Raw genomic sequence first — 53,999 nt, forward strand, 5'->3', positions numbered from 1 at the left:
GGCAATCCGCCGCCCACGAACGCGCAACAGGATCTCGCCGCCAAAGACCTCGCCGCCGCTCAGATGGCTCGGGGAACGGCTCGGATCGGCGCCCAGGCCGGTCATTCAGCCGCTATTGGCTTGACCCCGGCTGGGGGCGGGCCCAGCCCACGGACACCGCGCAATCGATGCCGCTACCCGCAAGCCTGCTGAGCGCACGCTATGCCAACAGATTGAACTTGATGCGATTTCCTCGTCTAATTCCGGGTGGCTCCTACGATCTCGCGATCGACCTCGGCACAGTCAACACCGTCATCTACCTGAAGGATCGTGGCATCGTGCTCAACGAGCCCTCGGTCGTTGCCATGGAAACGATCAGCGGCCTTTCTCGCGTGCGCGCGGTCGGTGCGGAAGCGAAACTGATGCTAGGGAAGACCCCCGACAACATCCGTACGATCCGGCCGATGCGCGACGGCGTGATCGCGGATCTGGAAGTCGCGGAGCAGATGATCAAATATTTCATCGACAAGGTACGCGGTGGCGCGAGACGGCTCGGCCGCCGTCCCGAAGTCGCCATCAGTGTCCCCAGCAGCGCGACACAGGTCGAACGGCGCGCGATCCAGCAAGCAGGCACCAATGCGGGTGCCGGCAAGGTATATCTCATCGAGGAATCCATGGCCGCGGCCATCGGTGCGGGTTTGCCAGTGACCGAGCCGGTCGGTGCCATGGTCGTGGATATCGGCGGGGGGACCACCGAGGTCGCCGTCCTTTCACTCAATGGCCTTGCCTACAGCGCCTCCGTCCGGGTTGGCGGCGACCGGATGGACGAGGCGATCGCCTCGTCCATCCGCCGCAAACACAATCTCATGATAGGGGAGGCCACCGCCGAGCATATCAAGGTCGAGATGGGCACCGCCCAGGTTCCGGAAGACGGGATCGGCCTGATCCGGAAGGTGAGGGGAAGAGACCTGGTCAAGGGGATGCCTTCGGAAGTGGAAGTCAACCAGACCGAGATCGCGCATGCGCTCGCGGAGCTTACCGCCCAGATCGTCGAGGTGGTGCACACCGCCCTGGAGAAGACCGAACCCGAGCTGGCCGCCGACATCTATGACCAGGGCATTGTGATGACCGGAGGTGGCAGCCTGCTCTCGCATCTGGATGATGTCTTGTCGAAGGCGACCGGACTGCCGGTCATGGTCGCGGAGAATGCGTTGATGTGCGTGGCGACGGGCGCCGGACGCGCGCTCGAGGATCCGATGTATCGCGGGGCAATGTCGGCCAGCTGAGATGCCTCGCCCGGAACTCGGAACGGAGCCGGATTTGACGGCTTTGCGCCCCTTCGGCCCACGGGTCGCTGCTTGATTAGCCCCGCAACCGGATGGAGTGCTGGGCTGGGAAATCGAGGATCGCGGACAATATGCCATGGGACGGGCCCCGCATATTAGGACGCCGTCTCCTCCGCTTGCCACGCGCTGAGCCCCTGCAGCGCTGCGAGGTGCATCGAGCGGCCGATCTCGATCACGCGATCGCGCCAGGCTGGGGCGGCCGGGTCGTACGCCGCCCGCAGTCTTGCCCGCAGCCGGGAGCGGAGACCGGCATCGTCGGATTCGATCCCCAGCCTTAGCCAGCGGTCGATCATCACGGCTTCGAATGCCTCGAAGTTCGAGACGGTGCCGATCTCGATCGGCGCCCCGGTGATCTCGATATGCGGAGCCAGCTTGCGTAAGCCAGGCAGCAGCAGGCCGGACCAATCCGGCGTTTCGCCGGATTCGAACGCGTCGTCCTCGGATTGCAGTTGCTGATCGGCCCACCAATCCGCCATCCGGGCCCGCGCTGCGCTGCCCGGCGCATCGAGCGCGACGACCAGCGGCCGACCATAGTCGCCGAAGCCGGTGTGCCATTCGAGATAGGCCATGCGGCGGCAGGCGGAGAGTTCGGACGCGATGATCCGTTCGAACACTCGGCGCGATGGCGAAGGGCAGGCTCCGCCGAAACCAAGGCCATCGGGATGGCTGTGCTGCCCTCCGGTAAAGGCGGTCAGTGCACGCGCCGCGCCGAGCTCATGGCTGAGCGACTGGAACAGCGCCGCGACTCGTTCCGGCAGGCCGTCGTCCCATCGGTCCGGGCAGACGATGTCGTGAATTCGCGCATAGTCGGGATTTGGTCTTGGCGGGGCATCGAAATCGCCGAAATTGCGCGAGAGATCGACATTGTCGGCGTCGACGCGATGGCCGTGCGAAAGCCCCCAGGGATTGAGCGCGTGGACCATCAGAATGTTGCGATCATCGCCAAGATCGCCGGGATCGAGCGCTGCGGCAAAGGCTCGCTGCGCGGCGGACCCGGCGTGCCCCTCCGCGCCATGAACGCCGGAGATCGAGAACAGGGTGTTCGGCGCACCGGCCGGGCCGATCACCGCCCAGTCGATCGTCAGCAGCTCGCCCAGCGCGCCCTTGCCGGGAACGGGTACGGATCCGAGGCGGCCGCCCAATGCCGTCACCGCCGCGCGAAAGGAGTCACGGGCTTGCGCGTAGCTTTCGGCGAACATCAGCGGTCCGGCGCGCGCCGGTCGGCGGCGAACAGGGGCAGGGTGAACAGGAAGCTCAGCAGGTAGAGGCCCGCCGCGAGGAAACCGATCATGTGTGCGCCATGACTGGCCAGGGTCGCGCCGATCGCCGGACCGATGGCCGAGCCCAGCGCGAGCAGGGCGGCGCCCATGCTGCTCCACCGGCCGCTGCGGTCGAGCCGCGCGAGCGCGCCGAGGATGAAGGGAAGCCCGAAGAACCAGGCGGTCTTCACGATCACCGCGCCCGCGACATAGGCCGCCATCATCGGTATCGCGAGCAGCAGCGCCGAGACGATCAGGCCGGCGAAGGCGAGGGCATTGGGCCCGCGCTGGCCGAAGCGGTGCCCGGCGGTCATCGACAGGATCGCGCCGGCGATCGCGCCCAGCACCGAGATGCCGAGCAGCACGCCCACCTGGCTGCGGTCGAGGCCAACTGCCAATCCCATCCGCTCCTGGAACGACCAGAGCGTGGTGTGGCCGGCATAGAGGCAGAGCAGCGCCAGCGCGCCGCAGATGGCGGGACGGTTGAGCGTCCAGCCGCTTCCTGCCGGCGCGCTGCGCGCCTCCTGCGCCACGGGCGGCGCCGGTGGAATCGCCCGCGTGCAGGCGAGGCCGATCAGCGCAACCCCGGCCAGAACGGCGACGATGCCGGCGAGGCCGAAATTCTGGGCGATCCACCCCGACAGGGCCAACAGCACCGCGGCATAGGTCAGGTTGACGAAGGTCGCGATCGCCCAGACGCGCTGCGGATCGGCGCGGCCGGCATAGGCGGCGAACACGGTCGACGCGGTGAACCCCATCGCCAGACCGAACGCACCGCGGATCGCCAGCAGCGGCACGAAGCCGCCCGCTCTGGCTGTCAGCAGGCTGGTAACGATCATTACCACGAGGCCGATCGCGGCGAGCATTGGCCGCGGTGCGCGGTGCAGCACCAGATAGAAGAGCAGCAATCCCAACGCATAGGCGCCGTTCTCCGCGGCGAGCGCGAGGCTGGCCTGCGACGCGGTGAGGCGAAGCTCGTCGATGAACAGGCCGAGCATCACTGGGCTCAAGGTGGCGCTGGTCATCGCGCCGGTGCCGATGACGATCAGCGCGGCCAGCGTCGTCCGCGATTCCCGTTGCAAATCAGCCTGCATGGTTGATCGCCTGTGGTGTGGTGAAGGCGGTGATGCCGGCAAGCCCGCCCTCAATCCCGAAGCCGGATTGCTTGCGCGGTTCGAACGGGGTGCCGAAAGCCAGGCCCGGCCGGGCCGCGGGCGCGGCGATCACGTCGACCGATCCCGTGGAGAGGCCGGCGACGACGCGATCGGCGGCGTCGCGGTCCGCCCCCCAGATGGTCGCGCCGAGGCCATAGGGGCTGTCGTCCGCCAGCCGGATGGCCTCGTCCAGATCGCCATATTCCTGCACCGCCAGCAACGGGCCGAAAATCTCCTGCTGAACCAGCGCCCCGTCCTGCGGAGCGCCGAGCGCCAGCTCCGGCGCGGCGTAGAAGCCGTCTGCGCCGGGCACGGCCGACAATGGCACGACCTGCGCCGTCCGCCGCGCGATCTCGCGATAGCCCTGTACCGTCTCATATTGTCGGCCGCTGGCGAGCGGCCCAAGCCGTGTCGCCGTGTCGCGCGGATCGCCGACCGGCCAGTCCGCCGCGGCTGCGCGAAGCCCCTCGACCGCTGCGTCGAGCCCACCCTTCGGCACCAGCAGCCGGGTGCGCGCCGCGCACCATTGCCCGCTGTTCCAGAAGGCGGCGTGGAACACGCCGGGCCAGATTTCGGGCTGCTCGATCATGTCGGGCAGCACCAGCTGGGGCGACTTGCCGCCGCATTCCATCGTCACCGGCTTGATCGACCGCGATGCCGAGGCCCGGATGACCGCCTGGCCGGTGCGGGTCGAGCCGGTGAAGGCGAGCATGTCGATGCCCGGATGCGCCGCGAGCGCCGCTCCGGCGGCGTGTCCGCTGCCCGGGACCATGTTGAGAACGCCCGGCGGCAGGCCCGCATCGCTCGCCAGCCGGGCGAGCAGGATCGCGGATCGCGGCGACAGCTCCGACGGCTTGAGCACGAGCGTGTTGCCCGCCGCCAGGATCGGCACCGCGCGGATCAGCACGTTGGCGGTGGGGAAATTCCACGGCGTGATCGCCCCGACCACGCCGCGTGGGCGCCGCACCGCGCCCTCGGAGCGCGCGTCGAGTGCCGGGATCAGGCTGGCATAATAGCCGATCAGCAACGGCCCCTGCGCGACCAGCGATCGGGCGTCGGCGATCGGCCGGCCGACCTCGAGCGTCTCCAGCCAGGCCAGCTGCTCGACTTCTTCGGCGATGCGCGCGGCCCAGGCGAGCAGCAGCGCGGCGCGGTCGCCGCCGCTGATCCGCCCCCACTCGCGTTGGAACGCCGATCGCGCGCTGGCCACGGCGGCGTCCACCGCCTCCTCGCCGCCTTCGTCGAATCCGCCCCAGGTGTCACCGGTCGCCGGATTGACGCTGGCGATCGGCTCTCCCCCGGACTTCCGGGTCTCGCCGTGGATCCAGGCATGGCCCAGCGCCTCCGGCAAAGGGGTATCCCATGCGGGGAGGGCGACGGCCGGAGAATTCATGGAAGCGTTCCGATCAGGTCTGCGGCCTTGTCGCCGATCATCATGGCGGCGGCCTGGGTGTTCCCGCTGATATGGCGGGGCATGATGGATGCATCGGCGACGAACAGTCCCGTAACGCCGCGAACCTTGAGCGCGGGATCGACCACCGACGCGGTGTCGGATCCCATCCGGCAGGTGCCGACAGGGTGATAGATTGGTGCCGCGACGCTGCGGATCTGGTGCTCGGCATCTCCGGCATCGAGGTCGGGCCAGCCGATCCGTTCCACGACATAGTCGCGGAAGGCCGGGGCATCGATGATCCGGCCGCACAGCTCGACCCCGCGCCGCAGCGCCGCCACATCCTCTGGCGCATCGAGCAGCCTGGGAAAGATCAGCGGCGCGGCGGCGGGATCGCCGCTCGCCAGATCGATCCGGCCCCGGCTTTGCGGATGGTTGACGCTGGCGACGACGCTGACCATCGGGAAAGGTGCCAGCTCGCCCCCGACGCGGCCGAACGGGGTGAGGTGGATCTGGACATCCGGCGAGTGCAGGCCGGGCAGGGTCCGGGCGAAGCCGACCGCCTGTGCGGTGGGATTGGCGGCCGGCCCCTTGCCCACCAGCCATTGCAGCATCGCGCGCGCCATCCCGGCGGGATTGACCTGCTGGTTGAGCGTAGGGACGTTGACCTTGAGTCCCATCCAGATGCCGGCATGTTCCATCAGGTTTCGGCCGACCTCGGGCGCATCGGCGACCACCGGGATGCCGAGTTCGCGCAACCGGGCGGCCGGGCCGACGCCCGACAGCATCAGCAGTTGCGGCGTGTGGATCGTCCCGCCCGACAGGATCACGCCGCGGCGTGCGGTGACCGTGCGGACCATGCCGTCCTGCTCGAACTCGACCCCGGTTGCGTGGCCATCCTCGAAGATCACCCGCCGCGCCCGCGCACCCTGAAGCATCCGCGTCGTGCCGTTGGCGATCGCCGGCTTGAGGAAGGCAGTGAAGCTGTCGTGCCGGCGGCCGTTACGCGCCGAACTCTGCACATAGCCGATGCCGTCCTGCCGCTCGCCGTTGACGTCGGGATTGAACGGCAGCCCGGCTTCCGCCGCCGCCGCGATGAAACGCGGCGTGAGCGCATGGACATGGGGCAGGGGAGAGACGCGGAGCGGCCCGGTGGCGCCGCGAACTTGGGATTCGCCATCGGTGCTCGTCTCGAGCCGCCGGAAATAGGGCAGCACGTCGCGATAGCCCCAGCCGATCGCTCCGAGATCGCGCCACGCGTCGAAATCCCCGGGCGCGCCGCGCACGAAGATCATCCCGTTGATCCGCGTGCTGCCGCCCGGCCCAAGCCCGCGCGGCCAATCCTCGACCCGGTCGAGCCGGGTGGGATCGGGCTGCGACACCAGCTTCCAGTCGTAGAAGGGGTGACCGTTGGTGTGAATCGTCGCGGCGGGAATCGTTTCGATCCGCAGCCGCCCGGCGCGCCCGGCTTCAAGCACCGCGACACGGACGCCGGGCATCGCCGCCAGCCGTCCGGCGACCGCACAGCCGCTCGCGCCGGCGCCGACCACGACATAGTCGAACGTCTCGATGGCGCCGCCGCTCATGCCGCGCTGCACCCCGCACCGAGCTTGAGTTCGACCATCTTGAGGAAGAAGCTCGCCCCGATCGGCAGCAGCCGGTCTTCGAAATCATAGTCGGGGCTGTGCAGCATCGGCGTGTCGTCGGCGACGCGCGTGCCGAGCAGCACATAGGCGCCGGGCAGCCGCTCGAGCATGTACGCGAAGTCCTCCGACCCGGTGACCGGCGGCATGTCGCGGGTCACCGCATCGGCGCCGAGGATCGCTTCCAGCGCACCGGCCGCGGCCCCGGCCTCGCGGGCGTCGTTGACCGTGGGCGGGAAGAGGAGTTCGAACCGCACGTCGCAGGCCACGCCGTGCGCCGCCTCGATCCCCGTGCAGCACCGGCGAAGCTCCGCTTCCAGCGCCTGCATCGTCGCCGGTGCGAAGGCGCGCGCGGTGCCGGTCAGGGTGACGCTGTCGGGCACCACGTTGAACGCGTCGCCGCCGTTGATCGAGCCGACTGTCATCACCGCCATGCCGCTGGCCGGGATCCGGCGGGCCGGGATGGCTTCGATCAGGGCGACGAGCGCTGCCGCGGCCGATACGGGGCTGGCGGTGAGGTAGGGGGTCGCGGCATGGCCGCCATGCCCGCGCACCGCGATGACGAACCGTGCCGCGCCGGCGCAGGCCGGGCCCGAATGCACCGCGGCGGTGCCGAGCCGCAGCGGCGGCGCGTTGTGCAGCGCGAACACCGTGTCGCAGGGGAATCGCTCGAACAGGCCGTCGGCGATCATTGTGCGCGCGCCGCCAAGGCCCTCCTCGGCAGGCTGGAAGATGAGGTTGACCGTTCCGGCGAAATCGCGCTGCTTCGCGAGGACGCATGCCGCGCCGAGCAGCATCGCGGTATGGCCGTCATGCCCGCAGGCGTGCATCAGGCCAGGCCGCTCCGAACGGTACGGCGCCTGCCCTTGTTCCTCGATCGGGAGCGCATCCATGTCGGCGCGCAGCCCGATTGCCGGGCCGGGCCCGCCGTCACCGTAGATCACGCCGACCACTCCGGTACCGCCGAGGCCGACATGCGTTTCGATGCCCCAGCCGCGCAGCCGCTCGGCGACGAAGGCCGATGTCTCGACTTCCTCGAACCCCAGTTCGGGGTGCTGGTGAAACCGCCGCCGCCACGCCGTCATCTCGGCGACGAGCGGGACGATCTCTCGATCCAGGGTGATGGCCGGATTCATCGGGGCTCCAGTGATCGGACGTCCGCTGACACGAACGAAGGGCACGACCCTAGCCGCTTGAGCCGGCGCGATGCTTATGCCGGCGGCAGACGGATTATGCCGTGTGCACTATTTGCGTGGCGGCACCGCGCGCGATCGACGGGCTCATCCCGAAATAGGCCTTGTAGGCGAGCGAGAAGTTGCTGAGATGGCCATAGCCGCAGCGTTCGGCGATCTCGCTGATCGACAGCGTGTCCTGGCCCAGCAGGATGCGCGCGCTTTCCATCCGTTCCTTCTGCAGCGTCTGGCCGATGGTCTCGCCATAATAGGCGCGGAATGCAGTGTTGAGCCGCGTGCGGTTGGTGCCGACCGCACGGGCCAGCTCGGCGATGCCGAGCGGCTGGTCGAGATGCTCGGCGATGATCGTGCGGACCTGGCGTACCCGGCGCACCTCGCGCTCGGTCAGCCCGTGGTCGTCGGCACGCTTGAACTGGCTGATGAAGAAATCGAGCAGCAGACAGGTCAGCTCGTCGATCTTGGCGCGCCTGAAGCGCTCCTGTGTCCATGGCGACCGGCGCGGATCGAGGATGTCGGCGGCGCACAGCGCGGCGGCGCGCGGGAGCCGGTAGCGCTGGAACAGCAGGCGTTGTGCCAGATAGTCGCTGGCCTCGCGCACCTCCGGCCCCTCGTCCTCGAAACCGGCGATGCGGCCGTTGCCGAGGCGCGGGAAGAACAGGGTGACCGAGCGCTCCTGGGTATCGTCGAGGATGATCTGGCGCTTGACCACGCCGGCCGGCTGGTGCGCGATCACGAGGCATTCGCCAGCGATGTCCGCGGTCGGCGCATCATTGAACCGATATTCGCCGGCGCCGGTCAGCTGCACCTTGAACGTCAAGCGGTCGTCGCCGACCAGCTGCTCGTCGATCCGGCCGCGTGCGCGGCCGTCGATCACCACGCCGCTGATCGCGTCGTCGTGACGGAACGGCTCGTAGCGCCCGTTCACATAGAGCGGGACCTTCCCGTGTTGTTGTCGTGGTCCGTGCGGGTCTGCTGTCGCCATGGAATGTTGCCCCGACTAGCAATGTGCGAACACCCAGCTTCGCACGGAAGCCGGTCCATGCCAAATCGCTCGCACCGGCGCGCCGCCGCTGCTGCGGTCGATTTTCTGCGCACGGCATAAACGACCCGCAGCTGCGCATAATGACGTCGCGTCGAAAGGCGTGGATGAGTGAGTGCGTTGAATTCCCATGACGGCGGCGCGACCCCCAATCAGGCGCGGCGCATGGTGCCGGCGGCATCCGCATGGGGTGGGAGGACAGGTTAGAATGCGACATCATCTCTGCGGCACCGCCCTGACGGCACTCGCGCTGGCGACGAGCGCCGCGCCGGCCCTGGCTCAGATCCAAGCTCCGGTCGCGGCATCGCCTCAGGCGGAAGAGGATGCGCCCGCGACCGAGATCATGGTGACGGCCCGCAAGCGCAACGAGCGCCTGCAGGACGCGCCGATGTCGATCTCCGCCTTCTCCGAAACCGACCTGCGCGAGGGCAACGCCCGCGACTTCAAGGACGTGCTGCGCAAGGTGCCCGGCGTGTCCTTCTCCGGTGCCGAGCTGGGCCAGAGCCGCTACAGCATCCGCGGCGTCAGCACCACGTCGCCCAGCCCGACGGTCGGCATCTATCTCGACGACATCTCGCTGCTCGGCGCGACCAATGCCTTCAGCGGCGCGGCCGATCCGGTATTCTTCGATTTCAGCCGGGTCGAGATCCTCAAGGGGCCACAGGGCACGCTCTATGGCGGCAGTGCGATGGGCGGCGCGATCAAATATGTCAGCCACGCGCCCGAGCCGGGGGCGACCACGCTCGACACCGCGGCGGGGATCGCCACCACGGCGCATGGCGGCCTGTCCTACAATGGCGAGGGGGTGCTCAACCTGCCGCTGTCCGACCAATTCACCCTGCGCGCCGGCGCGCTCTATCGTCGCAACGCCGGCTATGTGGACAATGTCGCCAACGGCAGCGTCGTCGACGTGCGCACCAGCACCACGGCCCCGCCGGCCGCGCTGACGCCGCTCGCGCGGCCATCGCTGAGCACGCGCGCCGTCGAGGACCAGAATTCCGACCATGTCCTGGCGGTCAAGGCAGCGCTGCTGTGGCAGCCCGACGCCACGCTCGACATCACGCCATCGCTGTTCCGCCAGGCCTATCGCCAGAAGAACACCGGCGCCTTCTTCACCAACCTGCCCGGGCTGCAGAGCTCGTTCCGGCTCGAGCAGCCGACCGATGACGATCTCGGCGTCTATTCGCTCGACATCGTCAAGCGGTTCGGCAGTGTCGATGTCACTTCGCTCACCGCCTATGTCGACCGCTCGGTGCGGTTCGACCGCGACTATTCCTTCTATATCGCGACGCTGGTTCCCCCGCTGTTCGCCGTCAATTCGCCCAACGCTTCCAACAGCAGCACCCGGACGTTCAGCCAGGAGCTGCGCGCGGCTTCGGCCGACCCCGCGGCGCGGCTGCGTTGGACTGCCGGGCTCTACTACGCGCACCAGCGCGACGAGCTCGACCAGACGGTCAATTCGATCGGGGTTGGCGCGCTGCTCGGGCTCGGCACCGACACGGTCTATCACGGCAATAGCGTGAGCAAGCTGCGGCAGTACGCCGCCTTCGCCGCGCTGACCTATGAGATCCTGCCACGCCTCGAAGCCACCGCCGGGCTGCGCTATTTCAACATCAAGCAGACGATCGGCACCCGCGGGAACGGCGTGCTCAACGGCGGAAACACCCAAGGCAATGCCGAGACGCGCGAAAGCGGAGTCAACCCCAAGATCGAGCTCGCCTATCGCGCCGCCCGTGACAATCTGGTCTATGCCAGCGCGGCCAAGGGTTTCCGTCCCGGCGGCGGCAATCCCTTCGCAGTGGCGCCCGGGTTATGCCAGGCCGACCTCACCAATCTCGGTCTCAGCGCGGTGCCGGTCGCCTTCAGGTCGGATCGGCTGTGGACCTACGAGATCGGCAGCAAGAACCAGTTCCTCGGCCGCCGCCTGACCGTGAACGGCGCCGCGTTCTACACCGACTGGAAGAACATTCAGCAAAACGTCTTCCTGCCCGGGTGCGGCTTCTCGTTCAGCGGCAATGTCGGCGGCGCCGAAATCAAAGGTGCCGAGCTGAGCGCTCAGCTTGCCACCGGCGGCCTGACGCTCGGCGCCGCGGCGAGCTATACCGATGCCAAGATCTCCAAGAGCGCGCCCGGGGTGTCGGCCGCGGTGGGGCAGCCGGTGCTCGACACGCCGAAATGGATCGCCAACGCCAACATCGCCTATCGCGTCGCGCTTGGTGGCGGGATGACTGCGACGGCGCGCGCCGACTATCAGTATCGCAGCTCGAGCCTCAGGATGTTCGAGAACAGCTTCACCGTCGTCACCCCGGCGGGGCCGGTGTCCGCGCCCAATCCCACGCAGCGGCAGCACGCCTATGACGTCGTCAATCTCGGTCTGACCGTCGATACCGGAACGTGGCAGGTCGATCTCTATGTCAACAACCTGACGGACGAGAGGCCGCTGCTCGACCACAATGTCGTCAGCGGGATGCAGGCCGCGGTCACGCTGCGGCCAAGGACGGTCGGTCTCGGCCTTCGTCGGCAATTCTGAGTGCGGCGGCGGGGAGTCTGGAAGAAGGCGGCGCTGCTTGCCTTCATGGGGACGGGCGCGCTCGGCCTGCTGGGCGTGTTCGGCATCGGCCCGGCGGCGACACTGGTCGCGATCTTCGAATCCCCCTCCGGGCCCTTCGATCCCGCCCGCGCCCCGCCTGCGCCCGACTATGCTCATTCGGACGCGTGGCTGGCCTTTCCCGGGCACAACGGGCTCGAGCGCTCGACGCCGCCGGGGATGACGGCGATCGACGAAGCGAAGGCGCCGGCCGACGTCTTCTTCATCCATCCGACGACCTATCAGCGAAGCAATGTGTGGAACGTCGCCTATGATCATGCGTCCGAATTCGATCCCGCGGTCCTGCTCGGCCAAGCCAGCGTGTTCAACGGCTGCTGCCGCATCTTCGCGCCGCATTATCGCCAGGCTTCGCTGCGTGCGCTGGATCGCAGCCGGGATGCGGTGGCGCTGGCCTATGGCGACGTTGCGCAGGCCTTCCGCCATTTCATCGAGCACGAGAATCGCGGCCGCCCGTTCCTGATCGCCGCGCACAGCCAGGGTGCGATGCACGCGGTTCGGCTGCTTCAGGCGGAGATCCTGGGCACACCGCTCCAGTCGCGGCTGGTCGCCGCGTACGTCATCGGCGCCTACGCGCCGTCCGACTTCGGCACGATCGGCCTCCCGGTCTGCGATGGTGCCCGGCAGGTTGGTTGCATCCTTTCCTGGAACACGAGTCAGTCGGGCCGCACCGGGGCGTTCCAGCTGATCCGGGACAAGACCTATTGGTGGCGCGGCGGCGAGAAGAACACGGGGCAGCCGCCGGCGATCTGCGTCAATCCGCTCACCTGGCGCCGCGAGGGCGCCGCACCCGCGACCGACAATCCCGGGAGCTTGCCCTTTCCCACCGGCAAGGCCAGCGAACCGGGCAGAACCCTCGCTGCGCTGACTCCGCATCTGACCGGCGCGGTGTGCGACGAGGGGCTGTTGAAGGTCGATATCGCCTGGTCGGCGCCAAGCGGCTTCCGTGACTCCTTGAGCCTGATCTACGGCAGCTATCATCTCGGCGACTACGGCATCTTCTATGCCGCGATCCGGCGCAATGCGCGTGAGCGGGTGCAGGCCTGGACAGCGGAAGCCAGTGAACGCGGGTCCGGTGGCCCGCGATCACCCGAGCAAGCGATCCCGATCATGAATTGAAGCGATGAGGAGCGGAGGGGAGGTTCTTGCTTGAAACGAGCCAAGCGGCCCTACTGGTTCCGACGCGTTCCTGGGGCTCGCCCCCGTCGCTTCGTGTGCCTCGGGCCTTGGCGGCAGCGTCCGATACGGTTCGGCCCTGACGGCGACGCCGCGCGGATCAGGCTCAACTCAGCGCGTGACATTCTCCAGTTTCGCGAGCTCCGCTCGTGCCCTGGCTGCCGTCAGCGGAAAATAGCCGGAGTAGCGCACCCGTTCCTGGCCTTCGCGGCTGAGGATGTAGCGGAGAAACGCAGCGACCTGCGGTGCAATCCGGCCGGGTGCCAGGCGGATGTACATGTATCGGGTCAGCGGATAGCGACCAGTTGACGCGTTGACGGCATCAAGGGGGACGGCAATGCCGTCGGCGCCCGCGACCGGCAGGGCCCGCAGCCCGGGGGCGCCTTCCTCCAGCCCGCCGAAACCGATCGCAGCCGGGTCGCCGGTCAGGGCCTTGGCCGTATCGGCGATCGGCGCCTCGACGACGGCGGGGTTCCATGCGCTTCCAGCCAGCACCTTGATCTGCATCGACATCGCATTGGGAGCGATCCGCGGAGGAATGCGGATCGTGATCGGCCGATCCGCCCATTCGCCCGTCAGGCCCAACTGGCCCCAGCGCGTGATCGTCGGATTCTCGCGGAGGATGGCGCGGAGTTGATCGAGGCGGATGCTGCCAAGCGGGTTTGACGGATGGACGAAGATCGCCTGGGCGCTCGTGCGCTGCGGGGTGTTGAAGCCGCCACGCGCCACGGCAATCTCGACCGGATGCCCGGTCCCCTCGGCAAAGGCGGCACGCCATTGTGCGAGTTCGGCCGGCCATAGCTCGCGTCCCATCGGCGCGATGTCGGTTTCGCCGACCAGCAGCGCGTGAAAGCCGTTGAGCGTCCCGAAATGCTCCCACCGCGCACCGCGCCGCATTCCCGGCTGGAGTATTTCGAAGCGGCACATCCAGCTATCCAGCAGTGCCTTCATCCCGTCGCTGCCCACGCTGCGGATGCTGCCCGACAATCCAGGTGCCGGCCGGTAGGGCGCCAGGGCCGGATCGAGCGGCGCGGCGAACCCGCGCAGCTTCGCGCGCTCGGTTTCGATCAACGCGGGCTCGAGCGCGGCAAAGCCCGGAGCATTCGCGATCGCGCGTTGCCCTTCCATGGACAGCGCAAGTTCGACGAAGCGATGCACGCGGCCCGGAAGCGGCGAGTCCGGGCGCTTGTTTACCGCGATCCAGGCGGGGCGGCCGCCGACGGACCCGATGCGGATCATCAGCGGCCGCTTCATCATGTCGCCGCGGAACTGGTGATCATAGGGCGCGACCTCGGTAGGAGCGAAGTCGCGCGCGACCGGCGCCATGTCGGCGAGTTCGAAAATCAGCGTTCCCGCCGCCGTCGCGTCGGAGCGGTGCGACCAGCGCAGCGGCGCTGCGGCTTGCGGATACCGGGATCGGTGAAGCGCGAGCAGCCCGTCCATCGCCCGTGCCATCGCGCCGTCACCCTGACTGCTCGGTATGCGATCCTGCAATTGATCGGCGGCGCATTCGGGTTGGGCGTCGGCCATGGCGGGCGGCGAAGCCAGGAACATGGCGAGGGCAGCGGGCAGGGCGGAAGGGCGCATGATAGCTCCACGAACAGATGTGCGAGACTGTCCCCTCGCCATGCGCTCCGGGCAATCCGGCGGATGTCGGAAGCCGCCGATGCATCGAGGATCGCGCGACGGATGCAAGATCGAGCCAGGAGGGTTCTGCGGGCGTGGTTCGATGGCCCGAACAAGGAGCGGCGGCGGCATTTTGCTGCGTCCGGCGGATAGTTGCGCGCGCGTCGGTCCGGCATCCGCCGGATTGCCGCTGACGGAGGCCAAACGGAAAATCCCCGAACTCAAATCCGGGAGCTTCCATGCGCCTATTCCCACTCTTTGCGGTCCTCTGCGCGGCGCTGGCTGGATGCCGGAGTGCGCCGGACTCCACCGGGAACGCGTCAGAGGCTGCGCGCGCGACCTCGTTCCAGATCGACCGGATCCATCTGCCGGGGGAAGGCCGGGGCGACTATATTCTCGCCGACCCCGACGCGCGCCGCCTCTACGTCACGCACGGGCCGGTCGTTCACATCCTCGATCTCGACAGGCTGGCACCGATCGCCCGAGTTACGGGATTCAAGAAGGCGCACGGCGTCGCGCTGTCGCATGGCAAGGGCTATGCGAGCGATGGCGACGGCAACCGGGTGCTTGTGTTCGATCCGGTCAACGGACGGGTTCTCAAGACGATCAACGCCGGCGGAAATCCAGACAGCATCCTGACCGATCCCGCTTCATCCAAGGTTTTCGTGTTCAACGGTGCGAGCAAGGACGCGACCGTCATCGACCCGGCGACCGACACGATCGCGAAGGTCATTCCGATCGGCGACAAGCCCGAATTCTCGCAGGCCGACGGCAAGGGCAGGATCTGGGTCAATCTCGAGGAATCCGCGGCGATCGCGGAGATCGATACCAAGAGCTTGACGGTGGTACGCAGGATCGCACTGCCGGATTGCGAGGGGCCCGCCGCGCTGGGCTTCGATCCCGCGAAGCGGCGTCTGTTCTCCACGTGCGGCAACGGGATGCTGAAGGTCGTCGATGCCGATAGCGGCCGGGTGGCCGCCGAACTCCCCGTGGGCGAGGATCCGGACGGCATCGCCTTCGATCCCGAGCGCGAGCGCCTCTATGTCGCCAATCGTGACGGTGGCTGGACGATCGTCGTGCGGACCGGCGACGACCGGTATCAGGTGGAGCAGAGGCTTGCGATCGATGCCTATGCGAAGACAGCCGCCTACGATCCCAAGACGCACCGGGTATTCAGTTCCACCGCCGATCTCGTCTGGCCGAAGGCGGTTCCGGGCAAGCGTCTGCTGCCCGATGCGAGGCCGGGTTCATTCCGGCTGATCGTGGTTTCCGAGAAATAACAAGGGCCTGGGGCGGCGCGCACCCAGCCGCGGCACCATCGGGCTCTCCTGAGGGGGGATATGAATATGATGTTGTCGATCCTGGCGTTCGGGATGGTCGTGGCTTTCATGACATTGATCATGACCAAGCGCGTGTCCGCGCTGATGGCGCTGATCCTGGTGCCGCTGCTTTTCGCGCTGCTCGCAACTCCCCTCACCGGCATCGATCCCGCGGGGCTGGGAAAGATGATGATGGCCGGCGTAAGGGAGCTTGCTCCGACCGGAGTGATGCTGGTCTTCGCGATCCTCTATTTTGGCTTGATGATCGACGTCGGCCTGTTCGATTCCCTCATCAAGGCGATCGTGCGCATCGTCGATGGCGATCCCGTCAAGATCCTCATCGGTACGGCGGTGCTCGCCTTGGTCGTATCGCTCGATGGGGACGGTGCGACCACCTACATGATTACGACCGCGGCCATGCTGCCGCTCTATCGTCACATGAAGATGGATGTCCGCATGATGGCGTGCATCATCATCATGGCCGGCGCGGTGATGAACGTGCTGCCCTGGGGCGGACCGACCGCGCGGGTGGTCAGCGCATTGAAGCTCGACGCCGCGGAGGTGTTCGTGCCGTTGATCGGGCCGATGATCCTTACGGCCCTGTGGGTGATCTTCGTCGCGTGGCGCTTCGGCGTCCGGGAACGCGCGCGGCTGGCGAAGCTGCCCGCGGATGCCGTGGACGAGCATGCGAGCGCGGTCGAGATCCTCGCCGAGGACAAGGACAGCCATGTCGAAGCGCGCCGGCCCGGGCTCATCTGGTTCAACTTTCTCCTCACCGCCGCACTCATGGCCGGGCTCGTCCTCGAGGTGATGCCGCTGGCGATCCTCTTCATGCTGGCTTTCGCAGTGGCGATGTCGGTGAACTATCCACGGCTGCAGGATCAGCGCGAACGCTTCTCCGCGCACGCCGGGAATGCGCTCGCCGTCGGGGGGCTCATCTTCGCGGCGGGCATCTTCACCGGCATCCTGTCTGGCACGAAGATGGTCGATGCGATGGCAGCTACCGTTACCGATGCGATTCCGCCGGCTTGGGGCCCCTATATGGCGCCGATCGCGGCGGCACTCAGCGCGCCCTTCACCTTCTTCATTTCCAACGACGCATTCTATTTCGGCATGCTGCCGATCCTGGCCGAAACCGGGAGCCACTACGGATTGAGCGCAGCGGAGATTGGGCGCGCGTCGCTGGTAGGGCAGCAGGTACATCTGCTCAGCCCACTCGTCGCCTCCACCTACCTGCTCGTCGGGTTCTCGGGAATCGAGTTCGGCGAGCACCAGCGCTTCACCCTGAAGTGGGCGGTCGGTTCGTTTTTCGTCTTCTTCCTGGCTTCGGTCGCACTCGGTGTTTTCCCATTCGCCGCGCACGTCTGAGAACGGCGACAGGCTCGTGACAGCTAACGGTCGATAGTATTTCATCAGGAGAGGCCGGTCCTCGAGAATCGGCCCTTTGCAGTGGAGAGGGCTTGCCCATGGGGGGGATTCGCGCGCCTCGCGGCGTCTGGAAAATCGCTTGTCGTTTCTGGTTGGCGTTGGTCGGATTGGTCATTGCGGCATCGCCGGTCGTTGCCAACAAGGTGCCTGCGCCCGCCAGGCTGCGCGTCGAGCGGCTTACGCTGATCGTACCGGCTGCGGTGGGAGGGGGCTGGGACCTCACCGCGAAGGCGATGAAGGTCGCTCTGGAAGACGAAGGGCTGGTCGGTGCGGTCAATATCGTCCGCTATCCAGGTGCAGGCGGGCTTGTGGGCCTCACGCAGTTCGTCAACCGCCATCGCGGATCCGGCGATGTCCTGCTGGTCGGTGGGCTTGTCCTGATGGGATCCTCGATCCGCGACGAGTCCGCGATCACGCTGCGCGACGTCACGCCGGTGGCGCGGCTTACCGGCGATTGGGGCATGCTGGTCACCAGCACCATCTCGCCGATCCAGTCGGTCCGCGACATCGTCGAGACGATGCGGGAGCGCGCCGACGGGATTCGTTGGGCCGGCGGCGCGCTGGGCGGTCCGGACCAGGGGCTGGTATGGCGTATCGCGCAGAAGACAGGTGCCTCGATCGACGAGATTCCCTATTATGGCCGCGCCGGTGGCCGGCGTGTCGCGGACGCGCTGAGCGAAGGGCGTACCGATATCGGCCTGAGCGGCTACTCCGAATTCGCGCCGTTCCTCACCGACGGGCGGTTGCGGGTTCTCGCCGTGGCGTCTCCGGAGCGGATTCCGGGCATCGATGCACCCACGCTGCGCGAGAGCGGGATCGACGTGACGATGATGAACTGGCGCGGTGTCTTCATGGCCCCGGGGGTCAGCGCCGAGCAGCAGGACCAGTTGTCGGCATTGATCGGGGCGATGGCGACCAGCGCGAGCTGGCACAAGCTCCTCCGGCAGAATCGTTGGACCGACACCTATCTCGGCAGTGAAGGCTTCTCGCAGTTCATCGAGCGCGAGCAAGCGCGTTGGCAGGAGATCATCAACCCGCCGGAGCGCGAGAATGCAGTAAAGGTGCCGCCACCCAGCATGCGGGTAGGGGCGATAACCGCGGTGATCGCGCTGCTTGTATTCGCTATCGCCTCGGTGGCCGCTGCGGTGCTCGCCTGGCGACTGCATCGCCGCCGCCAGTTCGCCACCCTGCTCGAGCGGCGCTGCCAGGAGCTTGCACAGCAGCTCGACAATGGCAATTTCGACGCGAGCAAGCTTGTGAAGGACGGCATCGACAACGATTTCGGTGAATGGAACCTCTCGCATGCGGAGGCTGACATCGCCTGGTTCATGCTCCGCGGCCTTCCGCTTCGCGAGATTGCCGCGCTGCGCGGAACCAGCGAGCGCACCGTACGGCAACAGGCTCAGGCAATCTATCGCAAGGCGGGGCTGGAGGGGCGTTCGGATCTGGCCGGTCGCGTGCTCGAACGCTTCATCTAGGTCGCTAGGCGGATGCGTTGCGCCATCGGACGGATCGATTCCGTGCGTCGTTCGCGCAGGATGGCCGCATGTTGAAACCCGAACTCCACGCCGGATCGCGCCCGGTGCGCGGCCGTAATGGGCGGGTGCCGCTGAGCGTCCTGGGGCTGGGAGGAATCGCTGTTGCGCTGTGCGCGCTCGCGGGTGGTCTCTGGGCCGCACCGATATCCTATCATGCTTCGGGGCCAGCAATGGAAGGCGAGCTCAGGATCGTCGGATCGCGGGCCACCGCCGAGCCCGTCAGGCGATGGGCAGCGATCTTCAATCGCGAGCATCCGGACGTGCGGCTTTCGGTCAATCTGTCCGGCAGCGGCACAGTCGTCGATGCGATGGCGGAAGGGCGTGCGGACCTCGCACCGCTGGTGCGCCCGCTAAAGGTGAGCGAGCGCGCGCTGGCCAGGGGGGCCGGAATCCGGCCGCGTGCCGTCACCGTCGGCATTCACAAGGAAGGCATGTGGCCCGACCAGCCCCTCTATCTCTACCTGAAGGGCGACGAGGCCAATTTCATTGCCGTCGAGTTTGTCCGCGTCGCGCTGAGCGAAGAGGGCCAGGCTGCCCTCAGTGGCAGCTACGCGCCGGTTCCCGAGGAAATTCGCACGAACGCCGACGACGTTGCCGGATCAAGTGCAAGGGCATCCACCACGCCGTGGTGGGGCGACCTACGGGGAGAGGATTGATGCGCTTCAACGGGGCAGGGAGCTTGGCCATGGCCAGCGTGGCACTGATCGCGCTGGCATCGGAAGGCGCGCGGGCGCAAGGACACGCGCCGGCTGCCGATGCGCCGCCGATAAGGGCCGGGACCACCCATTGGGCATTGCCCACCGCCGAACCGGTCTTCCCGCAAACCGACGAACAGAAGCAGAAGGCGATGCGGGAAGGCCGGATCCTGCCGGCTCCCGAAGCGCTGTGGCCGCGGCTGGATACGGGGCTGGCCTCCTATACGCCTGCCAAGGGGCTGAAGATCCACGCGACCTATCGCGCCGGGTCATCGGATGTGTTGCCGGGCCTGGTCGAAGCCTGGGTGGCGGCGTTCCGCAAATATCACCCGGGTTTCAAGCTGAAGATCGAGCGCCCGCTTGCGGGAAGCCTCGGGGCGATCGAGCTGATCAAGGGCAATCTCGACCTCGTCTTCGTCTCGCGCGAGTTGAAGCCCACCGATATCGCCACCTTCCGTGACCGGTTCGGTTATGAACCCTTCTCCGTGCCGATCTCGGGCGGGAGCTGGCGCCATTTCGGCTTTCTCGATTCGCTGGCCTTCATGGTCCATCCGGACAATCCGATCCGGCAGCTCGATTTCGCACAGCTCGATGCCGCATTCTCCTCGACCCGTCATCGCGGGGGCAAGGAGATCAGGACCTGGGGCGATCTCGGCCTCGCCGGGGAATGGGCCGACAAGCCGGTCCATCTCTACGGCATCAAGCCGTGGAACGGGTTCGAGGAATTCGTCCGTCAACGCGTCCTGTCGGTCCCTGGCAAGCGCGGGGAGTGGAACGACCACGTCACCTTCGACGCAACCTTCTTCGTAGTGGCGCGACGAGTAGCCGCGGACCCCTATGCGCTGGGCTATACCGGTATGTCGGCGATCGATTCCGAGGTGAAGATCCTGCCGGTCGGCGTCGATGGCGGTCCCGCCCTTTCGCCCAGCTACGAGAATGTCGCGACTGCCGATTATCCCCTGTCGCGCCTGATCTACCTGAATACCAACGCGCCGGCAGGCAAGCCGCTCGATCCGGTGTTGGGGGAGTTTCTGCGCTTCATCCTGAGCCGCGAGGGCCAGAAGGTCGTGCTGCGTCAGGGCATCTATCTGCCGCTGCGCGCGAAACAGGTCTCGGCCAGCCGGGCGTATATGAATGCGCCTCGCTGACTGCGACAGGCCCCTTCCCGGTGGGGACCGGGAAGGGGCCGAGCAGCCCTACATTGGTTTGTAGGTCAGCACCGCGAAGCTGTTGGGATGGAAATAGGGTGCGGGTGTCGCGCCCTTGTCGTCCGGGCCTGGGAAAGTCGCGTCGGCGTTGACGAGGTAGAGGCGCCCGTCCCGCTCGTCGATCGCCATGGTGCGGGCTTGCGGGCGGGTCTGGACGTTGCCGAGCAGGCGATAGCTGTCGGGCCCATCCTGCTGGATCACGGTCAGGCTCGCATTGCCGCCGTTGGAGGTGACGATGCGGTGGCGCTTCTCGTCCACCGCCATTCCGTCGATACCGTTGCCGATCGGGATCTTCGCCAGTTGCCTGCCGGTATCGGGGTCGAGCGCGATGAACACCGGCTTGTCACCGCGGCAGCCGATCAACACCCGATTGGTGCTGGGCTGATACTCCACCGCTACCACCTGGACGCAGTCTATCTGCCAGCGTGCCTGTTCCTCGAGCGTTTCGGCATCGAGCCGCATCAGGATGTTGTCGTAGCGCGCGGGCGCGTAGAGATGGCCCTTTCCGTCGGGCGAGGGGTCGTCCATCTTTCTGAACGGGAAGACAGTCTTGCCCAGCGGTCTTCCGGTCGCGGCATCGAGCGTGAACCAGGCGGATTCGGTTTGACGGGCACTGACCACGGCATGGATGCGCTTGGTCGCGGGATCGTGAACCACGCCGTTCAGTCCGCCGTCCTCGGCCAACCTTATCCGTTCGATCACCGCCAGGGTCTTGAGATCGAAGCTCAGCAGCGAGCCGTCGGTCATGGCGACATAGCCACGATTATATTGCGGCAAGAGCAGGGGACCATTGGCGCCGGCCGAGTTCGCGACCGTGCCGATCACCTTCCTCCTATCGACGTCATAGACGGTCAGGCCGTCCTTGCGCCGCGCGATGAACAGGCGTGAGCCATGGGGATCGAGGCGGATATAGTCCCAGTCCGTATCGGTGCTGGGCAGCATTTGCGCTGTGTCCAGCGAATATAGCGGCGTGGGGTTCGGCGCGGTTTGGGCCGAAGCCGGCAGCGCGAGGGCAGTCGCTGCGAATGCGGCGAGGCCGGTACGAAATCGCATGGTCGGAATCCTCATCCTTGGCGCGCGGACCGCGATCGGGCCGCACTGGGGCTTCGACGACAGCGCGTCGCGTTTCCGATCACAATCATACCCTTGCACCAATCCGTCCGTCGGAAGACGGATGCAGCATTGGCCCGGCGTCCGGCACAACGGACGCATGAAGATACCCCGCCTCCTCGCCCTGATCGGCTTGTCGTTGCTCGCCGCCGGCCCGGCTTCGCAGGAACTGGTTCCGCCCGACGCACGCTATCTGACGCCGGAAGGCAAGGTGCGGGTGGTCGGCTACAACGACATGGACGAGATGCTCGTCCCCTTGGCCCGCATGTTCGAGGCGCGCCACCCGGGCATCCGCTTCGAGCTGATCCTCAAGGGAACACGCACCGCACCTGCTCCCCTGATGGACGGCACCTCCGCCTTCGCGCCAATGGGCGCAGAGTTCGAGCCCGGCGATCTGGCGAACTGGCGTCGCGTCCACCGCTTCGATCCCGTGCCGGTTCCGATCGCGCACGATTCCCTGACCTCCGGGGCGCTCTCTTCGCCGACGGGAATATTCGTCCATGAAAGCAAGGCGGTGCATGGCCTCTCGGTCGCGGCGCTTCGTCGGATCATGGCGCCGCGGCCGGATGAGCGACGGATCCGCTTCTGGCGTGCGCTCGGCGTGGCCGGTCCGGAAGGAGATCGTCCGATCCGAGTGATCGGGCTCGCTCCGGACACTGCAATCGGCGCGCTGATGCTGCGGCGTATGGAGGCCCTGCGCTATGTTCCGGGCTTCGACGGACGGCCCCAATCGCGCGAGGTCGCCGCCGCGGTGGCCCATGATCGCGACGCGATCGGTATCGCCAACCTCAATCATGCGCGGCCGGGAATCCGGGCATTGCGGATCATGGATCGGACGGGTCGGGAGACCATGGGCAATGCCGCGGGAATCCGGTCCGGACACTATGCCTTCGACCGCCACCTTCTCATCTATGTCCGGCGCGATTCGCATGGCCGGATCGAGCAGCTGGCGCGTGCCTTTCTCGGTCTGGCGCTATCCCCCGAAGGGCAGAAGACCATCGCCGCCGGCCGGCGCGGATATCTCTCCCTCAACGCCCGAGAGGTAAGAAAGGCTCGTAAGTCCATAGGCTTGCCCCATTGACCCATCCGCCGCCGCACCTCTCAGTCATTTAGCGGATGGACCATGAAAGCGCGATCGCGAGGATCGCACCGAGCGCAGACCGGCAGCCAATGCGGCGCGCTCTGACGACTTAGGGGGAGGCTAAATATGTCCAAATTCTCGATCGCCCGATCGACTCTCGCGACTCTGGGCGCCGCGTCGCTGGCCGCGATCGGCACTCCCGCCGCCGCTCAGGAGGCGGATCAGGAAACACCCGAGCAGGAGGCGCAGGAAGAGGCGCGGGAAATTGTCGTCACGGGCAAGTTCCAGGATACGGGCGCGCAAAGTGCGACCAAGCTGGATATCCCGGTGCTCGACACGCCCTTCAGCACGTCGAGCTACAACGAGAACTTCCTCGACGCGATCGCCACGACCAACGTTTCCGATACCTATCGCTACATGACCGGCATCCAGCGCGCGGGAAACACGAGCTACGACATCACGTTCCGCGGCTTCAAGACATCGGGCAACGATCGAAACGCCATCCTGACCGACGGCATGCCCGGCCTCTCCGTACGCTTCGGTTCGCCGCCGACCGTCGGCACTGACCATATCGAACTGGTCAAGGGGCCGATGTCGGTGCTCTACGGCCAGGCACAGCCGGGCGGCTTCATCAACATCATCACCAAGAAGCCCAGTGCTACGCCCCATTTTGCCGTGGAGGCGCGAAGCACGCTTGGCGCCGGCACCTATCGCCGGGCGAAAGGCGGCTTGTTCTCGTTCGATCTAACCGGTCCGGTGACCGCGGACGATTCCCTCACCGCCCGTGCGGTCGGCGAATTCGGATATGGCGAGAGCTTCCGCCGGGATGCGTACGAAACGCCGGTCTATTTCGCACCGAGCGTCGCGTGGAAGCCATGGGATCGCACCACGATCACGCTGCAGGGCGAATATCGCTACGTGAAGGCCCATTACGACACCTTCCTCGTCGCGCCGTTCCGCGATGCGAGCAGGGTCGCGTCGATCGACACGACTTATCAGGAACCGGACGATTACCTGGTGGAGAAGGGATGGATCGGCAACGCGTTCGTCCGCCACGCGTTCAGCGATGCGATCACGTTCAACGCCGGCTATCGTTGGGTGGATCATTTCGACACGCAGCGCAACTACGACGTTGTCGGTTTCCGTACTGCGGCCAACGACATGGTCACACGCCGTGCGCGCGGGCAGGAGAACCGCCGGACCTACAGCTTTTTCGACGCCAACCTCACCGCCAGGTTCGAAACTCTCGGGATCGGGCACATATTGCTGGTCGGCGCCAGCGGCGGCCAGGAGACCGCAAGCCTCAACCGCCTGCAATTCTACAATCTGACGGCCGCGGACGGGCAGGATGTGAGTCTGTACAATCCGGCGATCGGCCGCGCGCCCGCGCCATGGACGTTCCCGCTGTTCAACGCCGGCCAGGCGTCGAACCTGAACTGGCGCCATACCACCCAGAATTCACTCGGCTTCTATGCATCCGACCTGATGACGCTGACCGATTGGCTGAAGGTCCTGGCCGGGGTTCGCCACGCCGACGAGACGCAGACGATCGAGGACAAGCGCATCGCGACCTTCGTTCCGGTGAAGAAGAAGGACAAGAAGTGGCTGCCACTTGCCGGCATCCTGGTTCAGCCGACGAAGAACCTCACCCTCTACACCAGCTACAGCACCTCCTTCGTGCCGGTGGCCGCATCGTCGCAGGACAATTTCGGCCTGAACCCGTTCAAGCCGACCGAAGCGGAGTCGATCGAGGGCGGCGTGAAGGCCGAGATACTCGGGGGGCGTCTGAATCTGTCTGCCGCCTATTTCGACATCACCAAGAAGAATACGCTGAACACCTTCGTCTGCCTCACGGCTGCGCAACTCGCCGCGGCGGGCATCACGATCCCGCCGGGCGCCACCATCGCGGTCGGCACCTGCTCCAATCAACTCGGCGGCGAGCGATCGCGAGGGTATGAGATCGAGTTCAACGGATCGCCGCTCCCCGGCTGGCAGGTGACCGGCGGCTATGCGCACGTCAACGCCCGTGTCACCGCTTCGAACATACCCGTGCAGAATGGCGCACGTCTGACGAATGCTCCGGGCGATGCGTTCAACATGTGGTCACGCTACGACTTCAAGGACGGTCCGCTGTCGAACGTCGGTTTCGGCGTCGGCGTGTCCTATATCGGCAAGCGGGCCGGCCTGCTGCCGACAGTATCCGTGCCGGCCGGGGCACCCGCGGGCGGCACGCTGCCGCTGGACAGCTATGTGACGGTCGATTTCGGCATCTACTATTCGCCAAGCGACAAGATCGACCTGACGCTGAAGGCAACCAACCTGCTCGACGAGCGCTACATCGAAAGCGCGGGCTTCTCGGGCGACATCCAGCTGGTGCCGGGCACGCCTCGCCAGGTCGTGCTGATGGCGCGCATCAAACTCTGATCCGAGATTGCCAGTTCCGGATCATGGGCGTCGCCCCGACGCGGTGCCCATGGCTATGGCCATGTTGGTGGAATCGAGTGATCGATTGGCTCGATCGCCTGCGATCAGACGCCGTGATGCCATCGCCTGATCGCGCGTCAGCGGCAGGAAGACGCCCTGCCGCGTGACGATCCGCTGCCCCTCCGGGCCTATGATGAATGAAGCGAATGCCGCCAGCATGGGGTCGATACAACCATCGGCCCCGCGGGCGAGCAGCAGGTCCACCGTACGCGCAAAGGGATAGCGCCGGCTCGCAATCGCCTCTCGCGTCGGCGCCACGGGCTTGCTCCCGGGTCGTGGAATGATCGCCAAGGCGCGCGTTCCCGGCAGGACGTGTCCGAACCCGGTGAAGCCGATCGCCAACGGATCCCGCGCCACCCGCTCGACATTGTCGGCCTCATCGCCGCTTCCGGACACGATCCGCCAATGCCCTCGATTGCCGGGCAAGCTCAGCACCTGACGACGCATGAAGAGCGCTCGCGCCGATTCTTCTCCAGCCCAGGCATCCCCGCCGACGATATGGATCGGCTTGCCGCGCCAATCACGGGCCCCTGCAGCACCCCAATCGATGATGTCGGCGCCCCCGCGAAGGCGAGTCGAGGAGAAGATTCCGTCGAGGCGTCGCAGGTCGATCGCGCGCAGGGGATTGGTTTCGTGGACGATGACCACGACGGGATCCACGAAGCCGAACCGGTTCCAGCTGCCGCCCGCGACCGGAACGACGACCGGGAGCGCGCCGCGATGGGTGCGGCGGAATCTCATGAGGTCCGCCTCCGCGATTTCGCGCGTCAGGAAGGCGAAATCGAGCCTGCCATCGAGAAAGGCGGCCAGCTGCGGATCGAGCGCGCCTTGTGGTGGACCATGTGGCGCGGGGAAGTCGATCGCGACATCCGGCCGGAGCCTCGAGAATCCGTCGCGCCAAGCCATTGCGAGGGAAGGGAGGATTGGCGGAATGCTGCCCTTCCTGACCGATGGCTGAGCCGTTTCGCTTGTGCATATGCCGTATGCTGGATGCCCCTGCGCGCGCACCGGAGCTAGGCCCGAGGCCAGAACGAGCGGGAGCAAAATCGCAAGCTTCACTGGATTGTCCGTTCTCGTCCCGGCGCCGCGCCGGACGTGGTCGAACCGTAATAGAAGGAGAGGGATCATGGTCAAATTCACTTCGCGCACCCCATTGGCGATTGCCGCCGTCCTCGCCGCCGCCGCGCCGGCGACTGGCTTTGCTCAGACCGCAGGCGGCGAGATTCCACGCGCCGCTTCGACGCCGGGAACGCCGAAGAACTGGATTGCCCCGAGCCACAAGATTCGCGTCCAGGCGGTGGTCGATACGCTGATCGCCACCCATCCTGAAATCATGAGCATCACCATCCATGCGCTGCCCAAGGGCCAGCCTGCGGATGCATATACGATGATCGCGGGATCGTTCCCGGACCGGGTCGGCAACACTTCGTCGCCCGGCGACATCATCACCGCCAAGAAGGGCGTCACCCAGGTCGAATCGAAATGGGGCACACCCGATTATGGCAAGAAGGTCTCGGTGGTGCTGCCGCTGAAGGACGTGTCGGGCAAGTATCTACCCGTCGCGATCGTCATTGCGTTCCACCAGTCGACCAGTTCCGGCAAGATCGATACCGATTTCATGCAGCCCGGCATCGTGATCCGTGACGGCATCGCGAAGGAGTTTCCGACGGAGGCCTCGCTGTACGATCGCGCCAACTGACGCGGCCCGACGTTTGAGGATTGTGGAGCGTGCCGGGTCAAGTGCCTGGCACGCTTTGCTTTTCGGGGAGCTATCCGTCGTGTGGCGGATACCGATCGGCGGGTCGGCGCATTGTTTGGCGAACCCGTGGGAATAGGATTTGGGCGTCGGCCAGCATTGGGCGACGGAGAGATTCAGGAGAGGAAGATGAAGGGTTTCAACGAATTCCTGCGCACGAAACGCGGGACGGTGGCGGCGGGAGGGATATTGTTGGCGGCGGTCGGTATCCTGAGCATTCCGGCCAATGCGCTCAAATATGCGAAGCCCGAGCACAAGGTGCAGCCCGACAAGCGGATTCCGTTCTGGAATCCCGGCCCGGTCGAGGTCGAGCCCGAGGAGGAGCTGAACGTCGTGGGTGCCGACGTGATGGACGAAATGACGCTCGGCTGGGTCAAGATGATGCGCAGGGCCTATCCGCGGTTGAGCGTCACCATGGAGGCGCGCGCCTCGGGCACGGGCGGGCCGGCGCTCACCAGCGGGACTGCCGAGCTGGCGCCCGTCGGCCGCGAGCTGCTGCCGGCCGAGGAGGCCGGGTTCGTTGCCAAATTCGGCTACAAGCCGACCGCGTTTCGTGTCGCGACCGGCAGCGTCGGATCGTTGGGCAAGACGGCCGCGTCGATCATCATGGTCGACAAGGACAATCCGATCAAATGCCTGAGCATGCAGCAGCTCGACAACATCTACTCGCGTACGCACAAGCGCGGCGGCACTGCGATCGCCAACTGGGGCCAGCTCGGACTCGCCGGCGCCTGGGCGAGCCGGCCGATTCATCTCTACGGTCTGAGATCGCCCAACGGCATCGAATGGTATTTCAAGCTCGAGGTGCTCCAGGGCGGCGACTATCGCGATGGCATCCGGTTCGTGAAGGGCAAGGGGTTCACCCATGCCTTCAACGTGGCCGCCGACGACATGAGGACCAATCCCGGCGGCCTGACCTATGCGCTGATGGCGAACCTCCAGCCGAACACGCGCGTCGTGCCGCTGTCGCGCGAAACCGGCGGCAAGTGCGTGCTGCCGACCACGCAGAGCGTCTATGACCACAGCTATCCGCTCAGCCGTTACGTCTATATCTACGTGAACCATAAGCCGGGCACGAAACTGCCGCCCAAGGTCAAGGAGTTCCTTCGCGCGGTGCTGAGCCGCGAAGGGCAGCAGCAGGTCTCCAACGATGCGGTCTACCTGCCGCTCCAGCCGGATGTCATACGCGAGGAACTCGCGAAGCTCGACACGATGTAGCTGTCCCGCCCGGGAGCTTGGCCGTGGCTCCGTCCCGGGGGCTGCGGCCTCGCCTTGCGCATCAATCTGGACGTAATGCTCGCGTGACGAAGGAAGCGCCTCGCCGATCCGCCGAAACCGACGAACGCGAGCGTGATCCGGCGTGAGGCGAGCGTAAAATAGGCGCGGCGCTTCAATGAAATCCGGCGGGCATGGCGACCGGGCCTATGTCCGAGATCGTCGGGCCTGGCGGAACAGCCGGGCCAGCACGATCGCGTTGTTGACGGCAATGGTGAGAAAGGCGCCGATCAGCCCGAACATCAATCCGGCTCCCAGATCGGTGGGGAGCCATAAGGACAGACCTGCAAGCGCCAGGGCACCGACGGGATAGAGCAGATCGAATGCCCGGGCGTGCCGCTTCAACAGGAAGCGCCACAGGCGATTCTCTTCCTCGACCGAGTTCCCGAACCGCGAAGTCGCATAGCGAGTGGACGCGAAGTCGAATGCCGCGAGGAGCAGGAAGAGGATTTGCGGCACACAGGTCATGGGGGGCGATCCTTCACGTGCAGAGGGACCTGCTGTCCATCCATCGCATTTCTCGCGTAACCTGCACCGGGGCCAATGGCTTGTCGTCCGGGTGCGGTCGCGCGGAAGGGGCGGGCCGGCGGAAGGCATGCCGGCCCGGAGCGGATCAGAAACGAAACCGCATGCCGCCCGACAGCTGGAGATCGTTGCGCCCATCGCGTCCGACAGTTCCTCCGGCACCGAGCTGAAACCCCATGTTTCCGGCGTCCACATCGATTCCGCCGCGAAGCATCGTCCAGTTGCGATCGATCGGCGCGGCAGCGAAGCGCATGGCGGGGCCGGCAGCGTCGAGCCGGGCGGTCCAGTCGGGGCTGCTTTCCGCTATGGTGCGGACGCGAAAAGCCTCGACGCTCGGCCGGATCATAGCCGTACCGATCGCGAATTCGCCGGCGATCGATATGCCGGCACGCGCATCCAGCCGATACGATCGCCGATCGTCGATCGAGAGGGAAAGGAGCGATCCGCTCTCCTGGAGCCGGTCCACCGCATTGCGGGTGAAACGCAGGCCGGCGATCGGAGCGACCCGCAGCTTGGTACCCAGGGCATAACCAAGGCTGCCGTCGATCACTGTGCCGAATCCGGAGCGCCGGCCTCGCGTCGTGCCCAGGTCGAGCCCGTCGATCGCAAGGTCTCGGGTCGTGCTGATTCGCTGCCGCGCGAAGGTGGCGCGAAGGTCGCCGAACAGGCCGTCGGCACCGTCATAGGCAAGCGCAAGGCCGATCTGGGGCGACGTCAGCCGTGTCGAAGCCGCGCCGCCATTGGCTTTTGCGCGTGCCTTCGCATAGCCGAATGCGATGGCTGCCCGCAGATTCTGGCCAAGCGGGCCGGCAAACCCCCAGGTCGTGGCCCAACCCGATATGTCGCCGGCCGACCCCGTCGTGCCGGCGACGGCGCGGCCACCCAGCGAACCGCCGGCGAGGAAGGCGCGCCAGCCGGCCTCGCCTCCGGCGGATCGGCCGCGCAAGGCATTGCCGCCGATCGACAGATGCATGTCGAGATGGCCCAGCATCGCTTCCATGGGTGCGGCGGACAGGCGATCGATCATCCGGCTGTCGTCGGGGGCGATCCGCTCGGCCAGTGCGGAAGATTGCGCACGGGTCAACTCTCCGAAGGTCTGGACGATCGGAGAAGCCTCGCCGTTCGCCGCGGCGCATAGCGCGTCCACCGCGCCGAAGACCGCGGCCTGGTCGCTCGAGCCCGCAACCATGACGCCGAGACGAGCCCGCTCGGCCAGCTTCATCATGAAGGCCATGTCCTGTCCTGCGCCCAGGGCTTCGAAGGGGTTGAGTGCGCTGTTCGTCGCGAGCACTGCGCCGACCCCGGCGTCGGGAACCAGGAAGGTGACGGCCGAACCGGCCGGCATGTTGCCGGTGAAGACATATGCGGTCCGAGCGCCCGCGCGAATCTTCTCGATCCCGCCAAAGCCGTACTCGCCGACCGGCTCGAAGAGGTCGCGCAGCGCGGCGTTGGAGGCAAGCGATTGCTCGAGGCCCATCGACGCGCGGAGCAACTGTTGTTCGACCCGTGCGAATGCCGGCATGCTGGCCACCATGCCGCCGCCCGAATTCACTGCCGCCGGCACGCGGATCATGGCTGCGTCCGGTACTTGGGCGGGATCGTCGATCGTGAGGATCGAGCCATCCTCCATCGGAAAATGAAGTGACGGATTGTTCGGCCCCAGGTCGAGGGCGAGACCGAACGTTGCCGAAGCGCCGACGCGACCGAAGACCGATTCCACCCCCGCCTGCTCATAGGGGCGCCCCGCCAGCCGCTCATAGATCGTGCCGAGCACGACGAAGCTGGCGTTGGAATAGAGCTGTCCCTTGCCCGGCGCATAGGCAGGTTCGTTCTGGAGGAAGAATTGCGTGATCTGGCGGCGCTGCTCGACGGCGTTGCCGTGCATCCCGTTCAGCGCATCGATCATCGCCGCGGTGGGGCCGGGGTCGGTGCCGTTGAACGAGCCGAGCCCGGCGGTCATCGTCAGGAGTTGCCGCACGGTGACATCGCGGAAGGCCGGCTGCATCGCGGACGCCATATCGGGCAGCAACGTGCCGATCTGCGCATCATAGGACAGGCGCCCCTGGTCGACCAGCTGCGCCAACGATATTGCAAGCATGTGTTTGGTGTTCGACGCGAGGTTGAAGCGATCGTCCGCCTCCAGCGGCACCTGGGTATTGAGGCTGCGCACGCCCGCGGCGGCGCTCGCGACGATGCCGTCCTTGTCGAATACCGTCGCGGCGATGCCGGGCGTGCCGTTCGTCGCGCTGGCGCTCTTCTGGAACGCGCTCACCATGCGCTCGAGGCCGCGCGTCGAGACGCATCGTCCCGTCGGATATTGTGTCCGCGCCTGTGCCTGTGCCTGTGCGAGCATGGGCATTGCCACGGCAATCGCCATGCAACTCGGTCCGAGCAGTCTGGCCCATGGTCTCGTCTTCATTCGTCATTCCCCGGAAATGGATTGGCGAATGCGGAGTCGAGCGGATGCGTCGAGTTTCAGTGCAGGTGGCGTGGACAATCGGCGATGTTCCGCCGGCGCTGGCGCCCGAGACGATCAATGCGTGTAGCGTGCCGCGCCACGCAGGCGCGCGCGGCGCGTAGCTTGCTTCCGCGATGCGGCGGACATCGCTGCGCTCGTTCGCCCCACCCAGCGAGGTCCGCCACTTCGCCGCGACTCCTTCGCGATCGCGAACCCGTGCCAATGTCCGGGCGTTCTCGGCATCCGGAGAAGCGGCAAGATCGAGCGCCAGCCGGTCGATGCCGTTCTCAATCGTCGCGCGCGGCCCATTGGCGATTCCCTCGAACGCTTCGAAGCGCCGCGCGAGCAGCGCGATATCGCCTTCATGCACTGCCGGATCCGCAGATGCGCCGGGGAAGAGAGTGGCAAGATGCCATATCGCCGCGACCTTGCCGGGCCGCCGGGATCGATGCGGATCGCACGGCCTCGCATCTGGTTCGGCAGCATGTAGGAGCCGGCATTGCCACCGACAAATGCGGAGGGACTGGTGCCCCGCGCGTCACGCGAGGGGCTGCGCCAGGCTGGACCAATCCAGTCCGAACCGTGCCAGATATTTGCGCAGGCGATCGGCATCGTTCGCCGATGTCCGCCGGGCGCGCGAGACCGCGAAGAGCACGCGGCCCGCTTCCGACAGCGAGCGGCTTTTCCGGCAGATCCGAACCGTCTCGGCAAGCTGCACGCGGTCGAAGGGATCGATTTCCGCCAGCACGTCCGGTGCCAGAATTTCCGTCAGCAGGTCGGCGCCGCCGTCACGTTGCGCGGACCACAGGTGCTTCAGACGCTCGATCTCGGCCGCGACGCACTCCATGTCGATGCGGCCCTTGGGGCTGAGAGTCGCCATGCGGGTAACGCTGGCCGCGAGATCGCGGAAATTGCCTGGCCAGGTGGCGTCCGGGCCGGTCGCGAAGGCGAGATAGCGCTGGCGCGCCTCCTTGTTGAAGCTGGCGCGATCGCCCTCGCGCTCGGCGAAGCGGTCCAGCTCGTAATCGAGATTGGGCTCGATGTCTTCGCGCCGCTCGGCGAGGCCGGGCAGCTGGAAGGTCCACAGGTTGAGCCGCGCATAGAGGTCGTCGCGGAACTGGCCGGCGGCCACTGCCTCGCCCAGGTCGCGGTTGGTGCCGGCGATCAGCTGAAACTCCGATGCCGCCTCCTTGTCCGAACCCACCGGCAGGAAGCGCTTGTCCTCGATCGCGCGCAGGATCATCGCCTGCTCGTCGAGCCCCAGCTCGCCGATCTCGTCGAGGAACAGCATTCCCGTGTCGGCTGCGCGCAGCAGCCCCGGCCGGTCGGCGACCGCACCGGTGAATGCGCCCTTGCGATGGCCGAACAGCGCGGACATCGCGCTATCGCCCTTCAGGGTCGCGCAATTCACTTCGACGAATGCGCCGGCGATCTGGTGCTTGAGGCGCTTCAGCTCATAGATGCGGCGCGCAAGCTGGCTCTTGCCCGCTCCGGTGGGGCCCATCAGCAGGATCGGCGCCTTCGAGCGCAGCGCCACCCGCTCGATCTCGTCAATCATGCGGTTGAACGTCACGCTCTGCGTCTCGATGCCGGATTTCAGGAACGAGGTACTTTCCTGCGCGGCAACGGCAAAGCGCGTGGCGATGCTGTCGTAGCGGGAAAGGTCGAGGTCGATCGCCGTCCAGCGCCCCGGCGCGCCGCCGTCCTCGCCGCGCTTGGCCGGCTGGGTCTGGAGCAGCCGCCCGGGCAGGTAGCGCGCCTCGGTAAGCAGGAAGAGGCAGATCTGCGCGACGTGCGTGCCCGTGGTGATGTGGACCAGATAGTCCTCGGCATCGGGATCGAAAGGCTCGGCCCGGGCAAAGTCGAGCAGCTTGCCATATACTTCCTCGAAGTCCCACGGATCGCGGAGATCCAGGCGGCGCAGATCGACTCGCGTCTCGGGCGACACCGACCGGATATCCTCGGCGACATATTCGGCGAGGCGGCTGTGCAGGCCGCCATGAAGCAGGATGAAGCGATCGACGCGCAGGTCTTCGTGCATGGTGAGCGCGACCGAGGGACGCCATTTGCTCCAGCGCGACGGGCCGAACTTGCTCGCATCCAGTGTCGAACCGAGGAATCCAATGACGTTGAGCGGCTTCATGCTTATACAATAGGATAAATATCGATCCGTGGCGATAGGAGAATCCCATTTCACCAGGGAGCACAGAAATCGGGCCTAGGCGGATTTCTGAATTAAAAGCTATCAATATCAGATTGTTATAAGAATCACCTTGGGTGATCCGCGAAATTGGCACGTGTCCTGCGTAGCATATGGGCGTCGGACAGGGCGGTCGAACATCCTGAGCCGGCGGCGGAATGCGGGGCGGCCGGAATGGGCTGGCCGCCCCCGGGAAATTTCACAGGGCGTAGCTCAGGCTGCGCAGAGCGCCCGCCTTGGGAGCGGGAGGTCGCGGGTTCAAATCCTGCCGCCCTGACCAGAGTTGAGGAGTTGGACGATGGCCAACAAGGGACTTTTCGCTTCGGCGATCGCAAAGCTGATGCCGGCCGCGGACACGCGGAACCGCGAGGGCGCGCCGGCCTATGCCTATGGGCCCGAGCACAAGCTCGCCCAGCTGGCGGCAACCGGCACGCTGGCCGATAACTTCTACGGCGCCGGCGAGACGCAGCTGGCCGATGTGCTGGAAGCGGCCCGCGCCTGCGATCCGTATTTCGTGGCGCAGGCGGCGGTCTATGCCCGCCGGTCGGGCGCGATGAAGGACATGCCGGCCTTGCTGGCGGCCTGGCTGACGGTTGCCGATCCCGACCTCGCGGTCGCAGTGTTCGACCGGGTGATCGACAATGGCCGCATGCTGCGCAACTTCGTGCAGATCATGCGCTCGGGCCAGGTGGGACGTTCCTCGCTCGGCTCGCGGCCGAAGCGGCTGGTTCAAGGCTGGCTGGAGCAGGCATCGATGCCGCAGCTGATGGCGGCGACGGGCAAGGATCCGAGCCTGGCGGATATCGTCCGCATGGTTCACCCCAAGCCCGCCGATGCGGCGCGGCGCGCCTTTTATGGCTGGCTGATCGGGCGTCCCTATGACGTTGCCGCGCTGCCTGCCGAGATCGTTGCGTTCGAGGCATGGAAAGCCGATCGGTCGCTGCCGTTGCCGGCGGTCCCGTTCGAGTGGCTCACTGCCTTTCCGCTCACGGCGGAGGATTGGGCGGTGCTTGCGACGCGGATCGGGTGGCAGGCGCTGCGGATGAACCTCAACACGCTGGCGCGCAACGGCGCGTTCGACGTGAAGGGAGTCACCGAAGCGGTTGCCGGACGGCTCGCCGATGCGGATGCGATCGCGAAGGTCCGGCCGATGCCCTATCAGCTGATGGTGGCGCTGGGCCAGGCCCGCGAGGGTGTGCCGTGCAAGGTCCGGGCGGCGCTGGAGGAGGCGCTCGAGCAGTCGCTCGCGCGCGTGCCGAAGGTGCCGGGCAATGTGGTCGTCTGCCCCGACGTGTCGGGGTCGATGTCCTCGCCGGCCACGGGCTATCGCAAGGGCGCCTTGTCGACGGTGCGCTGCATCGATGTCGCGGCGCTGGTCGCGGCGGCGATGCTGCGGACCAACCGCGACACCCGCGTCATCCCGTTCGAGCAGGGCGTGGTGAAGCTGAAGCTCGATCCCAGGGCCCGCGTCGCCGTCAATGCGGCGAAGCTGGCGGCGATCGGCGGCGGCGGCACCAATGTCTCGGCGCCGCTGGCGGCACTGAACCTGCTGCGCGAGCGGGTCGACCTGGTCGTCATCGTCTCGGACAATGAATCCTGGGTGGACGCCACCCGGCGAGGCGCGACCGCGACGATGCGCGAGTGGGACGAGCTGAAGCGCCGCAACCCGGCCGCCCGGCTCGTGTGCATCGACATCCAGCCCCATGGCACCAGCCAGGCGCCGCAGGGCCGGGCGGACATACTCAATGTCGGGGGCTTCTCCGACGCGGTGTTCGATACGATCGCGCGCTTCGTTTCCGGCGAGGCGCGGGATTGGGTGAGCATCGTCAAGCAGACGGAGGTCTAACGAACAGGGTCGTGGCGAATGCTGGTGGGACTACATGTCGACCATAGAAAGGCCCGACGAGTAAAGCGCTCCGGCCCCGCAAGGCCGCCGGAGAGATGCGGGTTCGAGTCCCGCCGCCGACACGTAGCTTAAGGGCCGCGTCTCGCCGATCTCGTCGCCACGACCCGACACGAACGGCACGGCGAATGCCGGGAAGGACTACATTGGTAATGCGGGTGTCGCGGGTTCGAATCCCGCCTGCGCCGAAAGGGGCAGTAGCTCAGCCTGGTTAGAGCACCGGCCCTTCGGGGTGTCCTTCCCATCCTCGTCGCCGTGACCCGTTTCAAGCTGGCGAATGCCGGCGGGACTACATGCGGACCTTGGGACGCCGGTTCGAAGCCGGCCGGGCCATCCGGCCCGTAGCTCAGATGGATAGAGCACAAGGCAGGTCTCGCCACCCACTCGTCGCCGGCACCGGATTCGAAGCTGGCGAATGCCGGCGGGACTACAAGTCAGAGCGCCCGCAGCGATGCGGGAGGTCGGCGGTCCAACTCCGCCTCCGGGCAACCGGATAGCTCAGGGAAATGTCTCGCCAGACCTTGTCGCCGGCACCATGCGTTTGATGGAGGTCGAGATGACCGAGGCTTTGTATGATTTCCAGCACGTCGAGGGCGGCGTGCCGATCAAGATGTGGACCCGGGGCGTTCCCGTCGAGGACGGTGCGCGCGCCCAGCTGGCGCGTGCGGCGCAGATGCCGTTCGTGTTCAAGCATGTCGCCGCGATGCCCGACGTCCATGTCGGCATCGGCGCAACCGTCGGCTCGGTGATCCCGACCAAGGGCGCAGTGATCCCGGCGGCGGTGGGTGTCGACATCGGCTGCGGCATGATGGCGGCGCGCACCTCGCTGGTGGCGAGCGACCTCCCCGACAATCTCGAGGGGATCCGCTCGGCGATCGAGCAGGCGGTGCCGCATGGCCGTTCGGTCGGCCGCGGCAAGCGCGACCAGGGTTCGTGGGGCGATCCGCCCGCGGCGATCGTCGAGGCCTGGGCGACGCTTGCAGCGCGCTTCGACCGGATTACCGAGAAATATCCGCGGCTCAAGAACAGCAATCACCTGGTGCACCTGGGGACGCTGGGAACGGGCAATCACTTCATCGAACTGTGCCTCGACCAGGACCAGCGCGTGTGGGTGATGCTCCATTCGGGATCGCGTGGCGTGGGGAATGCGATCGGCAGCTATTTCATCGAGCTGGCAAAGCGGGACATGCGCAAATGGCACATCAACCTGCCCGACGAGAACCTCGCCTATTTCCCGGAAGGGACCGATCACTTCGACGATTATGTCGAGGCAGTCGGCTGGGCGCAGGACTTCGCGGCGCTGAACCGGCGGATGATGATGGCCAATGTCATCCGCGCGCTGCGCGGGCAGATCGCCAAGCCGTTCGACGCGGAGATGGAGGCAGTCAACTGCCACCACAACTATGTCCAGCGCGAGAATCACTTCGGTGAGAATGTGCTGGTCACCCGCAAGGGCGCGGTGCGTGCGGCCAAGGGCGTGCTGGGGATCATCCCCGGATCGATGGGCGCCAAGTCGTTCATCGTGCGCGGCCTGGGCAACGCGGAGTCGTTCGACAGCTGCAGCCATGGCGCGGGACGCATCATGTCCCGCACCGCGGCCAAGAAGCTGGTGACGCTCGACGAGCACATCCGCGACACTGCGGGCGTCGCGTGCCGCAAGGACGAAGGCGTGATCGACGAGACGCCGAAGGCGTACAAGCCGATCGAGGCCGTGATGGCGGCGCAAGCCGACCTGGTCGAGATCGTCCATACGCTGAAGCAGGTGGTGTGCGTGAAGGGCTAAAAGCTCTCGTCAGCCCGGCACGCGCACCACCAAATCCGAAAGGGCAGGAGATGACTGCGGATGTATCCGCCTGGAAACAGGCGGGGCGGCTTCATGTCTGGCGCTATGCGGAAGCGCGCCGGGGCTGGCACGGCTGGCAATGGTCGGCCGATCCCGCCGGCGCCCGGTCGCTACGCAACCTGTTCGATCGGATGCTGGGTGGCGAGCCGTGCCATCGCACGCTCCGGCTCGCCGCACTGACCGACGCCGTCCTTTGCGTGCCCGGTGTCCGCTATGCGGTTGCCGAGCACTGCGCGAAATTGCGCGTCGACTATCGCCCGGGCCGCACCGAGTTGCAGCTCGAGCCGGACGGCGATTTGCTGGCATTGACGGTCGGTGACCGGCGTTTGCGCAGGCTGACGGCCGCGCTGGCGCAGGTCGAGGTCGGCGAAGGAGATTTCGGGATCGCGGCTTCCGATTTGCGGAGGGCGGATCCCTGGATGTTCTGGTGGATGCCGGGCATCGACTATCGTTCTGGGAAATGACTGTGACGACCAACGCTTCCATCCCCGCGCCGATACGGCAGGAGATCGAGACCCGCCTCGACCGAATCGAGGCGGAGCACGGCGTCCGCCTGTTGCTTGCGATCGAGTCCGGCTCGCGGGCCTGGGGCTTTCCCTCGCCCGACAGCGATTACGACGTGCGCTTCCTCTATGTCCGCCCGCGCGACTGGTATCTGTCGCTCGCGCCCGGCCGCGACGTGATCGAGACGGCGATCGAGGACGAGATCGACCTGAACGGCTGGGACGTGCGCAAGGCGCTCGGCCTGTTGCTCAAGTCGAACGCGGTGGTGAGCGAGTGGATGCTGTCGCCGATCCGCTACCGGCCCGCCGATCCCTTCCTCGCCCGGCTCGCCGCGCTGGCGGACGACCTGCTGAATCCGCGGGCGATCGCCTATCACTATGCGCGATCGGGCAAGCTGGCGGCGGAACGGTGGCTCGACGGCGAGGGGGAGGTGCCGGTGAAGAAGTATTTCTATGCCCTGCGCCCCGCGCTGGCGATTCGCGCGATCCGGCTGAACCCGCACGTGCGCCCGCCGATGAACCTGCGGGCGCTGGTTGCGGCCAGCGACCTGCCGCCAGCCCTGGCCGGCCAGATCGAAACGCTGGTCGAGGCCAAGGCACGTACCAACGAACGTGCCAGCGGCACGCGGCTGCCCCAGATCGACGCGCTGATCCGCGGCGAGCTGGCCCGGGCAGGCGAGCTGCCGGCGCGCAAGCTGCGCGATCGCTTCGCCGATCGGGCGAACGAACTCTTTCTGGAATTGGTGAACCCATGATCATCATCGATGGATCGGAGGGCGAAGGCGGCGGGCAGGTGGTGCGCAATTGCTGCGCGCTGTCGCTCGTCACCGGGCAGCCCTTCCGCATCGCCAATGCACGCGGCAAGCGCGAGAAACCGGGGCTGATGCGCCAGCACGTCACGGCGATCGAGGCGGCGTGCGCGATCGGCGGCGGCGCCTGCGAGGGCGTGGCGGTCGGCGCGTCGGACTTCACCTTCACGCCCGGCCGTGTCACGCCCGGCGAATATCATTTCGCGGTGGGCACCGCGGGGAGCACCGGGCTGGTCTTCCAGACCCTGCTGATGCCGCTGCTGCTGGCCGGCGGGCCCTCGCGGCTGGTCCTCGAAGGCGGCACGCACAACATGCTGGCGCCGCCGTTCGATTTCATAGCGAAGGTCTTCGCGCCGGTGGTGCGGCGCATGGGCGCGCAGATCGAGCTGCGGCTGATCCGCCACGGCTTCTATCCGCGTGGCGGAGGGCGGATCGAGGCGGATATCGTGCCGGGCACGCTGACGCCGGTCGACTGCCTCGATCGCGGCGCGCTCCGGTCCGTTTCGGCCACGGCATTGCGCGCGGCGCTGTCGCACGACATCGCCGCGCGCGAGATCGCGACTGCGCGCAAGCTGCTGCCGGACTGGCCGGAAGCGGCTTTCGCCGTCCGAGAACTGCCGGACGAGCAGGGGCCCGGCAACGCGTTGCTGCTGGAGGCAGTGTTCGAGCATGCCACCGAGATCGTCACGGGCTTCGGCAAACTGGGCTTGTCGGCGGAATCGCTCGCCAAGACGGCAGCGCATCGCATGGCCGGGTTTCTGGCCTCGGATGCGTTCGCGGGGCCGTATCTGGCGGACCAGCTTCTGCTGCCTTTCGCGCTGGCGGGCGGTGGCAGCTTCACAACGGTGAAGCCGAGCCAGCACGCGCGCACCGCGCGCGACATCATCGAGCGCTTCACGGGCCAGCGCTGGGTGTTCGAGCCGCAATCGAACGGCAGTCACCTGGTCCGGCAGCGCCGCCTGGCCTGAACCCCCGCCCGCAATGTCCGCTTCGTGCGGATGCCGCTTCAAGGCCGTCTTTCCGCCGCTGGCCCAATTTCAGGCCTTGAGCCAGCTGCGCCGGAGATCGGGCAGGATCTGCTGGCTGCGTCGCCAAGGTCCGGAGCGCGAGGTGAGGCCGCCGCCGGTCGACGATCCGCGTCCGTCCCCGGCGCCATCGCGGGTTCGTCGTTGACAGCGGCGCGCCCGCGCTGCTTTCTCCTCCGCGATGAAGCGCATTCTCCTCGCAGTCGTCGCCCTGGCCGCCATCGCGGCCGGCGTGTGGTTCTTCCTCCTGCGCACGAGCGGGATCCCGGTCTATGCCGTGGCGGTCACCGCGACGCATCCGCACGATCCGACCGCCTTCACCGAAGGGCTCTTCTTCCACGATGGCGCGCTCTATGAAGGCACCGGCGAGGCGGGCAGTTCCTATGTCCGCAAGGTCGACCCGGCGAGCGGCAAGGTGCTCCAGCAGGCCGAGCTGCCGCCGCCCTATTTCGGCGAGGGCATCATCGCGTTCGGCGACAAGCTCTATCAGGTCACCTGGCAGGACAAGACCGGCTTCACCTATAATCTCAAGGATTTCACGCTCGGCGACACCTTCAGCTACACGGGGGAGGGCTGGGGCATGACGCAGAACGGCAAGAACATCATCCTGTCGGACGGGACACCGGTGCTGCGCTTCCTCGATCCCAAGACGATGCAGCCGGTATCGACGCTGAAGGTGACGGCCAATGGCTGTCCGGTCGAGAAGCTGAACGAGCTCGAATGGATCGACGGAGAGATCTGGGCGAACATCTGGCAGACCAATCTGATCGCGCGCATCGATCCGGCGAGCGGCCAGGTGAAGAGCTTCCTCGACGTCAGCGCACTCGGCCCACGCAACCGCGACGTCGACGACGTGCCCAACGGCATCGCCTATGACGGCGCGACCAAGCGTATCTTCGTCACCGGCAAGCGGTGGCCGCAGCTCTATGAGGTCAAGCAGGGGGCCGCGACGCATGGGAACGAAGAGGCGACGAAATTGACGAACTGTGCCCGATAAGCACGACAAGGCTTTGCGACGAACCAGGACTTGACGTCGACAAAACCGGACGCCCGGCCCGCCGCATCGTGATATGAGGCGCGGATGGGGCTGAGGGATATGACGGGTCTGCTGCACAAGCGCGAAGTACGCGCGGCCACGCTCTTGGCGCTGGCCTTGTGGTCGGTGGCGCTTGTACTCTGGACGATGCCGGGACTTGCCGCGGGCGATCCGATGTCGCCCGGCCTGATATTGCTACTTGCCAAGACCTTCTTCGTCGGACTTTTCTTCTCCGGTCTGATCGCGGTGATGTTGCTGCGGGTCGAGCGTTGCGAGATGCGCCCGTCGATCCTCGCCGTCGCCGCCTTCGCGCTGGCGCTCGCGCTCGCGCATGGCTGGCTCGACGCGATCTTCATCAACGACGCGCGGGCTGCCGTCGGGCTCAAGGTCATTCCGCTCTGGCGGCAATTCGTCTTCGGCCTGATGCCCTTCGTCCTGGTCTATGGCCTCTATGCCGCCGGACTGGGGCTCGTGTTCGGCAGCATGGTCGCGCAGGAGCGCGAGCGTCAGCTCGCCGCGGCGCAGAGCGCGGCGCAGCAGGCCCAGCTCGCCGCACTGCGCTTCCAGCTCAATCCGCATTTCCTGTTCAACACCCTGAACGCCGTCTCGTCGCTCATCGTCACCCGACGCAACGACGAGGCCGAAGGGATGATCGGCAAGCTTTCCGACTTCCTGCGCGCCAGCCTGGAGGCCGATCCGGAACGCGAAGTCACGCTCGACGAGGAGTTCGCCACGCTCCAGGCCTATCTCGACATCGAGGCGGTGCGTTTCCGCGACCGGCTCGACGCCGAGTTCGTCTGCCCCGTCGAGCTGCTGGATGCGCTCGTGCCCAGCTTCATCCTCCAGCCGCTGATCGAGAATGCCGTGAAATATGCCGTGGCGCCGTCGCGCCGCCCGGTCCGGATCGTGGTGCGCGCCACTGCATCGGACGAAGATACGCTGCGCCTGTGCGTCGAGGATGACGGGGGGCAGGCGTTTGGCGGCGCGCCCAGGAGCGGCACCGGGCTGGGGCTCGCCAATGTGCGACGCCGGCTCGAGGCCTTTTACGGCATCGAGGGAGGATTGGTCGCCACGGCGCGTGAGCGCGGCTTCGTCGCGTTGATGATGCTGCCGCTCCACCGGGCGCATAGAGCGGAGGCTGCGGAATGATGCGGGTGCTGTTGGTCGACGACGAGCCTTTGGCGCTGGACCGGCTGAAAGTGGGTTTCGACGCGATCGAGGACGTCGAAGTGGCGGGCACCGCGAGCGACGGCGTCGAGGCGGTGGAGAAGATCCGTGCGCTTGAGCCGGATCTGATCATCCTCGACATCCAGATGCCCGGCCGCAGCGGGATGGAGATCGCCCGCGCGCTGCGCCCCGAAGGGCGCCGGCCCGAGATCATCTTCGTCACGGCGTTCGACCGCTTCGCCACGGATGCCTTCGAAGTGGAGGCGGCGGACTATCTGCTGAAGCCCGTCGCGTTCGATCGCCTGCGGCTCGGCGTCGAGCGTGCCCGGCGCCGGCGGGCGCTGCGCGACGCCGAGGGCCGGGTGGCCGAACTCGGCGCGACGCTGGCGGCGCTGCGCGGCGATGGACGCGCCCTGTCGGCTCCGGTGGTGGAATCGCTCTATGACCAGGGCATCTGGGTGCCGGGGCGCCAGGGCGCCGTGCTCGTGCCGATCTCGATGATCGACTGGATCGAGGCCGCGCGCGACTATGTGCTGCTCAACACGCCGCTCAAGAGTCATATCCTGCGTGCCCGCATGAACGATATTGAGCAGCGGCTCGATCCTGCGGTGATGCTCCGCATCCACCGTTCGCACATCGTGCGGATCGGCGCGGTGGTGGGGGTCGAGCGGCCGGGCAAGGGCGCGCTGCGAGTCGTGCTGTCCGACGGCGCGGTGCTGCAGGTGGGCCCCAATTACCAGGCCACCGTCGAGGCCGTGCTCAAGCTCTAGGCTGAGAACCCAAACAAGTATCTGATTTTCCATCGTCATCCCGGCTTGAGGGCGGGGAGGGCGATCCTGGCTCCCGAGGGGATCCAGGCCGCTCCCGATCGTCGCCGGCGGCTTGCAATGCGGGTTCGCCTGCTCGGCTCGCGCAGCCGGGGCCATGGTCCGGCCGCGCCTTGACGCTGTTGGAGAGACAGGACCGCGCCCGCGCAAGGATATTGCGAGATGCGGCGCATTTCCGGGAAGAGCGCGAAGCCACGCAGCCCCGAAGATTTCCGGTCGCGCAACCTTCGTGCCTCTCGGCGTCTGGTCCCGGCGGCGATGCAGGAGCAGGCCCTCGGTCGCGGAAGCGGCGGTCCCCATCGCGAAGGATGTCGAGGCCGGCGCGCGCGGCGCTACCGACAGCGGATGAAGCGGGACGAAACTGTCGTGGAGCCGAACGTGCCGAAGCCAAAGATCCGGGGGATTGCCGTCATCGCATTGCTTGCCTTGGCCAATGCACCGGCAAGCGACGATCTCGACACGCTCGTGGCCGCCGAGCGGCGCTTCGCCGCCGATGCCGCGACGCTGGGAATCACTGCGGCCTTTCGCGCGCATGTCTCGCCCGACGGATTGCTGATCTCGCCCACGCCGCGCCCGGCGCCGCCCGCGCTCGCCACGCAGACCGATACGCCGGGGGCACGGCTGGAATGGCAGCCCGAGGCGGCCGGCGTCGCCCTGTCCGGGGACCTGGGCTTCACCACCGGCCCCTATGTCATGCGGCATGGCGACCGGGTGTCGCATGGCCAGTTCTTCACCATCTGGCAGCGCAAGGGCACCGGCGACTGGCGCTGGCTGATCGATTCGGGCACCCCGCCTTTCGCCACGGGCGATGTCGCGATGCCGCTGCGCGTGGCGCGCCTCGGCGGCCCCGGCGCGACTGCGCAGGTGGAGGATCTCGCTGCGGTCGAGCGGCGGCTGGATGCCGATGTCTCGGCGCTGGGCGGGTTCCTCGCCGCCGATGGGCGCGTGCTGCGCGCAGGCGCTCCGCCGGCGATCGGGGAAGCGGGCGCCGCGCTGGCTGCACGCGGGCCGAAGGGAGCCGGCAAGCGCCTGGGCGGCGGTCGGTCCTCGGCGGGCGATCTTGCTTACAGCTATGGCCGGGTCGAGGGCGGTGACGGCCTGCTCATCGGCCATTATGTTCGCGTCTGGCAGCGCGCGGCGGCGGGGTGGCGGCTGCTCGTCGATCAACTCGCGCCGGCACCGCGCCGATCCTGACGCGTCAGGCGGGCGAAGCGATCCAGCCGACCTTCGGATCGTCGAAATTCACCACGTCGCCGAGCTCCCAGACATTCTCATAGCCATAGCCGACCAGGTTGATGAAGGTCTGGATGTTGAGGGCGAGCGGCGCGGCCTTGAGCGGCACCGGCGCGCGGTGGTTCGAGAAATTGTTGTTGCAGTAGATGAGGATCGGGCGGTTCCGGTTCGGCCCGATCGCCGCGGCGAGCGATTCCGCGGTGAAATCGGTGAGCGGCAGGTTGACCGCGCCGGCAATATGGCCGCGCGCAAAGGCATCCTTCGAGCGCGCGTCGAGCAGCAGCGCGCCCTTCTCTCCCGCCATCGCCTGGAAGCGCGCGAAGGGGAGGAGGCGCCCGGCCCGCAGCGCGCGCACGTCACGCGTCAGGGTGGCGAAAGCGGCATAGTCGATCTGCGGATTGGCGGGCGGGTCCTGCGGCGCGGCCAGGGCGAGCGCGAGGGCGGTGAGCAGCAGCACGGGCATTCTCCACGCGGGTTGGATGCGCGACAATTCACCGGCGCGGCTGGACCTGTGCTGAACGAAACAAAGTTGCGCACGCGTCGCGCGGCGCTACACCACTCTCCCAAAGAGATAGGGGAGTATCGATGGTCAGCCTGTTCCGGTTGAAGCAGATCGTCGCGGAGGAAGACCGCGCGCCCGAGCATCGGCTCGCGCGCACGCTGTCCTGGCCGCATCTCGTCGCGCTCGGCGTGGGGGCGATCGTGGGGACCGGCATCCTCACCCTGATCGGCGTCGGCGCGGATCGTGCCGGGCCGGCGGTGATCCTCTCCTTCGTCGTCGCGGGGGCGATCTGCGCCTGCGCCGCGCTCGCTTATGCCGAGATGGCGACGATGATCCCCGCCTCGGGCAGCGCCTATACCTATAGCTATGCGTCGCTCGGCGAGATCGTCGCCTGGGTGGTCGGCTGGAGCCTGCTCGCCGAATATACGCTGGTGGTGGCCACCGTGGCGGTCGGCTGGTCGGGCTATACGCATGGTTTCCTTGAGGGGATCGGCGTGCATCTGCCCGCCGCCTTGTCGCATGGGCCGAGGATGGCGGGCTGGCAGGTGGTCGAATGGGGCGTGAACGTGCCGGCGCTGTTCATCGTCGCGGTCGTCGCCGGGCTGCTCTGCGTCGGCACGCGCGAGAGCGCCACGATCAATGCCATCCTCGTGGTGGTGAAGCTGATCGCGCTCGCCGTGTTCGTCGCCGTCGCCTTGCCCTATTTCAACGCCGCCAATCTGGAGCCGTTCAGCCCGTTCGGCTTCACCAAGCATATGGGCCCCGACGGCGTGGAACGCGGCGTGATGGCCGCCGCCGCGATCATCTTCTTCGCGTTCTACGGCTTCGATGCGATCTCCACCGCCGCCGAGGAAGCCAAGAACCCGGGGCGCGACCTTGCCATCGGCATCGTCGGCTCGATGGTGGTCTGCGTCGCGATCTACATGGTCGTCGCCGTCGCCGCGGTGGGCGCGCTCAGCTATACGCGCTTCACCAACAGTCCCGAGCCGCTGGCGCTGATCCTGCGCGAAGTCGGCCAGCCGGGCGTCGCGACGTTCCTGGCGGCCAGCGCGGTGATCGCGCTGCCCACGGTGATCCTCGGCTTCCTCTATGGCCAGAGCCGCATCTTCTTCGTGATGGCGCGCGATCGGATGTTGCCCGAGAGCCTGGCCAAGGTCTCGAAGCGCGGCACGCCGGTGCGCATCACGGTCTTCACCGCCTGTGTGGTGAGCTTCTTCGCTGCCTTCTTCCCGATCGACGAGATCGCCGCGCTCGCCAATGCCGGTACGCTGACTGCCTTTGCCGCAGTGGGGCTCTGCCTGCTGGTGATGCGCCGTCGCAGGCCGGATGCCGTGCGCCCGTTCCGCACGCCGGCGGCCTGGGTCGTCGGGCTCGGTGCGATCTTCGGCTGCCTCTATCTCTTCTTCAGCCTGCCGCATCAGACGCAGATCGCGTTCGGCATCTGGAACCTCTTGGGTTTGGTCGTCTACTTCGCCTATGCACGCCGCAACGCAGCAAAGGGGTAGGCGATGGGCGGCTGGACGATCGGGATCATCGGTGGATCGGGTCTCTACGATGTCGAAGGCATCGAAGGGGGCGAGTGGATTTCGAGCGAGAGCCCCTGGGGCAAGCCTTCCGACGATTGCTTCGTCGGCCATGTCGGGCATGTCCGCGTGGTGTTCCTGCCGCGCCATGGCCGCGGGCACCGCGTCTCTCCTTCCGACCTGAACGTCCGCGCCAATATCGACGTACTGAAGCGCCTGGGCGTGACCGACGTGCTCGCCATCTCGTCGGTCGGCTCGCTGGCCGAGGAGCGGGCGCCCGGCACCTTCACCATTGCCGACCAATTCATCGACCGGACCAAGGGGCGGCCCTCGAGCTTCTTCGGCGAAGGCATGGTCGCGCACGTCTCGATGGCCGATCCGGTCTGCCCGCGCCTTTCCGCGCTGGCAGCCGATGCGGCCAGGGCGGCAGGCGCGGTCACCCATGCCGGCGGCACCTATCTGGCGATGGAGGGACCGCAATTCTCGACTCGCGCCGAGAGCCATCTCTATCGCAGCTGGGGCTGCCATATCATCGGCATGACCGGCATGCCCGAGGCCAAGCTCTGCCGTGAGGCCGAGCTGCCCTATGCGCTGGTCGGCATGGTCACCGACTATGATTGCTGGCGCGAGGGCGAGGAGGCGGTCGACGTCGCCACCGTGATCGCCCAGCTCGGCACCAATGCCGACAAGGCGCGCAAGCTGGTGATGCACCTGCTCCGGAACTTGCCCGAGGAGCGGCCGGCTTCGCCGATCGATACCTGTCTGGACTATGCGCTGATCACCGCGGCGAATGCGCGCGATCCGCATTTGCTGCGCAAGCTTGACGCTGTCGCCGGACGCGCCCTCTCCAACTAAGGATCATCGCAATGTCGCTTCTCGCCGCTCTCGCCCTGCTCGCCGCGCAGGATGCCCCCGCGCCTGATCGTTCGCAGGACATGGCCTGGCAAAGCCAGCAGATGCTGGCGCTGGCCAAGCTCAACGGCGCGGACGGCTGGCACAGCACCGCGGAAGGCTTGCGCTGGCGCCGGATCAAGGGCGACGGCAAGGGCCGGCACCCGACGGTGGCCGACACGGTGACGCTCCATTATGCCGGCACCTTCATCGACGGAACCCAGTTCGACAGCTCCTATGACCGCGGCGAGCCGGCGACCTTCCCGCTCGGCATGCTGATCAAGGGCTGGCAGGTCGCCGTGCCGCTGATGGGCGTGGGCGACACGTTCGAAGTCGCGATCCCCGCCGACCTTGGCTATGGCTTCAAGGGCAAGGGGCCGATCCCTGGCGGCGCCACGCTGCTGTTCAAGATCGAGTTGCTCGGCATTCCCGCCGCCGGCTGAGCCGAAGGCATTTTCCCGGGCGGCTCGCCCGCCTGGGCGAGGCACAAAAAAGGGGCGGTACCCGAAGGTACCGCCCCAAATTTTTGCCGTGGCCGCGGTTAGAACTTGAAGTTCGCGCCGGCCCGGAACGTCCGGCCGATCAGGCCGGCCGAGTGCCACGAGGTCAGCGTGTTCACCTGGCTCGGATAGGCGGTGTTCGCGAACAGCGGCGCGCGCGCGTTCGTGACGTTGCCGACCAGGCCGAAGAAGCTGAACTGGTCGTTGACCTTCACCGTCAGATTCACGTCCGTGTAGACGAAGCTCTTGATGTGGCAGAAGTCGGCATTGCCGGTGGTCGGCTTGTAGATGGCGGCCGTGGCGCACGACGTGTCACCATTGACCGAGCTCGCCTGGTCAGCCGCAACACCCTTCATGGAGCCGACGAAATAGGTCGTCGTGCTGAGCGAGAACTGGTTGAACGTGAACGTGTTCTGCCAGTTGCCGCGCCAGCGCGGCGTGCCGCCGCCCGACGACAGATCCTCCGGACCCACCGTGCCGGCATAACGCTGCACCGGACGGCCCGCTCCCGGGTGGAGATCGTACTTCAGCGTCTCCTGCACATCGACCCGGCTCTCCCACCGGAAGTTCTCGCTGAACTTGATGCGCGCGTCGGCAGTGAACTCGAGCCCGGCGATGACCATATAGGCCGTGTTCACATAGGGCGCGTTGACCACGAGCAGGCGCGGCAGCGCGTTGGGCGCGAAGGGATCTGCCCCGTCGACCACGTTGCACGAATAGCCGGCGCCCACCGCCGCGACCTTGGCGCAGCCCGCGGCGGCGGCTGCCGCGGCGGAAGCGAAGGTCTGGCCCGCAACCGAGTAATAGGCGTTGATCGCGTCCGACGTCTGCGGGCCGGTGACGATCAGGTTCGACTTCTTCACGTTGAAATAGTCGGCCGTGAAGCTCAGCCAAGGCGTCGGCTCGAAGATCGTGCCCAGGGTGAAGCTGCGCGACGTCTCCGGCTTGATCGCGGGATTGCCGACATAGCCGCGGCCCAGGCTGTACGGAGCGATGTAGGTGGGGTTGGACGGGTGCGCGGTGAGGAACGCGCCGGTAGGCGTGTAGCCGACGAAGCCGGAATAGGAGCTGCGCGGATCCGATTCCGCGAACGTCGGTGCGCGGAAGCCTTCCGAATAAGTGCCGCGGATCGCGATCTGCTTGATCGGCTGGAACTTCGCCGTCGCCTTGGGCGAGAAGCGACCGATGCCGGTCGAGTAGTGATCGTAGCGGCCGGACAGGTCGATATCGAGCGAGTCCAGCAGCGGCACGTCAACTTCGAAATAGCCGGCCCACACCGAGCGGTCGCCATAGGCTTGCGCGGTCGAGAGGCCGGGGATGTCCAGGTTCGGGTTGGCGCTGTTGTTGGTCAGCTTCTCCTTGCGATACTGGCCGCCGACGGCCATCCGCACATCGCCGCCCGGGAGCGTGAAGAGGCTGCGGCTGAGCGACGCGTCCACGGTCAGCTCGCTCGAATTCGAACGCGCGTTGATCGGGGGAAGCACCGAATCGCGGACTGCCTGGGTGTTGAGGCTCGGGTTGACGAAATTGTACGAGCCGGTGTTGATCGCCTTGACCAGCCCGTTGAGATTGGCCCAGCCATATTGGGTGAGGCTCAGGTCGGCGCGCGAATAGCCCGCCTCGACATTCCAGTTCCAGGTGTCGGCGATGGTGCCGTGCAGGCCGCCGGTCACACGGAACACTTCGTTGACGCGGTTGCTGCCCGAACGGACGTCGCCGAACAGATAGTAGAGGCGCGCGGCGCCATTGGCCGGATCGTTGGCGTAGGCCGCCGCATAGGGGTTGTTCGGGTTGAGCTGGCGGTCCGCCGCGGTCGCGCAGTTGACGCCCGACGAGCAGATATAGACCGGCAGCACGATGCCCGGGTTGGTGGTCGAAGTCGACGGCGAGCCGCCGAATGCCTGGGTCTGGCGAATCGCACGCGGCGGCGTGATGATGTTGACCCGGCTATGCGCATAGCTGGCCGCGACATAGCCCTCGACATTCTCGGCGAGGCGGAAGCTCAGGCGCCCGACGGCGTCGTAGCGCTCCTGCAGCGGCGTGATCTGCGCATATTCCCGAGTGTTGTCGTGCTTGCAGGCCGAGCCGACGCGCTGCGCGGTGTTTTCCGAATAAGTGCCATAGGCGCAATTCGCGAGCGGCGTCAGCGAGGTGAAGATTGCCGGCGTGGTGGCGTTCGTCACCGAACCCGCGAGCGGATTGTTGAGATCGGTCTGGCGCGTGCGCGTGACGACCGCGTCCGTCGTCGCCGTGCCCAGCGTGTCGTCGGCGCGGTTGTTGTCGTTGCCGCCGATCGAACGCAGGTCGAGCGTGTTGAAGGGGAAACCACGCGAGTCGGCCGAGATCCGGCCGCCATATTCATAGTCGCCGCCGATATAGACGTTGAAGCCCTGCGTATCATAGTCGCCATAGCCGACGAGGAGCTTCGCGCGATACTTCGCGCCGTCGCCCTTCTGGGTGGCGCCGCCTTCGATGCCGGCCTCGATGCCGGTCATCTTCTTGCGGGTGATGATGTTGACCACGCCGCCGATCGCGTCCGCGCCGTACAGCGACGATGCGCCGTCCTTGAGGATCTGCACCTGCTGGACATTGACCATCGGGATGCTGTTGAGGTCGACATAGGAGTTGTGGCCGTCGTCGCTCAGCGGGAAGTTGGTCGAGCGGAGCCCGTCGACCAGCACGAGGGTGGACGACACGCCCAGGTTGCGCAGCGAAACGGCGGCGCCGCCGGCCGAGAAGCCGCTGGTGAAGCCATTGCCGATCGAGCCCGCGCCGTCGGCGGAGGCCGAACGGATGGCGTCGGTCACGTTGGTGATGCCGGCGCGCTCCAGCGTCTCGGAAGTGATGACCGTCACCGGCAACGCGGTGTGGGTATCCGATTGGCGGAAGATGGTGCCGGTGACCACGATGTCGCCGTCGTTGGACGGGGCATCCTGCTGGGCGGCGGGGGCGCTGGCCGGGGTGTCCTGTGCGAACGCAGGCGCTGCAATGAGCGAGCCCGCAAGCACAAAGGCGGACAAGGCCGCCCCAGTGCGCAGGCGCGTGATCTCAGTCTTCTTCATTTACTCTACCCTCCCTCTCCTTGGTCCCGCCAAGAGGCGGGCGGAAGAAACTCGTGCCTTCGTCGCCCCTCCCTGGGGGTGCTGGCGAAGCGGCGCGACGATGATGGCGTGTCTTACTCGTGTAAAGCATCTGGACGCCGGAAAGGATTGTTGCCTGTGTGTTTCTGGGCTGTGTGTTTCTGAAATACCACACCCGTGCGATGGGGGCTGGCGCTGCCGATGATGTCAGCCCGCCCGCCCGGCAACGGCATGCCCAAGTGTTGCGAAAAATGGCCGTCGAATTCGATGGGTCGTGTCCGGCGTGGCTGCCTATTGGGTGCGGCACATCAAGAGCATCGCGCCTGAAGAACGCGTGGGCGTTTCAGTCGCCTTGCAGCGAGTCGGCTATGCTACCTATGGAAATTGGTCGCACGCCGCCGGCAGATTCATTGGCATTGATTTGAAAGCATCGGTGGAGCTGTGGCGGTCACGCGGTCATATTCGGCAATGTCGGAAGTCTGCCCAGGCTCGCGCGGCAATGGCGCGGGCGCCGCGCTCGAGGCCGCCGAATCGCCTGATCGGCTGGTGCCGGCCCAAGAGGACTGCCGATCCTGGCGGTGGCCGGAGCGTTCGTGAAGCAGGGGCGGCGCCCTTGGCCGGCCGCCCCTGCCTAGTTCAGAAGTGGATGCCGATGCCGAGCAGCGCGCCGTCGAGATTGTCCCTCGCGCTGCTGGTGCCTCCGGCGATCGTCGCGTCCGGTCGCAGCTCGAAATCGGCATGGCCCGGTTTGCCGCAGGGCCGGGCTCGGATCGGCGGCGGCCTCCTTCCAGGGCCGCCGCCTTTCCCTTCGGGATATGAAAAGGGGCCCGGCGCCTGGCGCCGGACCCCCTATTTGCGATCGCTCCGGATCAGGCGGCGAGCTTGCGCAGCACGTACTGGAGGATGCCGCCGTTGAGGAAATATTCCAGCTCGTTGACGGTATCGATGCGGCAACGGGTGAGGAAGGTCTCCTTGGTGCCGTCCTCGCGGGTAAGTTCGACCTCGACCTCCTGCCGGGGGCGGAGGCTGCCGACGTTGCGGATCGTGAAGGTGTCGTCGCCCTTGAGCTTCAGCGTCTCGCGAGTCACGCCCTCGGCGAACTGGAGCGGCAGGATGCCCATGCCGACCAGGTTCGAGCGGTGGATGCGCTCAAAGCTCTCGGTGATGACCGCGCGCACGCCGAGCAGGTTGGTGCCCTTGGCCGCCCAGTCACGCGAGGAGCCGGTGCCGTATTCCTTGCCCGCAATGATGACAAGCGAAGTACCGTCGGCCTTGTGGCGCATTGCGGCATCGTAAATCGGCATTACCTGGCCACCATAGCGAGTCATGCCGCCTTCGATGCCGGGCACCATTTCATTGCGAATACGGATGTTCGCGAAAGTACCGCGGACCATGACTTCGTCATTGCCGCGACGTGCACCGTAGCTGTTGAAATCCTTCTTTGCAACCTGATGCTCCTGCAGGAACGTGCCTGCCGGGCTGTCGGCCTTGATCGAGCCGGCCGGGGAGATGTGGTCGGTGGTGATCGAGTCGCCGAGGATGGCGAGGGGCTTGGCCTCGATGATATCGGTGACCGGGGCGGGGGTCATGGTAAGCCCCTCGAAATAGGGCGGGTTGTGGATATAGGTCGAGCCCGCGCGCCACTGATAGGTGTCGGAGCCCTCGACCAGGATCTTCCGCCAGTGATCGTCGCCGGCATAGACGTTGGCGTAGCGCGAACGGAACATCGCGTCGTCGATGTTCGCGGTGATCAAACCGGCGACTTCCTCGTTCGTCGGCCAGATGTCCTTGAGGAACACGTCCGCGCCGTCCGAGCCCTGGCCGATCGGCGTTTCGTACATGTCCTCGGTCACCGTGCCCTTGAGCGCATAGGCAACCACCAGCGGCGGCGAGGCGAGGAAGTTCGCGCGCACGTCCGGAGAGACGCGACCCTCGAAATTGCGGTTGCCCGACAGCACCGAGGCCGCGACGATGTCGTTGCCGTTGATCGCCGCCGAGATCGGCTCCGCCAGCGGGCCCGAATTGCCGATGCAGGTCGTGCAGCCATAGCCGACCAGGTTGAACCCGATCGCGTCAAGATCGGCGGACAGACCCGTCTTGTTCAGATAGTCGGTCACCACCTGCGAGCCCGGCGCGAGCGAAGTCTTGACCCAGGGCTTGCGCGTCAGCCCCTTCTCACGCGCCTTGCGGGCGACGAGGCCGGCCGCGATCAGCACCGAGGGATTGGAGGTGTTCGTGCACGACGTGATCGCCGCGATCACCACGTCGCCGTCGCCGATGTCGTGGTCCTTGCCCGCGACCGGCACGCGCGCCGCATGATCCTTCTTGTAGACCTTGGTCAGGTCGCCGTTGAACACTTCATCGACGCTGTCGAGGCTGACGCGGTCCTGCGGGCGCTTCGGGCCGGCGAGGCTCGGGCGCACGCTGCTCATGTCGAGCTCCAGCGTGTCGGTGAAGATCGGCTCGACGCTGTCGACGTCGTGCCACATGCCCTGGGCCTTGGCATAGGCCTCGACCAGCGCGACCGTCTCGTCCGGACGGCCGGTCAGGCGCATGTAATCGAGCGTCTTGTCGTCGATCGGGAAGAAGCCGCAGGTCGCGCCATATTCGGGCGCCATGTTGGCGATCGTCGCGCGGTCAGCCAGCGTCATCGCGTGCAGGCCCGGGCCGTAGAATTCGACGAAGCGGCCGACCACGCCCTTGGCACGCAGCATCTGGGTGACGGTGAGCACCAGGTCGGTGGCGGTGATGCCTTCGCCGAGCTTGCCGGTCAGCTTGAAGCCGACGACTTCGGGGATCAGCATCGACACCGGCTGGCCGAGCATCGCCGCCTCGGCCTCGATGCCGCCCACGCCCCAGCCGAGCACGCCCAACCCGTTGACCATGGTGGTGTGGCTGTCGGTGCCGACCAGCGTGTCCGGATAGGCGATCGTCGTGCCGTCGGCATTCTTCGACGACCAGATCGACTGGGCGATATATTCGAGATTGACCTGGTGGCAGATGCCGGTGCCCGGGGGCACGACCGAGAAATTGTCGAGCGCCTTCGAGCCCCATTTCAGGAACTCGTAGCGCTCGGCATTGCGCTCATATTCGAGCGCGACGTTATCCTCGAACGCCTTGGGCGTGCCGAACTCGTCGACCATCACCGAGTGATCGATGACGAGATGGACGGGGACCTGCGGATTGATCTTCTGCGCGTCGCCGCCGAGCTTGGTGATCGCGTCGCGCATCGCGGCGAGATCGACCACGCAGGGCACGCCGGTGAAGTCCTGCATCAGCACGCGGGCCGGGCGATACTGGATCTCGCGGTTCGAGCGCGCGTCCTTCTGCCAGTCAACGATTGCCTGGGCATCGGCCTGGGTGACGGTGGTGCCGTCCTCGAAGCGCAGCATGTTCTCGAGCAGCACCTTCATCGAGAAGGGCAGGCGGCTGATGTCGCCGAGCTTCTTCGCGGCCTTGGGCAGCGAGAAATAGTCGTAGCTGGCGGTGCCGACGCTGAGCGTGTCGCGGGTGCCGAGGGTGTCGTTGCCGATCGCGGTCATGAGGCGCGGGGTCCTTTCTTTTGTCCGGCCGGGCGCTCGGGGGACGTGGCTCCATCATAGGGCCGCGCGGGCGCACCGGAGTGCTGCGAATGCGAAGATTCGCGGGTGCCGCTAGCACGCGGGAGGGG

General features: G+C 66.7%; 39 protein-coding genes and 2 tRNA genes. 26 read left to right on the plus strand and 15 right to left on the minus strand.

What is annotated here, in order from left to right; genetic code table 11:
• The first annotated feature begins 218 nt into the window (after positions 1-218).
• A complete protein-coding gene (locus FFS08_RS20600) occupies positions 219-1,265 on the plus strand; it encodes a rod shape-determining protein (protein ID WP_502702064.1) in 1,047 nt (348 codons plus the stop codon).
• Between the two features lie 155 nt (positions 1,266-1,420).
• Here FFS08_RS20600 and FFS08_RS20605 read toward each other — a convergent pair whose 3' ends face one another.
• The 6 genes from FFS08_RS20605 to FFS08_RS20630 form a co-directional block, all read right to left on the minus strand.
• Positions 1,421-2,524, minus strand: a complete 1,104-nt coding sequence (locus FFS08_RS20605; protein ID WP_137864437.1) for a DUF2817 domain-containing protein — start codon at positions 2,522-2,524, stop codon at positions 1,421-1,423.
• Positions 2,524-3,678, minus strand: coding sequence for an MFS transporter (locus FFS08_RS20610; protein ID WP_137864436.1), 1,155 nt, complete (start codon positions 3,676-3,678; stop codon positions 2,524-2,526). The genes FFS08_RS20605 and FFS08_RS20610 overlap by 1 nt, the downstream gene beginning before the upstream one ends.
• Entirely contained in the window at positions 3,668-5,131 is a 1,464-nt protein-coding gene (locus FFS08_RS20615) for an aldehyde dehydrogenase family protein (RefSeq protein ID WP_137864435.1), read from the minus strand. Before FFS08_RS20615 ends, FFS08_RS20610 begins: the two co-directional genes overlap by 11 nt.
• Positions 5,128-6,714 carry a GMC family oxidoreductase gene (locus FFS08_RS20620; protein WP_137864434.1) on the minus strand — a complete coding sequence of 529 codons (1,587 nt, stop codon included), beginning with the start codon at positions 6,712-6,714 and terminating at the stop codon, positions 5,128-5,130. The genes FFS08_RS20615 and FFS08_RS20620 overlap by 4 nt, the downstream gene beginning before the upstream one ends.
• A complete protein-coding gene (locus FFS08_RS20625; protein WP_171012740.1) occupies positions 6,711-7,907 on the minus strand; it encodes an amidohydrolase in 1,197 nt (398 codons plus the stop codon). The genes FFS08_RS20620 and FFS08_RS20625 overlap by 4 nt, the downstream gene beginning before the upstream one ends.
• Before the next feature lie 94 nt (positions 7,908-8,001).
• A complete protein-coding gene (locus FFS08_RS20630; protein WP_137864433.1) occupies positions 8,002-8,946 on the minus strand; it encodes a helix-turn-helix transcriptional regulator in 945 nt (314 codons plus the stop codon).
• Positions 8,947-9,211: 265 nt separating this feature from the next.
• On the opposite strand from FFS08_RS20630, the gene FFS08_RS20635 reads away from it, so the two are divergent.
• Both FFS08_RS20635 and FFS08_RS20640 read left to right on the plus strand, forming a co-directional pair.
• Complete coding sequence (locus FFS08_RS20635; protein WP_171012741.1) at positions 9,212-11,533, plus strand: TonB-dependent receptor; 2,322 nt, start codon at positions 9,212-9,214, stop codon at positions 11,531-11,533.
• Entirely contained in the window at positions 11,534-12,727 is a 1,194-nt protein-coding gene (locus FFS08_RS20640) for a DUF3089 domain-containing protein (RefSeq protein ID WP_137864431.1), read from the plus strand. It abuts the gene before it with no gap.
• Positions 12,728-12,895: 168 nt separating this feature from the next.
• On the opposite strand, the gene FFS08_RS20645 is transcribed toward FFS08_RS20640, so the two are convergent.
• Positions 12,896-14,614 carry a PstS family phosphate ABC transporter substrate-binding protein gene (locus tag FFS08_RS20645; RefSeq protein ID WP_212742055.1) on the minus strand — a complete coding sequence of 573 codons (1,719 nt, stop codon included), beginning with the start codon at positions 14,612-14,614 and terminating at the stop codon, positions 12,896-12,898.
• A 35-nt stretch (positions 14,615-14,649) separates the two neighbouring features.
• Here FFS08_RS20645 and FFS08_RS20650 point away from each other — a divergent pair, with 35 nt between their 5' ends.
• The 5 genes from FFS08_RS20650 (at position 14,650) to FFS08_RS20670 (ending at position 20,538) form a co-directional block, all read left to right on the plus strand.
• Positions 14,650-15,690: a YncE family protein gene (locus FFS08_RS20650; protein WP_137864430.1), complete on the plus strand. Its 1,041-nt coding sequence runs from the start codon at positions 14,650-14,652 to the stop codon at positions 15,688-15,690.
• A 69-nt stretch (positions 15,691-15,759) separates the two neighbouring features.
• On the plus strand, positions 15,760-17,097 hold the full coding sequence (locus FFS08_RS20655) for a CitMHS family transporter (RefSeq protein ID WP_137864440.1): 1,338 nt from the start codon (positions 15,760-15,762) through the stop codon (positions 17,095-17,097).
• Positions 17,098-17,264: 167 nt separating this feature from the next.
• Positions 17,265-18,635, plus strand: a complete 1,371-nt coding sequence (locus FFS08_RS20660; protein ID WP_171012742.1) for a tripartite tricarboxylate transporter substrate-binding protein — start codon at positions 17,265-17,267, stop codon at positions 18,633-18,635.
• Positions 18,636-18,865: 230 nt separating this feature from the next.
• Positions 18,866-19,351, plus strand: coding sequence for a LysR substrate-binding domain-containing protein (locus tag FFS08_RS20665; protein WP_171015337.1), 486 nt, complete (start codon positions 18,866-18,868; stop codon positions 19,349-19,351).
• 29 nt (positions 19,352-19,380) lie between these two features.
• On the plus strand, positions 19,381-20,538 hold the full coding sequence (locus tag FFS08_RS20670; protein ID WP_212742056.1) for a PstS family phosphate ABC transporter substrate-binding protein: 1,158 nt from the start codon (positions 19,381-19,383) through the stop codon (positions 20,536-20,538).
• 48 nt (positions 20,539-20,586) lie between these two features.
• Here FFS08_RS20670 and FFS08_RS20675 read toward each other — a convergent pair whose 3' ends face one another.
• Positions 20,587-21,651, minus strand: a complete 1,065-nt coding sequence (locus FFS08_RS20675; protein ID WP_137864426.1) for a YncE family protein — start codon at positions 21,649-21,651, stop codon at positions 20,587-20,589.
• Here FFS08_RS20675 and FFS08_RS20680 point away from each other — a divergent pair.
• Together FFS08_RS20680 and FFS08_RS20685 are read left to right on the plus strand one after the other, a co-directional pair.
• Positions 21,650-22,789 carry a PstS family phosphate ABC transporter substrate-binding protein gene (locus FFS08_RS20680; RefSeq protein ID WP_137871855.1) on the plus strand — a complete coding sequence of 380 codons (1,140 nt, stop codon included), beginning with the start codon at positions 21,650-21,652 and terminating at the stop codon, positions 22,787-22,789. The genes FFS08_RS20675 and FFS08_RS20680 overlap by 2 nt on opposite strands.
• A 126-nt stretch (positions 22,790-22,915) precedes the next feature.
• Positions 22,916-25,213, plus strand: a complete 2,298-nt coding sequence (locus tag FFS08_RS20685) for a TonB-dependent siderophore receptor (protein WP_137864424.1) — start codon at positions 22,916-22,918, stop codon at positions 25,211-25,213.
• 21 nt (positions 25,214-25,234) lie between these two features.
• Here FFS08_RS20685 and FFS08_RS20690 read toward each other — a convergent pair whose 3' ends face one another.
• Positions 25,235-26,401, minus strand: a complete 1,167-nt coding sequence (locus FFS08_RS20690; protein WP_137864423.1) for a PstS family phosphate ABC transporter substrate-binding protein — start codon at positions 26,399-26,401, stop codon at positions 25,235-25,237.
• Here FFS08_RS20690 and FFS08_RS20695 point away from each other — a divergent pair.
• Both FFS08_RS20695 and FFS08_RS20700 read left to right on the plus strand, forming a co-directional pair.
• On the plus strand, positions 26,400-26,972 hold the full coding sequence (locus FFS08_RS20695; RefSeq protein WP_137864422.1) for a hypothetical protein: 573 nt from the start codon (positions 26,400-26,402) through the stop codon (positions 26,970-26,972). The two genes, FFS08_RS20690 and FFS08_RS20695, sit on opposite strands and share 2 nt — an antisense overlap.
• 186 nt (positions 26,973-27,158) lie before the next feature.
• A complete protein-coding gene (locus FFS08_RS20700; RefSeq protein WP_137864421.1) occupies positions 27,159-28,247 on the plus strand; it encodes a PstS family phosphate ABC transporter substrate-binding protein in 1,089 nt (362 codons plus the stop codon).
• Positions 28,248-28,451: 204 nt separating this feature from the next.
• Here FFS08_RS20700 and FFS08_RS20705 read toward each other — a convergent pair whose 3' ends face one another.
• The 3 genes from FFS08_RS20705 to rtcR form a co-directional block, all read right to left on the minus strand.
• A complete protein-coding gene (locus FFS08_RS20705; RefSeq protein ID WP_137864420.1) occupies positions 28,452-28,772 on the minus strand; it encodes a hypothetical protein in 321 nt (106 codons plus the stop codon).
• Positions 28,773-28,917: 145 nt separating this feature from the next.
• Positions 28,918-31,188: a serine hydrolase gene (locus tag FFS08_RS20710; protein ID WP_249341245.1), complete on the minus strand. Its 2,271-nt coding sequence runs from the start codon at positions 31,186-31,188 to the stop codon at positions 28,918-28,920.
• Positions 31,189-31,825: 637 nt separating this feature from the next.
• Positions 31,826-33,430 (minus strand): RNA repair transcriptional activator RtcR, encoded by a 1,605-nt coding sequence (gene rtcR / locus FFS08_RS20715; RefSeq protein ID WP_137864418.1) that lies wholly within the window; start codon positions 33,428-33,430, stop codon positions 31,826-31,828.
• A 259-nt stretch (positions 33,431-33,689) separates the two neighbouring features.
• Here rtcR and FFS08_RS20720 point away from each other — a divergent pair.
• The 11 genes from FFS08_RS20720 to FFS08_RS20770 all read left to right on the plus strand — a co-directional run bounded on the left by FFS08_RS20720 (position 33,690) and on the right by FFS08_RS20770 (position 43,794).
• A tRNA-Pro gene (locus FFS08_RS20720) sits at positions 33,690-33,767 on the plus strand.
• 18 nt (positions 33,768-33,785) lie between these two features.
• Positions 33,786-35,333: a vWA domain-containing protein gene (locus FFS08_RS20725; RefSeq protein ID WP_137864417.1), complete on the plus strand. Its 1,548-nt coding sequence runs from the start codon at positions 33,786-33,788 to the stop codon at positions 35,331-35,333.
• A gap of 8 nt (positions 35,334-35,341) precedes the next feature.
• Positions 35,342-35,455: transfer RNA gene (locus tag FFS08_RS23670), tRNA-Ala, on the plus strand.
• A gap of 491 nt (positions 35,456-35,946) precedes the next feature.
• Entirely contained in the window at positions 35,947-37,173 is a 1,227-nt protein-coding gene (locus FFS08_RS20735) for an RtcB family protein (protein ID WP_137864416.1), read from the plus strand.
• Positions 37,174-37,223: 50 nt separating this feature from the next.
• A complete protein-coding gene (locus FFS08_RS20740; RefSeq protein WP_137864415.1) occupies positions 37,224-37,697 on the plus strand; it encodes a hypothetical protein in 474 nt (157 codons plus the stop codon).
• Between the two features lie 2 nt (positions 37,698-37,699).
• The gene (locus FFS08_RS20745; protein WP_171012744.1) at positions 37,700-38,491 is read left to right on the plus strand and encodes a nucleotidyltransferase domain-containing protein; all 792 of its coding nucleotides are present in this window, start codon (positions 37,700-37,702) and stop codon (positions 38,489-38,491) included.
• Entirely contained in the window at positions 38,488-39,513 is a 1,026-nt protein-coding gene (gene rtcA, locus FFS08_RS20750; RefSeq protein WP_137864413.1) for an RNA 3'-terminal phosphate cyclase, read from the plus strand. The genes FFS08_RS20745 and rtcA overlap by 4 nt, the downstream gene beginning before the upstream one ends.
• Positions 39,514-39,751: 238 nt before the next feature.
• Positions 39,752-40,567 carry a glutaminyl-peptide cyclotransferase gene (locus FFS08_RS20755; protein WP_137864412.1) on the plus strand — a complete coding sequence of 272 codons (816 nt, stop codon included), beginning with the start codon at positions 39,752-39,754 and terminating at the stop codon, positions 40,565-40,567.
• 99 nt (positions 40,568-40,666) lie between these two features.
• Entirely contained in the window at positions 40,667-41,755 is a 1,089-nt protein-coding gene (locus FFS08_RS20760) for a sensor histidine kinase (RefSeq protein WP_171012745.1), read from the plus strand.
• Positions 41,755-42,543: a LytR/AlgR family response regulator transcription factor gene (locus tag FFS08_RS20765; RefSeq protein ID WP_137864439.1), complete on the plus strand. Its 789-nt coding sequence runs from the start codon at positions 41,755-41,757 to the stop codon at positions 42,541-42,543. The genes FFS08_RS20760 and FFS08_RS20765 overlap by 1 nt, the downstream gene beginning before the upstream one ends.
• Before the next feature lie 435 nt (positions 42,544-42,978).
• Entirely contained in the window at positions 42,979-43,794 is an 816-nt protein-coding gene (locus tag FFS08_RS20770; RefSeq protein ID WP_137864410.1) for a hypothetical protein, read from the plus strand.
• A 4-nt stretch (positions 43,795-43,798) separates the two neighbouring features.
• On the opposite strand, the gene FFS08_RS20775 is transcribed toward FFS08_RS20770, so the two are convergent.
• Positions 43,799-44,290, minus strand: a complete 492-nt coding sequence (locus FFS08_RS20775; protein WP_171012746.1) for a rhodanese-like domain-containing protein — start codon at positions 44,288-44,290, stop codon at positions 43,799-43,801.
• 128 nt (positions 44,291-44,418) lie between these two features.
• Between FFS08_RS20775 and FFS08_RS20780 the strand changes: the two genes are divergently transcribed.
• Genes FFS08_RS20780 through FFS08_RS20790 form a run of 3 tightly spaced genes read left to right on the plus strand, consistent with a single transcriptional unit; the run spans position 44,419 to position 47,192 of the window.
• Positions 44,419-45,840 (plus strand): amino acid permease, encoded by a 1,422-nt coding sequence (locus tag FFS08_RS20780; protein WP_137864408.1) that lies wholly within the window; start codon positions 44,419-44,421, stop codon positions 45,838-45,840.
• Positions 45,841-45,843: 3 nt separating this feature from the next.
• Positions 45,844-46,713, plus strand: a complete 870-nt coding sequence (mtnP, locus tag FFS08_RS20785; RefSeq protein ID WP_137864407.1) for an S-methyl-5'-thioadenosine phosphorylase — start codon at positions 45,844-45,846, stop codon at positions 46,711-46,713.
• Between the two features lie 11 nt (positions 46,714-46,724).
• Positions 46,725-47,192: an FKBP-type peptidyl-prolyl cis-trans isomerase gene (locus FFS08_RS20790; RefSeq protein ID WP_171012747.1), complete on the plus strand. Its 468-nt coding sequence runs from the start codon at positions 46,725-46,727 to the stop codon at positions 47,190-47,192.
• Between the two features lie 98 nt (positions 47,193-47,290).
• Here FFS08_RS20790 and FFS08_RS20795 read toward each other — a convergent pair whose 3' ends face one another.
• Together FFS08_RS20795 and acnA are read right to left on the minus strand one after the other, a co-directional pair.
• Entirely contained in the window at positions 47,291-50,311 is a 3,021-nt protein-coding gene (locus FFS08_RS20795; RefSeq protein WP_137864405.1) for a TonB-dependent receptor plug domain-containing protein, read from the minus strand.
• Positions 50,312-51,198: 887 nt separating this feature from the next.
• On the minus strand, positions 51,199-53,871 hold the full coding sequence (gene acnA / locus FFS08_RS20800) for an aconitate hydratase AcnA (RefSeq protein ID WP_137864404.1): 2,673 nt from the start codon (positions 53,869-53,871) through the stop codon (positions 51,199-51,201).
• Positions 53,872-53,999: the final 128 nt, after the last annotated feature.

Origin of the sequence: Sphingomonas sp. 1F27F7B (assembly GCF_005503355.1) — a bacterium.
Lineage (GTDB): Bacteria > Pseudomonadota > Alphaproteobacteria > Sphingomonadales > Sphingomonadaceae > Sphingomonas.

What these genes read in the sequence shown, in the direction of transcription:
- FFS08_RS20705 (WP_137864420.1), bottom strand. Translation starts at nt 28,772, where the DNA reads ATGACCTGTGTGCCGCAAATCCTCTTCCTGCTCCTCGCGGCATTCGAC.
- FFS08_RS20610 (WP_137864436.1), bottom strand. Translation starts at nt 3,678, where the DNA reads ATGCAGGCTGATTTGCAACGGGAATCGCGGACGACGCTGGCCGCGCTG.
- FFS08_RS20680 (WP_137871855.1), top strand. Translation starts at nt 21,650, where the DNA reads ATGGTCGGAATCCTCATCCTTGGCGCGCGGACCGCGATCGGGCCGCAC.
- FFS08_RS20695 (WP_137864422.1), top strand. Translation starts at nt 26,400, where the DNA reads ATGGTCAAATTCACTTCGCGCACCCCATTGGCGATTGCCGCCGTCCTC.
- FFS08_RS20765 (WP_137864439.1), top strand. Translation starts at nt 41,755, where the DNA reads ATGCGGGTGCTGTTGGTCGACGACGAGCCTTTGGCGCTGGACCGGCTG.
- FFS08_RS20780 (WP_137864408.1), top strand. Translation starts at nt 44,419, where the DNA reads ATGGTCAGCCTGTTCCGGTTGAAGCAGATCGTCGCGGAGGAAGACCGC.
- FFS08_RS20665 (WP_171015337.1), top strand. Translation starts at nt 18,866, where the DNA reads ATGGAAGGCGAGCTCAGGATCGTCGGATCGCGGGCCACCGCCGAGCCC.
- FFS08_RS20620 (WP_137864434.1), bottom strand. Translation starts at nt 6,714, where the DNA reads ATGAGCGGCGGCGCCATCGAGACGTTCGACTATGTCGTGGTCGGCGCC.
- FFS08_RS20685 (WP_137864424.1), top strand. Translation starts at nt 22,916, where the DNA reads ATGTCCAAATTCTCGATCGCCCGATCGACTCTCGCGACTCTGGGCGCC.
- FFS08_RS20630 (WP_137864433.1), bottom strand. Translation starts at nt 8,946, where the DNA reads ATGGCGACAGCAGACCCGCACGGACCACGACAACAACACGGGAAGGTC.
- FFS08_RS20790 (WP_171012747.1), top strand. Translation starts at nt 46,725, where the DNA reads ATGTCGCTTCTCGCCGCTCTCGCCCTGCTCGCCGCGCAGGATGCCCCC.
- FFS08_RS20725 (WP_137864417.1), top strand. Translation starts at nt 33,786, where the DNA reads ATGGCCAACAAGGGACTTTTCGCTTCGGCGATCGCAAAGCTGATGCCG.
- FFS08_RS20625 (WP_171012740.1), bottom strand. Translation starts at nt 7,907, where the DNA reads ATGAATCCGGCCATCACCCTGGATCGAGAGATCGTCCCGCTCGTCGCC.
- FFS08_RS20700 (WP_137864421.1), top strand. Translation starts at nt 27,159, where the DNA reads ATGAAGGGTTTCAACGAATTCCTGCGCACGAAACGCGGGACGGTGGCG.
- FFS08_RS20795 (WP_137864405.1), bottom strand. Translation starts at nt 50,311, where the DNA reads ATGAAGAAGACTGAGATCACGCGCCTGCGCACTGGGGCGGCCTTGTCC.
- FFS08_RS20655 (WP_137864440.1), top strand. Translation starts at nt 15,760, where the DNA reads ATGTTGTCGATCCTGGCGTTCGGGATGGTCGTGGCTTTCATGACATTG.
- FFS08_RS20670 (WP_212742056.1), top strand. Translation starts at nt 19,381, where the DNA reads ATGGCCAGCGTGGCACTGATCGCGCTGGCATCGGAAGGCGCGCGGGCG.
- FFS08_RS20690 (WP_137864423.1), bottom strand. Translation starts at nt 26,401, where the DNA reads ATGATCCCTCTCCTTCTATTACGGTTCGACCACGTCCGGCGCGGCGCC.
- FFS08_RS20675 (WP_137864426.1), bottom strand. Translation starts at nt 21,651, where the DNA reads ATGCGATTTCGTACCGGCCTCGCCGCATTCGCAGCGACTGCCCTCGCG.
- mtnP (WP_137864407.1), top strand. Translation starts at nt 45,844, where the DNA reads ATGGGCGGCTGGACGATCGGGATCATCGGTGGATCGGGTCTCTACGAT.
- FFS08_RS20735 (WP_137864416.1), top strand. Translation starts at nt 35,947, where the DNA reads ATGACCGAGGCTTTGTATGATTTCCAGCACGTCGAGGGCGGCGTGCCG.
- FFS08_RS20740 (WP_137864415.1), top strand. Translation starts at nt 37,224, where the DNA reads ATGACTGCGGATGTATCCGCCTGGAAACAGGCGGGGCGGCTTCATGTC.
- FFS08_RS20710 (WP_249341245.1), bottom strand. Translation starts at nt 31,188, where the DNA reads ATGCCCATGCTCGCACAGGCACAGGCACAGGCGCGGACACAATATCCG.
- acnA (WP_137864404.1), bottom strand. Translation starts at nt 53,871, where the DNA reads ATGACCGCGATCGGCAACGACACCCTCGGCACCCGCGACACGCTCAGC.
- FFS08_RS20635 (WP_171012741.1), top strand. Translation starts at nt 9,212, where the DNA reads ATGCGACATCATCTCTGCGGCACCGCCCTGACGGCACTCGCGCTGGCG.
- rtcR (WP_137864418.1), bottom strand. Translation starts at nt 33,430, where the DNA reads ATGAAGCCGCTCAACGTCATTGGATTCCTCGGTTCGACACTGGATGCG.
- FFS08_RS20650 (WP_137864430.1), top strand. Translation starts at nt 14,650, where the DNA reads ATGCGCCTATTCCCACTCTTTGCGGTCCTCTGCGCGGCGCTGGCTGGA.
- FFS08_RS20615 (WP_137864435.1), bottom strand. Translation starts at nt 5,131, where the DNA reads ATGAATTCTCCGGCCGTCGCCCTCCCCGCATGGGATACCCCTTTGCCG.
- FFS08_RS20760 (WP_171012745.1), top strand. Translation starts at nt 40,667, where the DNA reads ATGACGGGTCTGCTGCACAAGCGCGAAGTACGCGCGGCCACGCTCTTG.
- FFS08_RS20755 (WP_137864412.1), top strand. Translation starts at nt 39,752, where the DNA reads ATGAAGCGCATTCTCCTCGCAGTCGTCGCCCTGGCCGCCATCGCGGCC.
- FFS08_RS20605 (WP_137864437.1), bottom strand. Translation starts at nt 2,524, where the DNA reads ATGTTCGCCGAAAGCTACGCGCAAGCCCGTGACTCCTTTCGCGCGGCG.
- rtcA (WP_137864413.1), top strand. Translation starts at nt 38,488, where the DNA reads ATGATCATCATCGATGGATCGGAGGGCGAAGGCGGCGGGCAGGTGGTG.